Origin of the sequence: Georgenia sp. H159, assembly GCF_035607575.1 — a bacterium.
Lineage (GTDB): Bacteria > Actinomycetota > Actinomycetes > Actinomycetales > Actinomycetaceae > Oceanitalea.
Genome location: NZ_JAYDZY010000003.1, coordinates 228753 through 284911, shown reverse-complemented (window position 1 = coordinate 284911; position 56159 = coordinate 228753). Strand labels below are relative to the sequence as shown.

General features: G+C 73.0%; 54 protein-coding genes, 2 tRNA genes and 1 pseudogene (2 of these 57 cut by a window edge). 20 read left to right on the top strand and 37 right to left on the bottom strand.

Annotated elements, in window-relative coordinates:
• Both VR894_RS05920 and VR894_RS05915 read left to right on the top strand, forming a co-directional pair.
• Positions 1-274: the end of a sn-glycerol-3-phosphate ABC transporter ATP-binding protein UgpC gene (locus tag VR894_RS05920; RefSeq protein WP_324650414.1), read on the top strand. The gene continues 854 nt to the left of window position 1, outside the view; 274 of the gene's 1128 nt are visible here — the last part of the coding sequence; its start codon lies off the left edge, out of view; it ends in the stop codon at positions 272-274.
• A 74-nt stretch (positions 275-348) separates the two neighbouring features.
• Positions 349-1587 carry a DUF4032 domain-containing protein gene (locus VR894_RS05915; protein WP_324650413.1) on the top strand — a complete coding sequence of 413 codons (1239 nt, stop codon included), beginning with the start codon at positions 349-351 and terminating at the stop codon, positions 1585-1587.
• Positions 1588-1661: 74 nt separating this feature from the next.
• Here VR894_RS05915 and rlmB read toward each other — a convergent pair whose 3' ends face one another.
• Entirely contained in the window at positions 1662-2621 is a 960-nt protein-coding gene (gene rlmB / locus VR894_RS05910) for a 23S rRNA (guanosine(2251)-2'-O)-methyltransferase RlmB (protein WP_324650412.1), read from the bottom strand.
• Positions 2621-4060 (bottom strand): cysteine--tRNA ligase, encoded by a 1440-nt coding sequence (cysS, locus tag VR894_RS05905; protein ID WP_324650411.1) that lies wholly within the window; start codon positions 4058-4060, stop codon positions 2621-2623. Before cysS ends, rlmB begins: the two co-directional genes overlap by 1 nt.
• Before the next feature lie 76 nt (positions 4061-4136).
• Here cysS and VR894_RS05900 point away from each other — a divergent pair, with 76 nt between their 5' ends.
• The 3 genes from VR894_RS05900 (at position 4137) to VR894_RS05890 (ending at position 6984) form a co-directional block, all read left to right on the top strand.
• Positions 4137-5501 (top strand): MFS transporter, encoded by a 1365-nt coding sequence (locus VR894_RS05900; RefSeq protein ID WP_324650410.1) that lies wholly within the window; start codon positions 4137-4139, stop codon positions 5499-5501.
• 20 nt (positions 5502-5521) lie between these two features.
• On the top strand, positions 5522-5998 hold the full coding sequence (gene ispF / locus VR894_RS05895; RefSeq protein WP_324650409.1) for a 2-C-methyl-D-erythritol 2,4-cyclodiphosphate synthase: 477 nt from the start codon (positions 5522-5524) through the stop codon (positions 5996-5998).
• Between the two features lie 131 nt (positions 5999-6129).
• Entirely contained in the window at positions 6130-6984 is an 855-nt protein-coding gene (locus VR894_RS05890; RefSeq protein WP_324650408.1) for an RDD family protein, read from the top strand.
• Here the strand turns inward: VR894_RS05890 and ispD are convergent.
• Both ispD and VR894_RS05880 read right to left on the bottom strand, forming a co-directional pair.
• Positions 6971-7699: a 2-C-methyl-D-erythritol 4-phosphate cytidylyltransferase gene (ispD, locus tag VR894_RS05885; protein ID WP_324650407.1), complete on the bottom strand. Its 729-nt coding sequence runs from the start codon at positions 7697-7699 to the stop codon at positions 6971-6973. The genes VR894_RS05890 and ispD overlap by 14 nt on opposite strands.
• A gap of 5 nt (positions 7700-7704) precedes the next feature.
• Positions 7705-8187: a CarD family transcriptional regulator gene (locus tag VR894_RS05880; protein WP_251305239.1), complete on the bottom strand. Its 483-nt coding sequence runs from the start codon at positions 8185-8187 to the stop codon at positions 7705-7707.
• A 179-nt stretch (positions 8188-8366) separates the two neighbouring features.
• Here VR894_RS05880 and VR894_RS05875 point away from each other — a divergent pair, with 179 nt between their 5' ends.
• Complete coding sequence (locus tag VR894_RS05875) at positions 8367-8825, top strand: hypothetical protein (protein WP_324650405.1); 459 nt, start codon at positions 8367-8369, stop codon at positions 8823-8825.
• A gap of 10 nt (positions 8826-8835) precedes the next feature.
• On the opposite strand, the gene VR894_RS05870 is transcribed toward VR894_RS05875, so the two are convergent.
• From VR894_RS05870 to VR894_RS05860, 3 genes are read right to left on the bottom strand one after another with little or no spacing between them, the layout of a single operon-like run.
• Positions 8836-9921 (bottom strand): phosphate ABC transporter substrate-binding protein PstS, encoded by a 1086-nt coding sequence (locus tag VR894_RS05870; protein WP_324650404.1) that lies wholly within the window; start codon positions 9919-9921, stop codon positions 8836-8838.
• A gap of 55 nt (positions 9922-9976) precedes the next feature.
• Positions 9977-10684, bottom strand: coding sequence for a response regulator transcription factor (locus tag VR894_RS05865; RefSeq protein ID WP_324650402.1), 708 nt, complete (start codon positions 10682-10684; stop codon positions 9977-9979).
• Complete coding sequence (locus VR894_RS05860; protein WP_324650401.1) at positions 10681-11862, bottom strand: sensor histidine kinase; 1182 nt, start codon at positions 11860-11862, stop codon at positions 10681-10683. Before VR894_RS05860 ends, VR894_RS05865 begins: the two co-directional genes overlap by 4 nt.
• Before the next feature lie 137 nt (positions 11863-11999).
• Between VR894_RS05860 and phoU the strand changes: the two genes are divergently transcribed.
• Positions 12000-12674, top strand: a complete 675-nt coding sequence (gene phoU, locus VR894_RS05855; protein ID WP_324650400.1) for a phosphate signaling complex protein PhoU — start codon at positions 12000-12002, stop codon at positions 12672-12674.
• A 63-nt stretch (positions 12675-12737) separates the two neighbouring features.
• On the opposite strand, the gene VR894_RS05850 is transcribed toward phoU, so the two are convergent.
• From VR894_RS05850 to VR894_RS05795, 12 genes are all read right to left on the bottom strand, one after another.
• Positions 12738-13475 (bottom strand): phosphoglyceromutase, encoded by a 738-nt coding sequence (locus VR894_RS05850; RefSeq protein WP_324650399.1) that lies wholly within the window; start codon positions 13473-13475, stop codon positions 12738-12740.
• A gap of 77 nt (positions 13476-13552) precedes the next feature.
• On the bottom strand, positions 13553-13900 hold the full coding sequence (locus VR894_RS05845) for an Lsr2 family protein (RefSeq protein WP_324650398.1): 348 nt from the start codon (positions 13898-13900) through the stop codon (positions 13553-13555).
• Between the two features lie 89 nt (positions 13901-13989).
• Positions 13990-14166 carry a hypothetical protein gene (locus VR894_RS05840; RefSeq protein WP_324650397.1) on the bottom strand — a complete coding sequence of 59 codons (177 nt, stop codon included), beginning with the start codon at positions 14164-14166 and terminating at the stop codon, positions 13990-13992.
• Positions 14167-14203: 37 nt separating this feature from the next.
• Positions 14204-14279 (bottom strand) — tRNA-Thr (locus VR894_RS05835).
• A gap of 57 nt (positions 14280-14336) precedes the next feature.
• On the bottom strand, positions 14337-15881 hold the full coding sequence (locus VR894_RS05830) for an alpha/beta hydrolase (RefSeq protein WP_324650396.1): 1545 nt from the start codon (positions 15879-15881) through the stop codon (positions 14337-14339).
• Positions 15882-15891: 10 nt separating this feature from the next.
• Positions 15892-17079 carry a DNA polymerase III subunit delta' gene (locus tag VR894_RS05825; protein ID WP_324650395.1) on the bottom strand — a complete coding sequence of 396 codons (1188 nt, stop codon included), beginning with the start codon at positions 17077-17079 and terminating at the stop codon, positions 15892-15894.
• Positions 17076-17705, bottom strand: a complete 630-nt coding sequence (tmk, locus tag VR894_RS05820; RefSeq protein WP_324650394.1) for a dTMP kinase — start codon at positions 17703-17705, stop codon at positions 17076-17078. Before tmk ends, VR894_RS05825 begins: the two co-directional genes overlap by 4 nt.
• 52 nt (positions 17706-17757) lie before the next feature.
• On the bottom strand, positions 17758-18777 hold the full coding sequence (locus VR894_RS05815; protein WP_324650393.1) for a Gfo/Idh/MocA family oxidoreductase: 1020 nt from the start codon (positions 18775-18777) through the stop codon (positions 17758-17760).
• Positions 18778-18894: 117 nt separating this feature from the next.
• Positions 18895-19197 (bottom strand): hypothetical protein, encoded by a 303-nt coding sequence (locus VR894_RS05810; RefSeq protein WP_324650392.1) that lies wholly within the window; start codon positions 19195-19197, stop codon positions 18895-18897.
• 9 nt (positions 19198-19206) lie between these two features.
• The gene (gene topA, locus VR894_RS05805) at positions 19207-21945 is read right to left on the bottom strand and encodes a type I DNA topoisomerase (RefSeq protein ID WP_324650391.1); all 2739 of its coding nucleotides are present in this window, start codon (positions 21943-21945) and stop codon (positions 19207-19209) included.
• Between the two features lie 68 nt (positions 21946-22013).
• Entirely contained in the window at positions 22014-22745 is a 732-nt protein-coding gene (locus tag VR894_RS05800) for a DUF2071 domain-containing protein (protein ID WP_324650390.1), read from the bottom strand.
• 55 nt (positions 22746-22800) lie between these two features.
• Positions 22801-24351 (bottom strand): DUF7059 domain-containing protein, encoded by a 1551-nt coding sequence (locus VR894_RS05795; protein ID WP_324650389.1) that lies wholly within the window; start codon positions 24349-24351, stop codon positions 22801-22803.
• A 120-nt stretch (positions 24352-24471) separates the two neighbouring features.
• Here VR894_RS05795 and VR894_RS05790 point away from each other — a divergent pair, with 120 nt between their 5' ends.
• The 3 genes from VR894_RS05790 (at position 24472) to VR894_RS05780 (ending at position 27958) form a co-directional block, all read left to right on the top strand.
• On the top strand, positions 24472-26484 hold the full coding sequence (locus VR894_RS05790) for a bifunctional metallophosphatase/5'-nucleotidase (RefSeq protein ID WP_324650388.1): 2013 nt from the start codon (positions 24472-24474) through the stop codon (positions 26482-26484).
• Between the two features lie 77 nt (positions 26485-26561).
• Positions 26562-27470 (top strand): 3-methyladenine DNA glycosylase, encoded by a 909-nt coding sequence (locus tag VR894_RS05785; protein WP_324650387.1) that lies wholly within the window; start codon positions 26562-26564, stop codon positions 27468-27470.
• Entirely contained in the window at positions 27467-27958 is a 492-nt protein-coding gene (locus tag VR894_RS05780; RefSeq protein ID WP_324650386.1) for a hypothetical protein, read from the top strand. Before VR894_RS05785 ends, VR894_RS05780 begins: the two co-directional genes overlap by 4 nt.
• Before the next feature lie 55 nt (positions 27959-28013).
• On the opposite strand, the gene VR894_RS05775 is transcribed toward VR894_RS05780, so the two are convergent.
• Positions 28014-30320, bottom strand: a complete 2307-nt coding sequence (locus VR894_RS05775) for a sodium-translocating pyrophosphatase (RefSeq protein WP_324650385.1) — start codon at positions 30318-30320, stop codon at positions 28014-28016.
• A gap of 220 nt (positions 30321-30540) precedes the next feature.
• On the opposite strand from VR894_RS05775, the gene VR894_RS05770 reads away from it, so the two are divergent.
• Positions 30541-32952, top strand: a complete 2412-nt coding sequence (locus tag VR894_RS05770) for a DEAD/DEAH box helicase (RefSeq protein ID WP_324650384.1) — start codon at positions 30541-30543, stop codon at positions 32950-32952.
• Between the two features lie 121 nt (positions 32953-33073).
• Here VR894_RS05770 and VR894_RS05765 read toward each other — a convergent pair.
• The 9 genes and pseudogenes from VR894_RS05765 to VR894_RS05725 form a co-directional block, all read right to left on the bottom strand.
• A pseudogene (locus VR894_RS05765) lies at positions 33074-33436 on the bottom strand (Rv3654c family TadE-like protein); the annotation flags it as partial.
• Entirely contained in the window at positions 33433-33822 is a 390-nt protein-coding gene (locus VR894_RS05760) for a TadE family type IV pilus minor pilin (protein ID WP_324650383.1), read from the bottom strand. The pseudogene VR894_RS05765 and the gene VR894_RS05760, both read right to left, overlap by 4 nt.
• Before the next feature lies 1 nt (position 33823).
• A complete protein-coding gene (locus VR894_RS05755) occupies positions 33824-34033 on the bottom strand; it encodes a DUF4244 domain-containing protein (protein WP_416380817.1) in 210 nt (69 codons plus the stop codon).
• Between the two features lie 142 nt (positions 34034-34175).
• Positions 34176-34724, bottom strand: coding sequence for a type II secretion system F family protein (locus VR894_RS05750; RefSeq protein WP_324650382.1), 549 nt, complete (start codon positions 34722-34724; stop codon positions 34176-34178).
• Complete coding sequence (locus VR894_RS05745) at positions 34715-35515, bottom strand: hypothetical protein (protein WP_324650381.1); 801 nt, start codon at positions 35513-35515, stop codon at positions 34715-34717. Before VR894_RS05745 ends, VR894_RS05750 begins: the two co-directional genes overlap by 10 nt.
• Positions 35512-36657, bottom strand: a complete 1146-nt coding sequence (locus VR894_RS05740; RefSeq protein ID WP_324650380.1) for a TadA family conjugal transfer-associated ATPase — start codon at positions 36655-36657, stop codon at positions 35512-35514. The genes VR894_RS05745 and VR894_RS05740 overlap by 4 nt, the downstream gene beginning before the upstream one ends.
• Positions 36654-37658 (bottom strand): septum site-determining protein Ssd, encoded by a 1005-nt coding sequence (ssd, locus tag VR894_RS05735; RefSeq protein ID WP_324650379.1) that lies wholly within the window; start codon positions 37656-37658, stop codon positions 36654-36656. The genes VR894_RS05740 and ssd overlap by 4 nt, the downstream gene beginning before the upstream one ends.
• Before the next feature lie 187 nt (positions 37659-37845).
• Positions 37846-38007: a methionine/alanine import family NSS transporter small subunit gene (locus VR894_RS05730; protein ID WP_324650378.1), complete on the bottom strand. Its 162-nt coding sequence runs from the start codon at positions 38005-38007 to the stop codon at positions 37846-37848.
• On the bottom strand, positions 38004-39548 hold the full coding sequence (locus VR894_RS05725; RefSeq protein WP_324650377.1) for a sodium-dependent transporter: 1545 nt from the start codon (positions 39546-39548) through the stop codon (positions 38004-38006). The genes VR894_RS05730 and VR894_RS05725 overlap by 4 nt, the downstream gene beginning before the upstream one ends.
• Positions 39549-39691: 143 nt before the next feature.
• On the opposite strand from VR894_RS05725, the gene VR894_RS05720 reads away from it, so the two are divergent.
• The 4 genes from VR894_RS05720 to VR894_RS05705 all read left to right on the top strand — a co-directional run bounded on the left by VR894_RS05720 (position 39692) and on the right by VR894_RS05705 (position 44923).
• Positions 39692-40480 (top strand): HAD family hydrolase, encoded by a 789-nt coding sequence (locus VR894_RS05720; RefSeq protein ID WP_324650376.1) that lies wholly within the window; start codon positions 39692-39694, stop codon positions 40478-40480.
• Positions 40481-40560: 80 nt separating this feature from the next.
• Positions 40561-41736 carry a hypothetical protein gene (locus VR894_RS05715; RefSeq protein ID WP_324650375.1) on the top strand — a complete coding sequence of 392 codons (1176 nt, stop codon included), beginning with the start codon at positions 40561-40563 and terminating at the stop codon, positions 41734-41736.
• 174 nt (positions 41737-41910) lie between these two features.
• Positions 41911-43908 (top strand): acetate--CoA ligase, encoded by a 1998-nt coding sequence (acs, locus tag VR894_RS05710; RefSeq protein ID WP_324650373.1) that lies wholly within the window; start codon positions 41911-41913, stop codon positions 43906-43908.
• Positions 43909-44014: 106 nt separating this feature from the next.
• Positions 44015-44923 (top strand): alpha/beta hydrolase, encoded by a 909-nt coding sequence (locus VR894_RS05705; RefSeq protein ID WP_324650372.1) that lies wholly within the window; start codon positions 44015-44017, stop codon positions 44921-44923.
• 8 nt (positions 44924-44931) lie between these two features.
• Here the strand turns inward: VR894_RS05705 and nth are convergent, their stop codons facing one another.
• Entirely contained in the window at positions 44932-45642 is a 711-nt protein-coding gene (gene nth / locus VR894_RS05700) for an endonuclease III (protein WP_324650371.1), read from the bottom strand.
• A gap of 49 nt (positions 45643-45691) precedes the next feature.
• On the opposite strand from nth, the gene VR894_RS05695 reads away from it, so the two are divergent.
• Complete coding sequence (locus tag VR894_RS05695; RefSeq protein ID WP_324650370.1) at positions 45692-46414, top strand: Crp/Fnr family transcriptional regulator; 723 nt, start codon at positions 45692-45694, stop codon at positions 46412-46414.
• Positions 46415-46441: 27 nt separating this feature from the next.
• On the opposite strand, the gene VR894_RS05690 is transcribed toward VR894_RS05695, so the two are convergent.
• From VR894_RS05690 to VR894_RS05680, 3 genes are read right to left on the bottom strand one after another with little or no spacing between them, the layout of a single operon-like run.
• Positions 46442-46909 carry a RidA family protein gene (locus VR894_RS05690; RefSeq protein WP_324650369.1) on the bottom strand — a complete coding sequence of 156 codons (468 nt, stop codon included), beginning with the start codon at positions 46907-46909 and terminating at the stop codon, positions 46442-46444.
• Positions 46906-47058, bottom strand: coding sequence for a DUF4177 domain-containing protein (locus VR894_RS05685; RefSeq protein ID WP_324650368.1), 153 nt, complete (start codon positions 47056-47058; stop codon positions 46906-46908). The genes VR894_RS05690 and VR894_RS05685 overlap by 4 nt, the downstream gene beginning before the upstream one ends.
• Positions 47059-47067: 9 nt before the next feature.
• On the bottom strand, positions 47068-47403 hold the full coding sequence (locus VR894_RS05680; protein ID WP_324650367.1) for a WhiB family transcriptional regulator: 336 nt from the start codon (positions 47401-47403) through the stop codon (positions 47068-47070).
• A 219-nt stretch (positions 47404-47622) separates the two neighbouring features.
• Between VR894_RS05680 and VR894_RS05675 the strand changes: the two genes are divergently transcribed.
• From VR894_RS05675 to VR894_RS05665, 3 genes are all read left to right on the top strand, one after another.
• Complete coding sequence (locus tag VR894_RS05675; RefSeq protein ID WP_324650366.1) at positions 47623-50070, top strand: penicillin-binding protein; 2448 nt, start codon at positions 47623-47625, stop codon at positions 50068-50070.
• Positions 50067-50984: a metallophosphoesterase gene (locus VR894_RS05670; RefSeq protein ID WP_416380821.1), complete on the top strand. Its 918-nt coding sequence runs from the start codon at positions 50067-50069 to the stop codon at positions 50982-50984. The genes VR894_RS05675 and VR894_RS05670 overlap by 4 nt, the downstream gene beginning before the upstream one ends.
• Positions 50985-51056: 72 nt before the next feature.
• Positions 51057-51130 (top strand) — tRNA-Pro (locus VR894_RS05665).
• Between the two features lie 63 nt (positions 51131-51193).
• On the opposite strand, the gene VR894_RS05660 is transcribed toward VR894_RS05665, so the two are convergent.
• Positions 51194-51985 carry a DUF3152 domain-containing protein gene (locus VR894_RS05660; protein ID WP_324650364.1) on the bottom strand — a complete coding sequence of 264 codons (792 nt, stop codon included), beginning with the start codon at positions 51983-51985 and terminating at the stop codon, positions 51194-51196.
• Positions 51986-52060: 75 nt separating this feature from the next.
• On the bottom strand, positions 52061-52435 hold the full coding sequence (gene trxA / locus VR894_RS05655) for a thioredoxin (RefSeq protein WP_324650363.1): 375 nt from the start codon (positions 52433-52435) through the stop codon (positions 52061-52063).
• A gap of 99 nt (positions 52436-52534) precedes the next feature.
• On the opposite strand from trxA, the gene VR894_RS05650 reads away from it, so the two are divergent.
• The gene (locus VR894_RS05650; RefSeq protein WP_324650362.1) at positions 52535-54400 is read left to right on the top strand and encodes a prolyl oligopeptidase family serine peptidase; all 1866 of its coding nucleotides are present in this window, start codon (positions 52535-52537) and stop codon (positions 54398-54400) included.
• A 65-nt stretch (positions 54401-54465) separates the two neighbouring features.
• Here the strand turns inward: VR894_RS05650 and VR894_RS05645 are convergent, their stop codons facing one another.
• A complete protein-coding gene (locus VR894_RS05645) occupies positions 54466-55530 on the bottom strand; it encodes an aspartate-semialdehyde dehydrogenase (RefSeq protein ID WP_324650361.1) in 1065 nt (354 codons plus the stop codon).
• Positions 55527-56159, bottom strand: the final stretch of a protein-coding gene (locus tag VR894_RS05640; protein ID WP_324650360.1) for an aspartate kinase. Its footprint extends 642 nt past the window's final position; 633 of the gene's 1275 nt are visible here — the last part of the coding sequence; the start codon falls outside the window, past its right edge; the stop codon is at positions 55527-55529. Before VR894_RS05640 ends, VR894_RS05645 begins: the two co-directional genes overlap by 4 nt.

Here is a 56159-nt window from a genome sequence, read left to right as displayed (position 1 = left end):
GTCGCTCGACCGCGTGCCGCCCAACACCGAGGGCTCGATCCCGGTGACCGTCGACCTGGTCGAGGAGCTCGGCTCCGACGCCTTCGTCTACGGCCGGCTGGCCGGCTCGGAGGAGCTGGCCAAGCACATTTCCTCGGGCGCCGGTGAGTCGGAGATCATCGTGCGCATCGATCCGCGTGACGTCCCGATGAAGGGTGACACCATCTACGCCCGCATCCGCCAGGGCGAGCAGCACAACTTCGCCGTGGCGACCGGCGAGCGTCTGCCCGACTGACCGACAGCGTGCCGCAGGGGCGGACCCGATACCGTCGGGTTCGCCCCTGCGGCACGTCATGAGGAGCACGACCGATGGCACAGTCCCTGGAGATCACCGCTGCGCGGCTGGACCCTGCCCTCCTCGACCTGCCCTGGGAGGTCCCGCTCGAGGAGTGGCCGGAGTCGGTGCTGGCCGCGCTGCCCCGCGGCATCTCCCGGCACGTCGTGCGTTTCGTCCGGCTCTCCGGCCGTGTCATCGCCATCAAGGAGATCGGTGAGACGGTCGCGTTCCACGAGTACGAGATGCTGCGCAACCTCAACCGCCTCGAGGCACCCTCGGTGCAGCCGCTGGCCGTCATCACCGGGCGGGCGACCCCCCAGGGTGAGCCGCTCGACTCGGTGCTCGTCACCGAGCACCTGCAGTTCTCGCTGCCCTACCGCGCCCTGTTCTCCCAGTACCTCCGGCCCGACACCGCCACCCGGCTCATCGACGCCCTCGCCGTCCTCCTCGTGCGCCTGCACCTCCTGGGCTTCTACTGGGGTGACGTCTCGCTGTCGAACACCCTGTTCCGGCGCGACGCGGGCGCCTTCGCCGCCTACCTCGTCGACGCCGAGACCGGTGAGTTCCAGCCCACGCTCACCGTCGGCCAGCGCGAGTACGACCTCGACATCGCGCGCACGAACATCATCGGCGAGCTCATGGACCTCCAGGCCGGCGAGATCCTCGACGAGGACGTCGACACGATCGAGGTCGGCAACCGGATCGCCGAGCGGTACACCACGCTGTGGCGCGAGCTCACCGACTCGGAGTCCTTCGACACCGGCGAGCGGTGGCGCGTGGCCGCCCGCATCGACCGGCTCAACGACCTCGGCTTCGACGTCGGGGAGCTGTCGATGACCACCGACGTCGACGGCACCAGCGTGCAGATCCAGCCGAAGGTCGTCGACGCCGGCCACCACCACCGCCGGATGATGCGGCTCACCGGCCTGGACGTCCAGGAGAACCAGGCCCGGCGCATGCTCAACGACCTCGACGCCTACCGGGCGGCGACCGACCGGCAGGGCGAGGAGGAGGAGTTCGTCGCCCACGACTGGCTGGGGAAGGTCTTCGAGCCCACGGTGCGCGCCATCCCGCGGGAGCTGCGCGGAAAGCTGGAGCCGGCCGAGATCTTCCACGAGGTGCTCGAGCACCGCTGGTTCCTCTCCCAGGACCAGCGTCGCGACGTGCCCCTTCCCGAGGCGGTCCGCTCCTACGTCGACCACGTGCTGCGTCACCGGCCGGACGAGCGGTCCCTGCTGGGCGTAGACATCCCCCGGTACGACGACCTCTGAGCCGCCGGGCGCCCCGCCGAGGGGCGCCGGACTCGGTCGTGTCGCCGCGAGGCCCGGGAGGAGCTGGAGCGCCGTCAGCGGGTGGCGCGGATCCGGGCGATCTCGTAGAGGCTGATCCCGGCCGCCACCGCGGCGTTCAGCGACTCCACCGTCGAGGCGATGGGGATGCCGGCGACCGAGTCGCAGGTCTGCCGCACGAGCCGGGACAGCCCCTTGCCCTCCGACCCGATGACGACGACGAGGGGCTCGGACGCCAGCTCGAGGTCGGCCACCGCGGTGGGCGCCTGACCGTCGAGGCCGACGACGAAGCAGCCGGCCTTCTGGTAGTCCTGCAACGCACGGACGAGGTTCGTCGCCCTGGCCACCGGGACGCGGGCCGCCGCTCCGGCGGACACCTTCCACACGGCGGCCGTCATGCCGGCCGAGCGGCGCTCCGGGACGAGGACGCCGTCGACGCCGAACGCCCCGGCGGACCGGAGGACGGCGCCGAGGTTGTGCGGGTCGGTGACCCCGTCGAGCGCGACGATGAGCGGACGGTGACCCTGCGCCCGCTCGAGCAGCTCCCTCGGGTCCGCGTACTCGTACGGAGGCACCTGCATCGCGATGCCCTGGTGGTTGGCTCCGTCGGTGAGGCGGTCGAGCTCACCCTTGGTGATCTCCAGCAGTGGGAGGTTGCGGGCGGTGACGACCCGCAGGACCTCACCGATGCGCTCGTCTGACTCCGGCCGGGACGCGAGGTAGACGTGGTCGACGGGGATGCCGGCACGGACCGCCTCGACGACGGAGTTGCGCCCGGCGACGATCTCGCGCCCGCCGGTCGGTCGGGGGGTGGCTGCCGGCTTGCGGGGCTGCGTCTTGCGCTTCTCCGCGGCGGCCTTGCGCGCCGCGGCGGGGTGGTGCGGGCGCTCGGTCGCCTTCGGTGTCGGGCCGCGCCCCTCGAGGCCACGCCGACGCTGCCCACCGCTGCCGACCTGCGGCCCCTTCTTCGACCCGGCCTTGCGTACTGCGCCGCGGCGCTTGGAGTTCCCGGCCATCAACGGCCTCCTCTCGTCCCCAGCTGCCACCTGGCACCGTCCTGTGAGTCCTCGATGACGATACCGGCGTCCTGCAGCTGGTCGCGCAGCGAGTCGGCCCTCGCCCAGTCCTTGGCCCTGCGGGCTTCCTCACGTTCGGCCAGGATCGCGGGCACGAGGGCGTCCAGCGCGTCGCGCGCGGCGTCGTCGGGCCCGCCGGTGGTGGCCCAGGGAGCCGCGAGCGGGTCCAGGCCCAGGACGTCGAGCATGGAGCGCACCTGGACCTGCGCCTGCCACACCACGCTGTCCTCCCCGGCTGCGAGCGCGTTGTTGCCGGCGCGCACCTGCTCGTGGACGGCGGCGAGCGCGGCCGAGACGTTGAGGTCGTCGTCCATGGCGGCGACGAAGGCGGGCGGCAGCGCGGAGATCGGGCGGCTCGCGACCTCCTCGGCGGTGACCTCACCCACGCGCTCGACGGCGCGCGCGACGAAACCGCTGAGGCGCTCCCAGATGCTCGTGGCCTCGGCCAGCGACGCCTCGGAGAACTCGACCGTCGACCGGTAGTGGGCGCTGCCCAGGGCGAAGCGCAGCACGACCGCGGGGACCTGGGCCAGGACGTTGGTGACCGTGAGCGAGTTGCCCAGCGACTTGCTCATCTTCTCGCCGCCGACGGTCACCCAGGCGTTGTGCATCCAGTGCTGGGCGAATCCGTGGCCGGCGGCCCGGGACTGGGCCAGCTCGTTCTCGTGGTGCGGGAAGCGCAGGTCGATGCCGCCGCCGTGGATGTCGAAGGACTCCCCGAGGTAGCGGTGCGCCATCGCGGAGCACTCCAGGTGCCAGCCCGGCCGGCCGCGGCCGTAGGGGGTGTCCCACGCGGCGGACGGCGGTTCGGCGTCCTTGGGGGTCTTCCACAGCGCGAAGTCGCGAGGGTCGCGCTTGTCGCTCGCCTCCTCCTCCTCGAGCGTGGACATGTTCTCCAGCCGCTGGCGGGTGAGGCTGCCGTACTCCGCGAAGGAGCGGACGTCGAAGTACACGTTGGCGCCCTCGCCGCGGTAGGCGTGGCCCCGCTCGAGGAGACGGTCGATGAGGGCGGCCATCTCGGTGACGTGACCGGTGGCGCGGGGCTCGTACGTCGGGCGGCCGACGCCGACGGCGTCGTAGGCGGCGGTGAACTCCTGCTCGAAGCGGTACGCCCACGCCCACCACGGCACGCCGGCCTGGGCGGACTTGGCCAGGATCTTGTCGTCGATGTCGGTGACGTTGCGGACGAGGGTCACCTCCAGGCCCTGACGGCGCAGCCACCGGGCGAGGACGTCGAAGGCGATCGCCGAACGCAGGTGGCCCACGTGCGGCGCACCCTGGACCGTCGCACCACACAGGTAGATGCCGACCCGTCCGGGGACGAGGGGCACCAGCTCGCGGTCCGACCGGGTGGCGGAGTCATGAAGTCGCAGGCTCACGTGCCCAGGCTACCGGCGCCCGGCCCCGCCGCTCCGATGTCACCCTCCCGTCACCGCGGGGCGCTACGGTGCCCGGGTGAGCACAGCGCGCGTGACACCGACCACACCGCAGTCCACGCGGCGCCGTTTCGGCTGGCCCGTGTACGCCTGGAGCCTGTGGGACTGGGGGTCGGCGGCGTTCAACGCGGTCATCACCACCTTCGTCTTCACGCCGTACCTCACCTCCGACGCCTTCGGACCGGGCGCGACCCAGAAGCTCGGGTGGGTGCTGGCCGCGGCGGGCGCGGTCATCGCGCTGTGCGCCCCGGTGGCGGGGCTTCGCTCGGACCGCTCGGGGCGCCGCACGTTCTGGCTGGGGTTCAACACGATGGCGGTCGTCGTCGTCTCGGCGTCGATGTTCTTCGTCGAGGCCGACCCGAGCCGCCTGTGGCTCGGCCTCATCCTGCTCGCGGTGGGCAACGTCTTCTTCGAGTTCGCCTCGGTGAACTACTACGCGATGCTCAACGACCTCTCGACGCCGTCGACGATCGGCCGCGTCTCCGGCCTCGGGTGGGGCCTGGGCTACATCGGCGGAATCGTCCTGCTGCTGTTCGTCTACTTCGGGTTCATCAACCCGGAGGTCGGGCTCTTCGGCATCACCTCGGAGAACGGCATGGACATCCGGGTGACGATGCTCATCTGCGCCGTGTGGACGCTGATCTTCTCCCTGCCGGTGCTGTTCACGGTGCGCGACGACAAGTCCGCGCGCGGCAACCTGCCCCGCCTCGGCCCGGTCGGCTCCTACAAGCTGCTCTTCCGCTCCATCGCCGGGGTGTGGCGCCAGGACCACCACACCGTCTACTTCCTCATCGCCAGCGCCATCTTCCGTGACGGGCTCGCGGGCGTGTTCACCTTCGGCGGCGTCATCGCCCTCACCGTCTTCGGGTTCACGGCCAGCGAGGTCATCATCTTCGGGGTGGCGGCCAACCTCGTCGCCGGAGTCGCGACGATCGCCTTCGGCGCCCTCGACGACCGTCTCGGTCCCAAGCGGGTGATCATGGGCTCCCTGGTCGCGATGATCCTCGCCGGCCTCGGCGTCTTCTTCTTCCACGAGCGCGGTGCCAGCATCTTCTGGGCCCTCGGCCTGCTGCTGTGCGTCTTCGTGGGGCCTGCCCAGTCCGCCTCCCGCACCTTCCTCGCCCGCCTCATCCCCAAGGGCAAGGAGGGCGAGCTCTTCGGCCTCTACGCCACCACCGGCAGGGCGGTGAGCTTCCTGGCTCCCGCGGCGTTCTCCCTCGCGATCACCCTCGGGGTGGCGGTGACCGGCCTGACGGCACGGGAGGCGGAGTACTGGGGCATCCTCGGGATCGTCCTCGTGCTCACGGTCGGCCTGCTCCTGCTCCTCCCGGTGCGCGTCACGGTGCGCAGCGAGAGCGCCCTGGACGAGCCACCGCCCGCCTGAGCCTCGCTACCCTGGCGAGCATGCTGCCGCGCACCGGGATCGGGACCGACGTCCATACCTTCGCCCCGCCCGGCTCCGGCCGACCGCTGCACCTCGCCTGCCTGGAGTGGCCGGGCGAGGCGGGCCTCGAGGGCCACTCCGACGGCGACGTCGCGGCCCACGCGGCGTGCGACGCCCTCCTCTCGGCCGCGGACCTGGGGGACCTCGGGTCACGGTTCGGCACCGCCGACCCGCGCTGGGCAGGTGCCTCGGGGGCCGAGTTCCTGGCGGCGACGGCGGCGCTGGTCCGCGAGGCGGGCTACGAGATCGGCAACGTCGCCGTCCAGGTCATCGGCAACCGCCCCCGCATCGGCGGCCGGCGCTCCGAGGCGGCCGCCGCGATGAGCGCCGCTCTCGGCGCACCTGTCAGCCTCTCCGCGACGACGACGGACGGGCTCGGCTTCCCCGGCCGGGGTGAGGGGCTGCTCGCCGTCGCCACCGCCCTCGTCGCCCGCTGAAGCCCCACGGCGGGGCAGCGTGACGGTGCCGCCGGAAGGACGAGTTTCTCGGAGCGATCTCGCCCGGAACCGACACTTCGCAGGCGTTACTCACTAGCCTGACAGCGAACCTCCATATCGAAAGGGACGACATGAGCGAGCAGCACCCCGACGGTCCCGACCAGCGCCGTGAGCCGCCGTCCGAATCCCAGCCGCCTCCCCCGCCCGGTTGGGGCGGCCAGCAGCCCCCGGCTTCTCCGCCGCCCCCGGGCCAGACGCCTCCCCCACCACCCGGGCAGGCGGGTCAGCAGCCGCCCTACGGCCAGCCGTACGGCCAGCAGCCCGGTGGCCAGCCCTACGGACAGCAGCCAGGCGGCCAGCCCTACGGCCAGCAGCCCGGCGGCCAGCCCTACGGACAGCAGCCAGGCGGCCAGCCTTACAACCAGCAGCCCCCGTACGGCCAGCAGCCCCCGTACTACGCCGGGCAGGCGCCGCAGTACTCGCGCGAGGGCCAGCCCGCCGACCTCGGCGTCCGGTTCGTCGCGCGACTCATCGACTACGTCCTCCTCGGGATCGTCCTGGCGGTGATCAACACGATCCTCGTCGCGATCGCCTTCAGCGCAGCCTCGTCGTCCGGGCGCGGCTTCGGGATGTTCTCGACCGGGTGGCCGGGCATCGTCATGTCCCTGCTCGGGGCGGTCCTCGCCCTGGTCTACTTCACCCTCATGGAGTCGAACTCCGGCCAGACCGTCGGCAAGATGCTCCTCAAGCTCAGGACCGTCGGCCCGACCGGCGGCAACCCGACGCTCGAGCAGGCGGCCAAGCGCAACGCGTGGACGGCAATCGGCGTGCTCGGCGTCATCCCGTTCCTCGGCGACCTCGTCTCCGGCCTGCTGTCGCTGGTGGCGGTCATCGCCATCGCCGTGACGATCAGCAACAACACCGCCACCCGTCAGGGATGGCACGACACCTTCGCCGGTGGCACCCGGGTCGTCAGGACCGGCTGAGCAGCCGCTCCGCGAGGTCGAGGTCGGCGGACGTCGTGATCTTCAGCGCCGCGGGCTCCCCCGGCACGACGTAGACCTCGGCACCGAGCGCCTCCACGAGACCCGCGTCGTCCGAGACGGCGCGGGTCTCGTCGTCCGCGCGGTCGGCCCCGGCCCGGTGCGCCCGCTGGAGCAGCTCGCGGGAGAAGCCCTGGGGCGTCTGGACGGCACGCAGGGTCGACCGGTCGGGGGTCTCGACGACGAGCTCGCCGCCGTCGGGCAGCGACCGCACGCGCTTGACCGTGTCTGTCACGGGCACGCACGGCACGACGGCGCGCCTCCCGGAGTCCAGGGCGGCCACCACGCGCCGGACGAGCTCGGGGCCGGCGAGCGCCCGGGCCGCGTCGTGGACGAGGACGAGGTCACAGTCGCCGGCGACCTGGTCCACGGCGGCCAGGCCGGCGGCGACGGACGCCTGCCTGGTCGGCCCGCCGGCGACGACGAAAGCCGGGACGGTGCTGCCGGGCACCGTGCCACCGGGAAAGAGGTCAGTCAGCTGCCGGAGCTGCGCCGCCGGCGCCGTGACGACGACGGCGTCGACCACCCGCGAGTCGGCCAGTGCCCGGGCGGCGTGCACGACGAGAGGCGTCCCGCCGAGGGGGACGAGCGCCTTGGGCAGGTCGTGCCCGAGGCGGGTGCCGGAGCCGGCAGCCGTGAGGACCGCGGCGCAGTGCACGTGGGTCAGGAGGCGAGGACGTCGTCGAGCATCGCCTCGGCCTTGTCCTCCTCGGTGCGCTCGGCGAGAGCGAGCTCGGAGACGAGGATCTGGCGGGCCTTGGCAAGCATCCGCTTCTCACCGGCGGACAGGCCGCGGTCCTGGTCGCGGCGCGAGAGGTCGCGCACGACCTCCGCGACCTTGATGACGTCACCCGAGGCGATCTTCTCGACGTTCGCCTTGTACCGGCGCGACCAGTTCGTCGGCTCCTCGGTGTAGGGCGCGCGCAGCACCTCGAAGACCTTCTCCAGGCCCTCCTTGCCGACGACGTCACGCACGCCGACGAGGTCGACGTTGTCGGCCGGGACCTCGATCGTGAGGTCGCCCTGAGCGACGCGCAGCTTGAGGTAGAGCTTCTCCTCGCCCCTGATGACCTTCTTCGAGATCGCCTCGATGAGGGCGGCTCCGTGGTGTGGATAGACGACGGTCTCACCGACGGTGAAGGTCATGGTGGCATAACTCCTTGGTCGCGAGGAATACCCATTCTAGCACGCTGAAATGGCGATATTCCGCGGCTTCCGACGGGACGGGCGCCGTACCCGGGCGAGCAGACCCACCCTCGTGGGCCGCGCGGACACGGGCGCAGGCCCGGTAACCTGGGGCTGAACCGCCGACTAAGGAGACCCTCTTGGCCCGCCCGCACCGTCTGCTCCAGGCCGCCGCCGTGATCGGCGCCTCTACGCTCGTCGCCGGCTGCAGCTTCATGACGCCGATCCAGACCACGGAACCCTACGCGCCCGGAGACGGTGTCCGGGTGGAGATCTCCGACGACGTGCGGGTCGAGAACCTCATGGTCCTCGCGGACGAGGAGGGCGCGGAGGGCCAGGTCTTCGGCGCGCTCGTCAACGACAGCGTCGAGGAGGTCGCCATGAGTGTGACCATCGGGGACGGCGGCATCCAGATGTCGCTCGAACCCGGTCAGACCGTTCTCCTCGGACCCGAGGAGGTCGTGGTCATCCCGACGACGCCCGTCCCGCCCGGTGCCATGGCGGAGGCGCTCATCGAGACGGCTGGCTACGGGACGGTGTCGGCTCCCGTGCCCGTGCTGGGCGACGCGCTCCCGCCGTACGCGCCCTACGTCCCCTGACCGGACCTCGTCAGCCGGCGTCCGGTCCGCTGATCCGGTCGACGGCGTCCATCACGCGGGCGCGCAGGTCCGCGGAGATCGGCGCGGCGCCGGCGACGTCCGGTCGGGCGGCACGCTCCTGCCCCTCCTCGCTGGCGATGTAGCTGAGCAAGGCCTGCACGGCCTCCGCCTTCTCCGCGCTGTCGTAGCGCGTGCAGGCGAGGGTGTAGGAGACCAGGACGACCGGGTAGGCGCCAGGTGCGTCGGTCTCCCGGTCGAGGTCGAGGATCAGGCGGGTGTCACTCGCCCCGGGCGCGGGCGGGGACACGTCGACGACGGCGGCCGCGGCCTCCGGGGAGAAGGGCACGAACTCGTCCCCGACACCGACGGCGACCGTTCCCATCTCGGCGGTCACCTGCGAGGCGTCGACGTACCCGATGGTGCCCTCGGCCGCGGACAGCGTGGACACCACCCCGACGTTCTGCTGACCGGAGTGTGTGCCGCTGCGTGGCCAGGTCCCGTCGGGCTCGTAGGGCCACGCCTCCCCGCCCGCCTCGGCGAGGTACTCGGTGAAGTTCTCCGTCGTCCCGGAGTCGTCGGAGCGGTTGACGGGCACGACGTCCAGCGCGGGCAGGTCGACGCCGGGATTGGTCTCCGCGATCGCCGGGTCGTCCCAACGCTCGATGCGGCCGTCGAACATCGCGGCGATGGTCTCCGGCTGGAGCTTCAGGTGCTCGACGTCGAGCTCCGGCAGGTGGTAGGCGATCGCGATGGGCGAGATGTACAGCGGCAGCTCGACCACCTCGCCGGGGGCGCACCGCTCCCGGGCGAGAGCGAACTCCTCCTCGTCGAGGTGAGCGTCGGAGCCCGCGAAGTCGACCGCACCGGTCACGAACATCTCGCGTCCGGCGCCGGAGCCCACCGGGTCGTAGGACGCGAGGAGATCGGGGCGCAGGTCGTAGAGCCCGGCGAGCCAGGCCTGCATCGCGATCTCCTGCGCCGAGGATCCCGCACCCGCCACCGAGGCACTGTGTCCGCCACACGCTGCGACGGCGAGCGCGAGCGCCGCCGCGCCGGCCGCGATCCGTACCCCGTGCCTCGGCGTGCCCCTGCTCATCCCGTCCCCTGTCGCGTCGGTGGCCCGCGGCGGTGTCCAGCAGGCAGACGACAGGTTACGTGGTGTGACCCGCGGGCGGCGCCACGAGCTTGTAGCCGAGCCCACGCACGGTGAGGAGCATCTGCGGGTCGGAGGGCTCGCGCTCGATCTTCGCCCGGATGCGCTTGACGTGGACGTCCAGCGTCTTGGTGTCCCCGACGTAGTCGGCACCCCACACGCGGTCGATGAGCTGTCCCCGGGTGAGGACGTGGTCGACGTTGCGCATGAGGACCTCGAGCAGCTCGAACTCCCGCAGCGGTGTCCGGACGGGCTCGTCGTCGACGAACAGCTCGTGACGTCCGACGTCCATCCGCACGCGCCCGACCTCGAGCACCCCGGTGGTGTCCTCACCCACCGGCTCGTCGGCACCTCGGCGCAGGACGGCCCGTACCCGGGCGACGAGCTCCCGGTAGGAGTACGGCTTGGTCACGTAGTCGTCCGCGCCGAGCTCCAGCCCCAGCACCTTGTCGAACTCGTCGTCCTTCGCGGTGAGCATGATGACGGGGGTGTTGCCCTGCCGCCGCAGCTCGCGGCACACGTCGGTGCCGGACATCCCGGGGAGCATGAGGTCGAGCAGGACGAGGTCGGGGACCGAACGGTCGTAGGCGACGAGTGCGTCGCTGCCGTTGTCGACGGCCACGACCTCGTACCCGTCCCGCTCGAGCTGGTAGGTGAGCGGCTCGCGGTAGGACTCCTCGTCCTCGACCAGCAGGATCGTCGTCATGGCTGTGTTGCGGCTCCTGTCGTTGCGGTGGGGTCGATGGACGACGACGTCGTCGGCGGGTCGGCCAGCGGCAGGACGAGGGTGAAGGTCGAGCCGGCCCCGGGCTTGGACCACACCTCCGCCTCACCGCCGTGGTCGGCCGCGACGTGCTTGACGATGCTCAGACCGAGCCCGGTCCCCCCGGTCCGGCGGGCGCGGGCGGGGTCGCCCCGGTAGAAGCGTTCGAAGACCCGCTGCTGCTGCTCCGGGGAGAGCCCCTCGCCCTGGTCGACGACGGCGATGCGCACCTTGTCGCCGTCGCGGGCCACGCCGACGGAGACCCGGCTCAACGGGTCCGAGTGGCGCAGCGCGTTGTCGAGGAGGTTCCGCACGGCAGTCGTGAGGAGGTCGGCGTCGCCGAAGACGTGCAGGCCGTCCTGGCCGCCGACGGCGACCGTGATCCGGCGGGACTCCGCCTCGACCCGCACCCGGTCGGCGGCCTCCGCGACGACGTCGTCGAGGGCGACGAGCTCGGAGTCCACGAGGGCGTCGGGCTCCTGGAGGCGGGACAGGTCGATGATCTCCTGGACGAGCGCGGTCAGCCGACGCGACTCCCGCTTCATCTGCGCCGTGAAGCGGCGCACGGCCTCGGGGTCGTCCGCCGCGTCCGCGAGCGTCTCGCTGAGCAGGGCGAGCGCACCGACGGGGGTCTTGAGCTCGTGGGACACGTTGGCGACGAAGTCCCGGCGGACCTGGTCGAGGCGCCGGGCGGCGGTCTGGTCGTCGGCGACGACGAGGACCCGTCCCTCGCTCAGCGGCATCACGCGCAGCTGGAAGATGATCTCCCCGGCACCCGAGAGCGGCCCGCGCGGCAGGATGAGCTCGCGCTCGTGCGCCTGACCGTCCGCCCGCACCTTGGCGATGAGCTCGTTGACCGCCGCGGGGACCACCCGGTCGGCGCGGACCAGCCCGTAGCTGTAGGCGGAGGGGTTGGCCTGGAGGACCGAGCCGCCGGCATCGAGGAGGAGCACGGAGGAGCGCAGGGCGCGCAGCAGCTGCCGGGTGTCCTTGCTGACGCCGCCACCGTCCGGGGAGGCCGGGGCCTCGCGGCGTGCCCGCGCCGGGAGGAAGCCGCGCAGCAGGAACCCGACGGCGAGCCCGAGCAGGGCCGCGACGACAGCAGGCCAGATCCCGTCCACATGGCAGAGACTAAGCCCCTGCAGCGGGTGCCGAAGCACCCGGCCGACCAGGACTCCTGCCGTTCACCGGGGCGCCACCAATCGTTCACCGCCGCAGGGAACGCTACGGTTGGTTGACGACGAATGGGAGGACAGACGTGCGCGAGATCTTCATGCAGGAGCTGGCTCAGGTCGGTGACGACCTCCAGCGGATGAGCCGGCTCGTCATCGACGCGATCGAGAACGCCTCCACGGCGTTGCAGACCGCCGACCTCCAGCTCGCGGAGAGTGTCATCCGCGCCGACGAGGAGATCGACGAGATCGAGCGGAGCCTCGACGAGCAGTGCATCTCGCTCATCGCCCGGCAGGCGCCCGTGGCGACGGACCTCCGGGTCGTCATCGCGGCCCTGCGGATGTCCTCGACGATCGAGCGGATGGGCGACCTGGCGCGGCACATCGCCTACGTCGCGCGGGGCCGCTACCCCGAGGTCGCACCGGCCCCGGCGATGCGCGGGATCTTCGACGAGATGGGCACGGCAGCGACCAAGGTGGCTCACCAGGTCAACAAGCTGCTGGCGACGCGCGACCTCGAGCTCGCGGCGGGCGTGGAACGGGACGACGACACGCTCGACGCCCTCCACAAGCAGACCTTCACCATCCTCCTCGACCCCGAGGTCGAGATGACCAAGCAGCAGATGGTCGACGGTGTCCTCCTGGGCCGCTACTTCGAGCGGTTCGGTGACCACGGCGTCTCGGTCGCCCGGCGCACCAGCTACCTCGTCACCGGTGACCTCACGAACTCCGTGGCCCGGGACACCGACCCGCGCGACTGACCGCGCACAGACGAGAACGACGGGGGCCGGCGTATCGCCAGCCCCCGTCGTTCGTCCTGGCTGCTACTTGCCCTGGTTGGCGACCGCCGCGATCGCCGCTTCGGCGGCCGCGGGGTCGAGGTAGCGCCCACCGGGGGTGGTGGGCCGGAAGCTCTCGTCGAGCTCGTACAGCAGCGGGATGCCGGTCGGGACGTTGAGACCGGAGATGGTGTCGTCGTCGATGCCGTCGAGGTGCTTGATGATCGCGCGCAGCGAGTTGCCGTGCGCGGCCACGAGCACCGTCTTGCCCGCCTCGAGGTCGGGTACGACGTCGGACTCCCAGTACGGCAGGGCCCGCTCGAGGACGTCCTTGAGGCACTCGCTCGTCGGAATGGGCTCTCCCGCGTACCGAGGGTCGGTGTCCTGGGAGAACTCCGAGCCGAGCTCGATCGGGGGCGGCGGGACGTCGTAGGAGCGGCGCCAGAGCATGAACTGCTCCTCGCCGTACTCCTCGCGGATCTCCTTCTTGTTCTTGCCCTGGAGAGCGCCGTAGTGACGTTCGTTGAGCCGCCAGTGGCGCTTCACGGGAATCCAGTGACGCTCCGCCCGGTCAAGGGCGAGGTTCGCCGTCGAAATGGCGCGCCGCAGCAGCGAGGTGTGGACGACATCGGGTTCGATACCGGCGTCGACGAGAAGGTCACCACCGCGAGTGGCCTCCTCAATGCCCTTCTCCGACAGCGGGACGTCGACCCAGCCGGTGAAGAGGTTCTTGGCGTTCCATTCGCTCTCGCCGTGACGGAGCAGTACAAGCGTGTAGGTCATGCGGCCATTCTCTCTCATGAGGTGCGTGGGGGCTCGGGACGGACGGCCCGGCACGTCGGTCCGGGCCGTGGCCCCACTCAGTTCGCCTTGGCGTAGGCCTCGGTCACCTCGGCCGGGATCCGGCCCCGCTCGGAGACCGTGTAGCCGTTCTCGCGCGCCCACTCGCGGATCTTGGCCGCGTCACCGGCGCCGCCGGAGCGACCGCTCCCGCGGGTCCGGCGCGTGCCGCCACCGCCGGTCGCCTTGCGCCCACCGGCGCGGCGGGCGTGGCCGACCCAGGGTGCCAGCGCGTCGCGCAGCTTGGCCGCGTTGTCGGACGTGAGGTCGATCTCGTAGCTCACACCGTCCAGGCTGAACAGGACGGTCTCGTCCGCGGGGGAACCGTCGACGTCATCAATAAGAGTGACCATGACCTTCTGCACCATCTGATTCTCTTTCCCTGTGCGTGTCGGCCCCGCTGGGTTCAGCGAAGTTCGCTCCAACTATCCCATGGCGGAATAGCGGTGCGCACACACTAATTGTGGGATTCCGAATTGTCACGCTGCGCTACGGGTGAAGCCGACTGCTCGGCCAACTCGAACTCGCGAAAGGCGGCACGCTCGCGCCGATCGGCCTTGAGAATGGCGCGAAGAATGACGATGAAGAGTATTCCTACACCTATCGAAGGAAGCAGCGCCACGACGTAGTCCATGGGCCCATGGTACGTCGCGGGCGACGGCGGTACAGGATGGAGCCGCCTGTGGGAATCGAACCCACGACCTTCTCATTACGAGTGAGACGCTCTGCCGACTGAGCTAAGGCGGCGCGCCCCGCGCGGGGCAGCGCGGACCACTGTACCGGGGCGAGGCCCGCTGACCAAAGTCAGCAGACCAGGCCGTCCTCGGGCACCGTGCCGTCGAGGAGGTAGCCGTCGACGGCCTCGGTGATGCACTCACCGGCGCGCCCGTAGGCGGTGTGCCCCTCGCCCTCGTACGTCACCAGCACACCGGACTCCAGCTGCGCGGCGAGCGCCTCGGACCACTCGTACGGCGTCGCGGGGTCACCCGTGGTGCCGATGACCACGATGGGGTCCGCCCCTGCGGCGGTCACCGGTGCCCGCTCGACCGTCGGCTCGTGCGGCCACGCGTCGCACGTGACGTCACCGAAGGCGAGCGCGGGGCCGAACGTGGGAGAGATCTCCGCCAGCTCCTTGGCCTCGGCGCGCCAGGTCTCGAGGTCTCCCTCCACCGGGTAGTCGATGCAGTTGATGGCGATGTTCGCCTCGGTGGAGTTCGTCGCGTACGTCCCGTCCGGCTCACGCTCGGCGGACAGATCGGCGAGCAGGAGCAGCTGCGACCCGTCCTGCTGGTTGATCGCCGCGTCCAGGGCCGAGGTGAGCAGCATCCAGTACGCGTCGTCGTACAGCGGCATGATGATGCCGGAGAACATGAGTGGCGCCGTCAGCTCGCGGTCGGTGCCCGTCGGCAGCGGGGTGTGGGACGCGAGCTCGAGCAGCTGCTGCACCTGCCCCACCGCGGTGTCGACGTCCCCGGTGAGCGGGCACCCCGGCCCGGCGAGGCAGTCCTCGACGTAGACCCGCAACGCCCGCTCGAACCCGGCCGCCTGTCCGCGGACGATCTCGCCGGTTCCGAGCGAGGGGTCCATCGCGCCGTCGAGCACGAGCCGGCCGACGTTCTCGGGGAAGAGCTCGGCGTAGACGGCACCGAGGTGCGTGCCGTAGGAGTAGCCGAGGTAGTCCAGCCGCGGCTCCTCGAGCAGGTGGCGCACGACGTCCACGTCACGGGCCGCGCTGACGGTGTCGACGTGGGCGAGGAGGTCACCGGTGTTCTCGGCGCAGGCCGCGGCCAGCTCCTCGGCCGCGGAGGCGAACTCGGCCAGCCCCTCCGCGGTCTCGTCGTAGTCCTCCGCGCGGATGCGGTCGAGCTCGGCGTCGTCCACGCAGTCGACCGCGCTCGAGTCGTTGACGCCGCGCGGGTCGAAGCCGATGACGTCGAAGCCGTCGAGGAGCTCGGAGGAGAACAACAGCGAGGCGGACTCGACGAGCTGCACGCCCGAGCCGCCCGGCCCGCCCGGGTTGACGAGGAGCGAGCCGACGGGCTCCTCGACCCCGGCCGCGCGCCGCTTGACGGCGATGGTGATGGTCTCGCCGTCGGGCTCGGCGTAGTCCAGCGGGACGGTGACCTCGGTGCAGTCGAAGCCGTCGCCGCACTCCTCCCAGCGCAGGGACTGCTCGTAGAAGGTCGCGAGCTCGGCGGGCACCTCGGGCATGGGCTGCTCCGCGCGCGGGCTGCGCGACTCGGCCGCGACGGGCGGGTCGGTGGGGTCGTCGTCGGCGTCCTGCGCGGAGCAGGCGACGAGGGCGACGGTCGCGACGAGGCAGAGACTGGCGCGCAGGATCCGGGTCACTGGCGCCACTCTACAAGCGGGCCGCCGTGGCCTGCGGACGCAGCTCGACCATCATCGCCTCGACGGCGAGGAGCGGGGCGACGTTGGCCCCGAGCCGCGTGCGGGCGGTGGCGACGGCGTCCATCCGCCGCACCGTCTGCTCGGCGGTGGAGTCGGCGGCGAGCGTCCGCACCTCCCGCTCGAGGTCGCCGTTGACGAGCGGCACGTCGGCACGGAGCTGCAGCACGAGGACGTCCCGGTAGAGCGAGAGGAGGTCGACCATCGCGCGGTCGAGCACGTCGCGCTGGGCACGGGTGGCACGGCTCTTCTGGTTGTCCTCGAGCCGCTTGACCTGTGACCGGACGGCCGGTGGCAGGCGGGTCTCCCCCTCGGCGCCCAGCGTACGCAGCAGCTCGGCGCGCTCGGCCGCGTCCCGCTCCTCGGTGGCGGCACGCCCCTCGGCCTGCGCGAGCTCGACGAGGTCGGCCGCCGCGAGGACCGCGTCCCCCACGCCGCGGATGCGGCTCGGCACGGTGAGGATGGAGCGCCGCCGCTCCCGGGCCTCGGGGTCGGTCGCGAGCCGGCGGGCGACGCCCACGTGGCTCTGCGCGGCCCGGGCCGCCAGGAGGGCGATCCGCGGGTCGATCCCGTCGCGCCGCACGAGCAGCTCGGCGACGTCCTCGGCATCGGGGACGCGCAACGAGACCGTCCGGCACCGGGAGCGGATGGTCGGGATGAGGTCCTGTGGGCTGGGCGCGCACAGCAGCCACACCGTGCGCGGCGGCGGCTCCTCGATGGCCTTGAGCAGCACGTTGGAGGTGCGCTCGACCATGCGGTCGGCGTCTTCCATGAGCATGACCCGCCAGCGTCCCTGGGAGGGCGCCTGCTGCGCGTCCGAGACGATCGGGCGCATGTCCTCGATCTTGAAGCTCACCCGCTCGGTGGCGATGACCTGGAGGTCGGCGTGGGTGCCGCCCAGCGTCGTCGTACACCCGTGGCACCGCCCGCAGCCGATGTCGTCGGGGTCGGTGCAGGCCAGGGCGGCAGCGAAGGCCCGGGCGGCCACGGACCGCCCGGAGCCGGGCGGACCGGTGATCAGCCAGGCATGGGTCATCCCCGTGCCGGCCGACGCGCCGGAGCCACCGCGTGCGGCCTCGGCGGCGGCGCGCAGCACGGACACCGCCTGAGGCTGGCCGACGACGTCGTCCCACACGCTCATCGCACCGGCTCCAGGACGCGCGCGACGCTCTCGACGACGGCGCCGTGGACCACCTCCGGTGGCCGGCTCGCGTCGACGACGGCGTACCGCCCAGGCTCGGCCGAGGCCAGCGCGAGGAAGGTCGAGCGGACCTCCTCGTGGAAGTGGCTGGGCTCGCGCTCCAGGCGGTCCGGCGCGCCCGAGCGGCGTGCCGCTGCGGTCGCGGCGTCGACGTCCAGGACGACGGTGAGGGTCGGCAGCAGGCCGTCCGTCGCCCAGCGCGACAGGTCACGGACCTCGTCACGCCCGAGCCGGCGGCCAGCTCCCTGGTAGGCGATCGAGGAGTCGATGTACCGGTCGGTGACGACGACGGCGCCCCGGGCCAGCGCCGGGCGCACGAGGGTGGCGACGTGGTGGGCGCGGTCGGCCGCGTAGAGGAGCGCCTCCGTGCGGGGGTCGAGGTCCTCACCGTGGAGGACCTCGCGGCGCAGCGTCCGCCCGAGCTCGGTCCCGCCGGGCTCGCGGGTGACCACGACCTCCCGGCCACGCGCGACGAGCCAGTCGCGCAGCATCCGGGCCTGGGTGGTCTTCCCCGCGCCGTCACCGCCCTCGAGGGCGATGAACAGGGGCGCTGCGTCGGTGGTCACCGGCCCAGCCTAACGACGGCCCGGCGCCACCTCTGTCCTGCCTGTGGAGGTGTCACTCACCGGGGTAGACGACCCCGACCTGGCGGCGCACCTCGTCCATCGTCGTCATGACGGCGAGGGTGTCGTCCCAGCTCAGCGTGTCGGACTCGCGGCGGCCGTCGGCGACACAGCGCGCGACCTCTGCGGCCTCGTACTGGAACCCGCCCTCGTGCCGGGGACGGACGGTCGTCTGGATGTCGCCGCGGGTGACCGTGAAGGCCGTCGGGGCCCAGAAGGCGCCGTCGATCTCGATCGTCCCCTCGGTGCCGCTGATCGCGGCCCGGTTGGGAGTGCGGGCCCACAGCGTCGCGGAGCACACGGCGAGGGCGCGGCTGCCGTAGCGCAGCAGCACGGTCTCCTGCCCGTCGACGTCGGTCTCGGCGAGCGCCCCCGAGGCGAGCACCGAGTCGGGGGTGCCGAGGATGTCGTGGGCGAAGGAGATCGGGTAGACACCGAGGTCGAGGAGCGCACCACCGGCGAGGGCCGGGTTGAGCAGCCGCCCGGAGGGGTCACCGTCGAGGCGCTGCCCGTGGTCCGCCTGCAGGCTCACGACCTCCCCGATCGCCCCGCTGCGCACGAGGTGCCGGACGGCGACCATGTGGGGCAGGAAGCGGGTCCACATCGCCTCCATGACGAACACGCCCTGCTCACGGGCGGCCGTGAACACCTCCCGGGCCTCGGCGGCGCTGCGGGCGAAGGCCTTCTCGACGAGGACGTGTTTGCCGGCGGCGATGGCCAGCAGTGCGTGGTCGCGGTGCTCGCTGTGCGGCGTGGCGACGTACACCGCCTCGACGTCCTCGTCCGCGACGAGCTCGGCGTAGCTGCCGTGGGCGTGCGGGATCTCGTGGGCGTCGGCGAAGGCCTGCGCCCGCACCCGGTCACGCGAGCCGACGGCGACGACCTGCCCGCTGCTGTGGGCCGGGACCTGGCGTGCGAAGGACCGGGCGATCCCGCCGGCCCCGAGGATCCCCCAGCGCAGCGGCGGTGCCTCGAGCGGGTCCGGGGCGGTGGGCAGGTCGAGAGGCAGAGTCATGGTGGGCAGCCTAGCGACCGCGCCACGCAGTCCCGCGGTCCCGCGGTCCGCTCACGGTCGAGCGGCCCGGCGGGCTAGCGCCGGTCCGCGCGCAGGCTCTCGTGCCGGCGCTCGGGGTCAGCGACCGGCGTTCTGGTCACTCATCGGGTCGTAGCCGTAGCGCGCGGCCGGGCTGTCGGGGCCGATCGTCGAGGTGCCACCGAGCCGGTCGGTGCGGGCGCGCTGCTGCTGCGCCCGACGCTGGAGGAGCATGACGGCGCCGAGCTCGGCCGCCCCGACCGCCGCGATGACGGCGACCATCACCCCGAGAGACACGACCTCGGCGACCCACAGGAGGACCACCGCGACCATGGCGACACCGCTGACGGCGGCGATGACGATGAACTGCCTGGCCAGGGGCGCGGGACGGGACGGCTGCATCCCGTGATCCTACGTCTTGGGTGAGGCCGCCTTCTTGGTGGCCGTGGCCTTCTTCGCCGGCGCCTTGCGCGTCGGCGTCTTGCGGGTGGTCGTCTTCTTGGCCGGGGCCTTGGCGCGCTTCTCGGCGAGGAGCTCGAAGGCCCGCTCCGGGGTCACGGTCTCGACCGCGTCGTCCTTGCGGAGCGTCGCATTGGTCGTGCCGTCGGTGACGTACGGGCCGAAGCGCCCGTCCTTGACGACGACGGGCTTGCCGCTGACCGGGTCCTCGCCGAGCTCGCGCAGCGGCGGCTTGGCGGTGGCCCCACGACCGCGCTTGGGCTGCTTGTACAGCTCCAGCGCCTCCTCGAGGGTGATCTCGAAGAGCTGCTCCTCCCCCTCGGGCAGGGTCCGCGAGTCGGTGCCCTTCTTGAGGTAGGCCCCGTAGCGGCCGTTCTGCGCGGTGATCTCCTCACCGGACTCCGGGTCCACGCCGACGACGCGCGGCAGCGACAGCAGCCGCAGGGCGTCCTCGAGGGTGACCGTCTCCAGCTGCATCGTCTTGAACAGCGACGCCGTCCGCGGCTTGGCGGCGGCCTTCTTCCTGGCCGGCTTCTTCGCCCCCTCGACGGCGGCAGGCTCCTCCGGCTCGGGCAGCACCTCGGTGACGTAGGGCCCGTAGCGACCCGTCTTGGCGATGATCGTGTGCCCGGTCCCCGGGTCGGTGCCGAGCTCGCGCCCGTCCTCGGCGCTGGCGGCCAGCAGCTCGCGCGCCTTGTCCACGGTCAGCTCGTCGGGGGCGACGTCGTCGGGCACCGAGGCCCGCTTGCCGTCCTCCTCGGTCGTCTCGAGGTACGGGCCGTAGCGGCCCACTCGCAGCGTGATGCCCTCGCCGATGTCGATGCTGTTGACGGCACGCGCGTCGATGTCCCCGAGGTTCTCCACCTGGGCTCGCAGCCCCTCGCGGCTCGCGTCACCGCGGTAGAAGCGGGAGAGCCACTCCACGCGGTTCTCCTGCCCGGCGGCGATGAGGTCGAGGTCGGACTCCATCGAGGCGGTGAAGTCGTAGTCGACGAGCCGCGGGAGGTTCTCCTCGAGCAGCCGGACCACGGAGAACGCCAGCCAGGTCGGCACGAGCGCCTGACCGCGGCGGTCGACGTAGCCGCGGTCGGTGATGACCGAGATCGTCGCGGCGTAGGTGGAGGGCCGGCCGATGCCGCGCTCCTCCATGACCTTGACGAGGCTCGCCTCGGTGTAGCGCGGTGGCGGGGTGGTCTCGTGGCCCTCGGCCGCGACCGTCTCGGTGTCCACGAGCGCACCCTCGGTCAGCTGCGGCAGCCGGGTCTCCTTGGCCGAGCCGCCGGACTCCGCGTAGCGGTCGGCGTCGCGGCCCTCCTCGTAGGCGGCGAGGAAGCCACGGAAGGTGATGACCGTGCCGGAGGCGCTGAACTCGGCCTGCCGCGTGCCCTCGGGGAGCGCCGCGTCCGCGCGGAGCCGGACAGTCGCGGTCGAGCCGCGGGCGTCGGCCATCTGGGAGGCCACCGTCCGCTTCCAGATGAGCTCGTAGAGCTTGAACTGGGCGCCGGTCAGCTGGCCGGCCACCTGGGCGGGGGTGCGGAAGGAGTCACCCGCGGGGCGGATCGCCTCGTGGGCCTCCTGGGCGCCCTTGGACTTCTGGGCGTAGAAGCGCGGCTTCTCCGGCACGTAGTCCGCGCCGTAGAGCTCGGTGGCCTGCCCGCGAGCCGCGGCGATCGCCTGCTGCGACAGTGCCGAGGAGTCGGTCCGCATGTAGGTGATGAAGCCGTTCTCGTAGAGGCCCTGCGCGGTGCGCATGGCCTCCCGGGAGCTCATCCGCAGCTTGCGGCTCGCCTCCTGCTGAAGGGTGGAGGTGGTGAAGGGTGCGGCGGGACGACGCGTGTAGGGCTTGGTCTCCATCGAGGAGACCTGCGCCTGCGCATCCTCCAGCGCCGTGGCCAGCGCGGTGGCGGTCGCCTCGTCGAGGTGGGCGACCTGCGCCTTGCGGGCGGCCGCGGTGAGCTGTCCGTCGTCACCGAAGTCGCGGCCGGTGGCGACCTTGGCGCCGTCCAGCGCGACGAGACGCGCGTCGAAGGACCGACGGCCCTCGCCGTCGTCGCCGGCGAACGTGCCCCTGACGTCCCAGTAGGAGGCGGCGCGGAAGGCCATCCGCTCGCGCTCCCGCTCGACGACCATCCGGGTGACGACGGACTGCACCCGGCCGGCGGAGATGCGCGGACGCACCTTGCGCCACAGCAGCGGGGAGACCTCGTAGCCGACGAGCCGGTCGAGGATGCGCCGGGCCTCCTGCGCGTCGACGAGGCGGTCGTCGAGCTCACGGGTGTTCTCCAGCGCCCGCTGGATCGCCTCCTTGGTGATCTCGTGGAAGACCATCCGCTTGACGGGCACCTTGGGCTGGAGGACGTCGAGGAGGTGCCAGGCGATGGCCTCGCCCTCCCGGTCCTCATCGGTGGCGAGGTAGAGCTCGTCGGCGTCCTTGAGGGCCCGCTTGAGCTCGGTGACCTTCTTCTTCTTGTCGGTGTCGACGACGTAGTACGGCTCGAAGTTGCCCTCGACGTCGATGGCGAACTTGCCGTAGGGCCCCTTCTTCATCTCCGCGGGCAGCTCGGAGGGCTGGGGAAGGTCACGGATGTGCCCGACGCTCGCCTCGACGTCGAACTCGGGCCCGAGATATCCGACGATGGTGCGCGCCTTTGCGGGCGACTCGACGATCACGAGCTTGCGGGAACCTGTCACCGCCGACCTTCCTTCTTTCCGGGGGGTGTCGGGGTGACGGTACCTGATGGGTTCACCCGGTGACGGCCTCAGCTCTCCCGCGGGAGGCCGAGGCGGGTGCGGACACCGGGGGAGAAGTGGACGAGGGCAGCGGCCTGCGGAGCGGGTAGTCCCGCCGCCCGGACGAGGGCTCCGACGTCGACGACGACGGCGCGCGCCCGGTGCAGCGGCCAGTCGGGGTGGGCGACGGGGACCTGCCACAGCCGCCCGGCACGGGAGGTGAAGGCCCACCACCGCGCCGTGAGGAAGACGGCGAGCGGGTCCGGCCGGTCGAGACGGCGGCCGACCTCCACCTCCACCCGCATCCCGGGGGCCTGGGACCCACCCGGCCGCGGCAGGAGGCGGCGGCTCAGGTAGGCGGCTCGGCGGGCGACGGGCTGCCCGGGCGGGTCGACGCCCATCCGCGCCCGTGCCCACATGTACGGCAGCCCCATACTGCGCAGCGCGGCGATGATCCACAGCCGGGGCGTGTCGAGGGAGAAGAACCAGATGCCGGCCGTGCCGTTGGGGTGCTGGACGTAGGTGCGGCAGTTCACCTCCGGGAAGGAGGACAGGTGCGGGACCGGCGGCAGGCCGACGGGCCGGACCGCGTGCATGCGGAAGGGGGTGACGCCCACCCATGCGGAGCCCTCGGCGGTGTGGACCCGGAGCCCGGGCGCGAGCAGCGCCTGGACGACGTCGGGCGGGTAGGCCCAGTGGAGGAAGGTGAGGTCGTGCCAGCCCTGGATGCTGACCGCCCGGAACGTCGGCGCGCGCTCCATGGCACGAACGTACCGGGGGCGGGGAGTCGCCGCCCCGCACGGCCCCCCGGGGCACTCATGGCAGCCGCAGGAACCCGTCGAGCAGCAGGTCGCGGACCGCGGGCAGCACCTCCGCGGCGACGACGTCCGCCGGCTGGTCGAGCAGCACGGCCAGGCCGCCGACGATCTGGCCGAGCGTGAGCTCGCCGTCGCAGGCACCGACCGCCCCGGCGACCAGCGTGCCGGGCCGGACCGTGCGCCCGAACCCCGCGCCCTGGCGCAGCTGGAGCACCAGGGGGTCGGGCTCGCCGGGTCGCAGGTAGCGTTCCTCGGTGACGTCCGCCGCGACGACGGGCCGGGAGCCGGCGAGGGCGGTGTCGTCGTGGGTGGCCAGCCACTCCTGCGCCGCGAGGACCTCGGCGACGTGCCCGCCGAGGGCGCGGTGGACGGGCGCGTCCACCTCCTCCACGCGGTGCCACGGGGCGCGCGCGTCGTCGGCCGGTCGGCGCAGTGTGAGGTAGCCGAAACCGACACCGTCGACTCCGCGCGCGGCGAAGTCGTCCAGCCAGGCGGACAGCGCGGCGTCGAAGAGGGCAGTGCCCGGGCGGAGCCCGCCGTCGCGCAGCCACGTGTGGGCGTACTCGGCGGGGTCCTGCACCTCGCGCTGGACCACCCAGCCGTCGGTGCCTGCTGCGGCGAGCCACGCACTCACCCGCTCGCGCCAGTCCTCTCCGGCGTGGTGCTCCCAGTTGCCGAGCAGCTGCGCCACCCCACCCGGGGCGAGGTGCGCGCCCACGCCGGCGACGAGGTCGCGGACGAGCGAGTCGCCGGGCAGCGCACCGTCGCGGTACTCCATGACGGGCAGCCCCGCGGCGTGGGCGGCGGGCGGCGTGATGACGAAGGGCGGGTTGGACACGACGAGGTCGAACCGCTCCCCGCGGACCGGCTCGAGGAGCGAGCCCTCGCGCAGCTCGAGCGCGACTCCCGCGAGCGCGGCGTTGAACGCGGCGAAACCCAGTGCCCGGCGCGAGACGTCGGTGCCGACGACCGCGTCGGCGTGGCGGGAGGCGTGCAGCGCCTGCACGCCGCACCCCGTCCCGAGGTCCAGCACCAGCGGCCGACGGTCGCGCACGGTGATGCGGGCGAGCGTGAGCGAGGCCCCGCCGATGCCCAGGACGTGGTCGGCGTGCAGGCTGGCTCCTGTGGCGAGCTCCCCCAGGTCGGAGGCCACCCACCACCGGGCCTCCCCCGCGGCGTCGCTCGCCTCGTAGGGGCGCAGGTCGACGGTGGCGCGTACCTCGTCGTCGCCGGCCTCCCCCGCCGCGGTCACGAGCCCGACGGCGGTGGCACCTGCCGTCGTGGTCCGCGGCAGGGCCGCGTCGAGCTCGGCGCGCGTCACGGGGACGCCGAGCATGAAGAGGCGGGTGAGGACCGCGGCCGGCTCCGGCGACGCGGCCGTGGCGCGGCGCGCGGCGACGGGCTCGTCACGGCCGAGGGCGGCGGTCGCCACCGGCCCGAGCACGTCCTCGACCTCGCTGCGCGTGAACCGCTCCGCGAGGTCGGCCCGCACCGCCCCGGCGAGGGCTGCGGGCAGGTGGGGCGGGGGCGGGCTGACCGGGCGCGACATGGTGACGAGGGTACGGGGGTGTTCTGCGTCACAACTTCCCGCTAGCCTCGACCCCGTCCGCTGACGACTGCCGCTCGACGAGGAGCCGTGGTCGATCACCGACCGACCACGGGAGACCACATGCGCACCCCCAGAGCACTTCCGGCGGCGACGGTGACGGCGCTGCTGCTCGCAGCGTCGGCCACGTCGGCCGCAGCACAGACCGACCCCGAGCCACTCGAGCTCACCCTGCTCGCCACCACCGACGTGCACGGCCACGTCTACGACTGGGACTACTTCCGCAACCAGCCCTTCCCCGAGGACGACTCGCTCGGGCTGACCCGCGTCGCGAGCGTCGTCGCCGACGTGCGCGCCGAGAAGGGCGAGGACTCGGTGGTCCTCCTCGACAACGGCGACGCGATCCAGGGCACCCCGCTCACCTACTACTACGGCATGGGCGAGGGCCGGCAGGCGGTGCTCGACGGCGGGACGACCCATCCCATGGCCGCCGCCTACAACTACCTGGACTACGACGTCCAGACGGTCGGGAACCACGAGTACAACTACGGCCTCGACCTGCTCGCCGCCTACGAGGAGGACCTGGAGTTCCCGCTCCTCGGCGCGAACGTCATCGACGTGGCCACCGGTGAGCCGTACCACGAGCCGTACACCCTGCTGGACCGGACGATCGACGGCGAGCAGGTCACGATCGGCGTCATCGGCATGGTGACCCCCGGCGTGCGGATCTGGGACAAGCAGCACGTCGAGGGGATCCTGGAGTTCCAGGACATGGTGACGGCAGCCGAGCGCTGGGTGCCCGAGGTGGACGCGCTGGCCGACGTCGTCGTCGTGATCGCCCACACGGGCACGGGCAACGTCACCGACGCCGACTACGACCGCGAGGCGCTCCACGAGGACGTCACCGGCAACATCGCCCGCCAGGTGCCCGGGATCGACGTCATCGTCGCCGGCCACACCCACCGGGACATCCCGCAGGAGGTGTTCACCAACGTCGCGGGCGAGCAGGTGCTCATGACCCAGCCCGAGTACTGGGCGCGGTCGGTGACCGAGACGACGCTCAACCTCGTGCCGGGCGAGGACGGCGAGTGGGAGGTCGCCTGGTCCGAGGACCTCGCCCCCACGGCCGTCGCGCACTACGGCACGGAGTCGCCGGAGGACCAGGGCCTGCAGGAGCTGCTCGCCGAGGAGCACGCGACGACGATCGACTACGTCAACACGCCCGTCGCGCAGTCGGTGACCGAGCTGCCGGCGACGACGTCGCGCTACGAGGACACTCCGATCATCGACTTCATCAACCACGTCCAGCAGACGACGGTGGAGGCCGCACTGGAGGGCACCGAGCACGCCGGCACGACGGTCATCTCCCAGGCCTCACCGTTCTCACGCACGGCCGTCTTCCCCGAGGGGGAGGTGACGATCCGTGACATCGCGGGCCTGTACATCTACGAGAACACCCTCCTCGCCGTCCAGCTCACCGGCGCCGAGCTGCGTGACTACCTCGAGTACTCGGCGCGCTACTTCAAGCAGGTCGAGGAGGGCGCCGAGTTCGACCCCGAGACCGGCACGAACGCCGTCTACGACGACCGCCCCGAAGGCGTGCCGGACTACAACTACGACGTGATCTCCGGGCTGGAGTACTTCATCGACATCTCCCAGCCGGTGGGTGAGCGCATCGCCGGGCTCTCCCACCCCGACGGCACCCCGGTGGCCGACGACGACGTCTTCGTCATGGCGGTGAACAACTACCGGCAGAGCGGCGGTGGCGCCTTCCCGCACGTGGCCGAGGCGCCGGTCGTCTACGACGAGCGCTTCGAGATCCGCCAGCTGCTCATCGAGTGGGCGCAGGAGCAGGGCGTCATCGACCCCGCCGACTTCTTCGTCGAGAACTGGTGGCTCGTCACGGAGCCGCTCCCGGGACCGACCCCGAGCCCGACGGAGGAGCCGACCACCGCCGAGCCCACGACCCCGGCCACCACGCCGCCCAGCGCGACCACGCCGCCGCCGGCGGCCGGACGGGGCACCGACCGGCTCCCCGACACGGGCGTACCGACCGGCGGGCTGGTCGCCCTCGCGCTCCTGAGCGTCGTCGGCGGTGCAGCCGTCCTCGCGCAGCGGCGGCGGGCGGGCGCCTGACCACGCGGTGGGGCGGCCGCGCAGACGCGGGGCCGCCCCACCTTCTCCGCGCGGCCTGCACTTCGTAGGCTGGGGTCGTGACCGGGCGAACGGCGACAGCCGAGCGGCGGGTCCTGGCGGCGCCGGAGTGGACGGCGCTGGAGGACGCGCACCTCCGCCGTGCCCACGAGCTCACCCGGGCGCACCGGGAGCGGCGTGCCCGCGGCGAGCGTCACGCCGTCGAGGACTTCCTCTTCGACTACTACGCCCTGCGTGCGGGGCGCCTCGATCGGTGGCACCCGGGCGCAGGGGTCCGGCTGACCGGGCACGGCCCCGACGACGCCCTGCTGGGTGGACGCGCAGGGTGGCGCTGGTACCGGCGGACCGAGGACGGGGCCGTGGAGATGGACGCCGCGGCGTTCGTCACCGACCGGGGGCCCGCTCTGCGGCGGCTGTCCGCCGTCCTGCGGGCGACCGCCTCACGGGCGCCGCACCTCGGCTGCCTCGGCCTTCACGAGTGGGCGATGGTCTACCGCCAGCCGACGGCCGAGCGTCGGCACTCCCTCCCGCTCCGGCTCGGGCCGGCGGGGACCGACGCCGTCGTGGAGTCCCACCCGGTGCGCTGCTCCCACTTCGACGCCTTCCGCTTCTTCACGGCGGAGGCACGGCCCGTCAACCGGCTGCAACCCACCCGGGACACCCAGCCGGAGCTCGAGCAGCCGGGGTGCCTCCACGCCAACATGGACCTGCTCCGCGCGGCACTCACCCTCGGCCCGGCATGCCCCGGGGAGCTGCTGCTCGACGTCTTCGAGCTGGCCCGTGACATCCGGGTGCTGGACATGCGGGCCTCGCCGTACGACCTCAGCTCGCTCGGCTACCGTCCCGTCCGGATCGAGACAGCCGAGGGCCGCGCGGAGTACGTGGCGGCGCAGCGCGCCTTCAGCGTCCGCTCCCGCCCGCTGCGCGACCGCCTCATCACCGCCATCGACTCCCTGGGACCACGATGACCTCCGCGCGCACCGTCACCCGGACGGCCACCATCGCCGTCGTCCTCCTCCTCGCCGGCTGCGGGGCGGTGGACGGAGACGGTCCGGGCGGCACACCTGGACCGGGGAGCACGACGTCCCCGGCCGGACCGACCACGCCCGGCGCGACCGGCTCGGTCCCGCCGTCGTCCCCCGAGCTCCCCAGCCCGCCGACGACCCCACGGCCGGACCCGTCGGCGACCACCACCCCTCAGGTCGAGGCGGCGATCGCGGACCTCGCCGACCACCTCGGCCTCGCCGCCGCCGACATCGCGGTCGTCAGCCACGAGGACGTGACGTGGCCGGACGGCTCGCTCGGGTGCCCGAGCCCGGGCACGAGCTACACCCAGGCCCTGGTCCCCGGCGCGCGGCTCGTCCTCGCGGCCGAGGGCCGCGAGTACTCCTACCACGCGGGCCGGGACGGGGAGTTCCGGCGCTGCGACAACCCGCAGCGACCGGTGAGCCGCTGAGCGGACCGGACGCCGCGACGGGCGGCACCCGACCGGTGCCGCCCGCGGCGTGACGTCAGCGGCTGACGCTCGCCACCGTCGCGCGGGAGTCGTTCTCCGCGTCGACCTTCGCCGCGCGCAGCCGCGAGGCGACGACCGCACCGAAGGCGATGGCGGCCGCCAGCGAGGCGACACCGATCCGCAGCACGTGGTTGGCGTCGGCAGGGACACTCATCTGGACGACCGCGGGCGCGATGAGCAGGGCGACGAGGTTCATCACCTTGATGAGCGGGTTGATCGCCGGGCCGGCGGTGTCCTTGAACGGGTCACCGACGGTGTCGCCGATGACGACGGCGGCGTGCGCCTCGGAGCCCTTGCCGCCGTAGTGACCGTCCTCGACGATCTTCTTCGCGTTGTCCCACGTGCCGCCGGCGTTGGCGAGGAACACGGCCATGAGCACGCCGGCCGCGATCGCGCCGCCGAGGAACCCGGCGAGCGGACCGACCCCGAGGCCGAAGCCCACGGCGATCGGGGCGAACGCCGCGAGGAGGCCGGGGGTGGCCAGCTCGCGGAGGGAGTCACGCGTGCAGATGTCCACGACCCGCGCGTACTCGGGGCGGACCTCGCCCGTCATGATGCCCGGGTGCTCGCGGAACTGGCGACGCACCTCGAAGACGATCGCGCCGGCGGCGCGGGTCACGGCGTCGATCGCCAGGCCGGAGAAGAGGAAGACCGTCGCAGCGCCGAGGATGACGCCGACGAGCGTCACCGGGGAGATGATCTCGTAGCTGAGCATCGAGGTGACGACACCACCGGCGAGCTCGGTCCCGGAGTCGAGGATCTCCTGCAGGGACGTGGCGACGGCGTCGGCGTAGGACCCGAACAGGGCCGTCGCGGCGAGGACCGCGGTGGCGATCGCGATGCCCTTGGTGATCGCCTTCGTCGTGTTCCCGGCGGCGTCGAGGTCGGTGAGGATCTGGGCACCATCCTCGCCGACCTCCCCGGACATCTCGGCGATGCCCTGGGCGTTGTCGGAGACCGGGCCGAAGGTGTCCATCGCGACGATGACGCCGACAGTGGTGAGGAGGCCGCAGCCGGCGAGCGCCACGAGGAACAGGGACAGCCACACCGAGCCACCGGCGAGCAGGAAGACCCCACAGATGGCGGCCGCGATGATGCCAGCGGTGTACACGGCCGACTCGAAGCCGACGCCGATGCCCGACAGGACGACGGTGGCCGCACCGGTCCGTGAGGTGCTCGCGACGTGGAGCGTCGGCTTGGACGTCGTGCCGGTGAAGTAGCCGGTCAGCCACAGGATGATGCCGGCGAGGATGATGCCGATCGCGACGGCCGCCGCCGTGATGAGCCGCGGGTCGCCGGCGTGGTCGGCGAGGTCGGCGCTGACACCCTCGATCGCCCCGAAGCTGGAGGGGAGGTAGAGGAACGCCGCGACGGCGGCCAGCCCCGCGCCGGCGAGCGCGGAGATGTAGAAGCCGCGGTAGATGGCGGCCAGTCCGCTCTCCGAGCCGCGCACCCGGGTGATGACCACGCCGAGGACGGCGACTACGGCACCGATCGCGGCGACGATGAGCGGGAAGATCATGCCCTGCTCCCCGAAGGCCGCCTTGCCGAGGATGAGGGACGCGACGAGCGTGACGGCGTAGGACTCGAAGAGGTCGGCGGCCATGCCCGCGCAGTCCCCGACGTTGTCACCGACGTTGTCGGCGATCGTCGCGGCGTTGCGGGGGTCGTCCTCCGGGATGCCCTGCTCGACCTTGCCGACGAGGTCGGCGCCGACGTCGGCGGCCTTGGTGAAGATGCCACCACCGACCCGCATGAACATCGCGAGCAGCGCGGCGCCGAAGCCGAAACCCTCGAGGACCGCGGGGGCGTCGCCCTGGAAGATCAGCACGACTCCCGCAGCACCGAGCAGACCCAGACCGACGACGGACATCCCGACGACACCACCGGTGCGGAAGGCGATCCGGGCGCCCTCTCTCCGGCCGTCGGGATGCTGCGCGGAGGCGGCCACCCGGAGGTTCGCGCGTGTGGCGAGCCACATGCCGAGGTAGCCGATGGCGGCGGAGAAGCCCGCTCCGAAGAGGAAGGCCACCGCCCGGCCCGCCTTGATCCCGCCGTCGCCGGGGAGCAGGAAGAGCAGCGCGAAGACGACCACGACGAACAGCGCGAGCGTCCGGTACTGCCGGTTGAGGTAGGCGCTGGCGCCCTCCTGGATCGCCTGGGCGATCTCCCGCATCCGCACCGAGCCCTCGTCGGCGGCCAGCACCTGGCGCCGCAGGACCAGGGCTATGACCAGTGAGACGACCGCGATCCCCGCGATCGTCCCGGCAATGGCCAGACTTGAAGCACTCAGCTCGAGCATCCGCCCTCCTCGGCAGTGCCCACCGGCGTCCACAGCAGTGTCGGCGTCGGTGGCGTTCGTGCGGCGCAGGGCCGCGCAGTGACGAGCCGGAGTCTACGCATGTCACGGTCGCAATCCGAGCCCTTCGGGCAACAGGCCCGCACAATCACGCTCTCGGACGAGGCCGGTCCTCCTCCCGGAGCACGGGCGCGAGCACGCCGCAGTCGGCGATGATGGCAGGGTGACCGAGCTCCTTCCCCTCCTCCAGCAGCTCGGCGGGGACGACGGACGGCTGCTGCACGTCGAGCGCGTCCCGGTACGTTCGGGACGCACGGAGCACTGGCCGACGTGGGCGGACACCGACCTCGTCGCCGGCTACCGGCGGCTCGGCGTCGAGGCCCCGTGGGAGCACCAGGTCGAGGCGGCCGAGTCGGTGTGGTCCGGCCGGCACACCGTCATCGCCACCGCGACGGGCTCGGGGAAGTCGCTGGCGGCCTGGCTCCCGGCGATCAGTGCGGTGCGGGTGGGCGCCGAGGCGGCCGCCGGGCCCACCGCCGGCCGGATCACCGGCTACACGCGCCGGCCGACGACGCTGTACCTGTCCCCCACGAAGGCGCTGGCTGCCGACCAACTGGCCGGGCTCGAGCGTCTGCTGACCGCGGCCGGGCTGCGGGGTGTGCGCGCGACGACGTGCGACGGCGACACCCCGCTCACCGAACGCGACTGGGCGCGTGACCACGCCGACATCGTGCTGAGCAACCCCGACTTCCTCCACTTCTCGATGCTGCCGAACCACCGCCGGTGGCAGCGCCTGCTGCGCGGGCTCCGCTTCGTCGTCGTCGACGAGTGCCACGCCTACCGGGGCGTGCTCGGCGCGCACGTGTCACTGGTGCTGCGCCGGCTGCTGCGGGTGGCCGAGCACTACGGCGCCCGCCCCACCGTCGTCCTCGCCTCCGCGACGACGGGTGACCCGGCGGCCACCGGGGCGCGGCTCATCGGTGTGGAACCGGACGACGTCCACGCGGTCGTCGAGGACACCGCACCGAGCGGCACCCGCACCATCGTCCTGTGGCAGCCCGGCTTCACCCGCGAGGGCCGTGACTGGCCGGGGCAGGGGGTGTCGCTGCCCGACGACCAGGCCGGGCTCGACGCTGCCGGGCCGCGCCGCAGCGCGTCGAGCGAGGCGTCGACCCTCGTCGCGCACCTCGTGCGCGCCGGGGCGAGGACGCTCGCGTTCGTCCGGTCGCGGTACGGCGCGGAGGCGGTCGCCGAGCAGATCCAGCACCAGCTCGCGGGCACCGGGCTCGCCGACCGGGTCGCCGCCTACCGCGGGGGGTATCTCCCCGAGGAGCGACGCGCCCTCGAACGGGCACTGCGCGAGGGCGACCTGCTCGCGCTCGCGACGACGAACGCGCTGGAGCTGGGCGTCGACGTCTCCGGCCTGGACGCCGTCGTCATGACCGGGTGGCCGGGGACGCGGGTGTCGATGTGGCAGCAGGCCGGCCGCTCGGGCCGGGCCGGGCGCGACGGCCTGGCCGTGCTCGTGGCGTCGGAGGACCCGCTCGACGCGTTCCTCGTGCACCACCCCGAGGCGGTGTTCGGGCAGTCCGTGGAGGTCACCACCTTCGACCCCACCAACCCGTACGTCCTCGCGCCCCACCTGTGCGCCGCGGCGGCCGAGGTGCCCCTCACCGCGGCCGACCTCGACCGCTTCGGGATGGCGGACGACACGCTGCTGCACGTCCTCGCACGCAGCGAGCTGCTGCGCCAACGCCCGAACGGGTGGTTCTGGAACTTCGCCCGGCCCGAGCGCCCAGCCGACCTCACCGACCTCCGTGGCGGGCAGGGCCGGCCCGTGCAGGTGGTGGAGGCCGCCACGGGCCGGGTGCTCGGCACGGTCGACGGTGCCCGCGCCGACGGCACCGTCCATCCCGGCGCGGTCTACGTCCACCAGGGCCGGACCTTCGTCGTCGACTCCCTCGGCGACGACGTCGCACTCGTCCACGCCGAGCCAGACGTCGCCTTCCGGACCAAGGCCCGCAGCTCGACGACGGTCCGGATCATCGACGAGCAGGAGCATGCCGAGTGGCACCACCCCGCCGGGGCGACGGTGCGCTGGTCGCGGGGGATGGTGGAGGTGACGTCCCAGGTGACCGGGTACGACCGGCGCCGGCTGCCGGGCCTGGACATCGTCGGGTCCTACCCGCTCGACCTCCCCGAGCGGGTGCTGCACACGAGCGCGGTCTGGTGGTCGGTGAGCGCAGAGGCCCTCGCCGAGGCCGGCGTCACGGCCGACGTGCTGCCCGGTGCACTGCACGCGGCCGAGCACGCTGCGATCGGGCTGCTGCCCATCGTCGCGACCTGCGACCGCTGGGACCTCGGCGGGCTCTCGACGGCCGTGCACGGGGACACGCTCCTGCCGACGGTCTTCGTGCACGACGCCTACCCCGGCGGCGCGGGCTTCGCCGAGCGAGGCTTCCACGCGGCGCGGGAGTGGCTGGCGGCCACGCTCGGGGCGGTCGCCGGGTGCGGGTGCGCCGACGGCTGCCCGTCCTGTGTGCAGTCGCCCAAGTGCGGCAACGGCAACTCCCCGCTCGACAAGGCCGGGGCGGTGCGCGTGCTCCGCTTCCTCCTCGCCGGCTGCCCCGAGTAGCCGGGCCTGCTCCGCCGGGGTGGAGCCGGCGGGACCGCCGTGCCGCTGTGCCACCCTGCCGGGAGGCGCGCAGGGCGGGGCCGGGACGGCCCGGCACCGCGCGCGAGGCCGGGCCGGCGCGGGCGGCGGCACGGGCGACGAGCCCCGCGACGACGTCTCGCGTCACCGCCACGGTCACCTCCTCCCCCTGGACGGCGCAGCGCTCCAGGCGCGCCCCGTGGGCGACCACGACCCGTAGCGCGAGCGCACACGGGGCCGCCGGGTCGACCCCCGGGCGGTGCAGACGCTGGCCGGCGGCCAGGGCAGCGAGGTCGGCCGCTGCCTGGGCAGCACCCCGGGCCGCGACGACCGAGCCGAGCAGCGCCACGCCGAGCGTGAGCGTGAGCGCGACCGCGATGACGCCGAGGCCCAGGACGGTCCCCGAGCCGCGGTCGTCGACGGCCCTGAGCGCGGGGACCGGCCGGGAGGTCCGACCTCGGCTCATGGCCCGGCCCCCGGCTCGACCCACGCCCGTGCTGCCGCCCGTGCCCGCAGCCCGTCGGCGCCGGGGACTGCTGGGGAGAGCGGCCTGGTGACCACCACCTCCACCCACTGTCCGTCGTGGTCGACCGTGACGTGGGCGTCGCCGCCGGCCAGGTCCCGGACGACCGCGACGACCACGGCGGCCGGCTCACCGATGGCCGCAGCCCGGGCTGCGGCGCGTGCGGCGTCGGCGCACCGCACCTGGCCGAGCACGGCGGCAGCGAGGGTGCAGCACACGAGCAGCACCATGACCACGGCCGGGAGCACGAGCGCGACCTCGGCCGTCACCGTGCCCCGCTCACCGTCCGTCCTCGGCGCTCTGCGGCGCGCCACTCCCCCGGCGGCCACGTCACCCCACCTGGAGCGCCTGCCGGATGATGCCCAGGAGGAAGCCCCGGACCTCGTTGCTGCGCAGGATGACGAGGAGCAGGCCGGCGAAGCCGGCCGCGGCCAGCGTCGCGATCGCGTACTCGGCCGTCGCCATGCCGGCCTCGGCCCCGCTGCGCAGTGTCGTCAGCCGTCTCTCGAGCTCGGCCCGTGCCGTTCGTGCCCACCGCATGATGCTCGTCCTCTCGTCGGTCCGGCCGCGTGCCGGCCGGCTCCCCACCACTGTGGGGCGCTCGTCCCCAGCCCCGCCGGGCCGCTCCCCCGGCCTGTGGGCGGGACACCCGCGAGCCCCTGCTGGGGTGCGCCGACGGCCGTCACGGCCCGAGCAGCGCTCCGACCCCCGAGAGGAGCACCGGCGCCATCGCGAGCAGCACGAACGCCGGCAGGAAGCACAGCCCGAGCGGGAGCACGAGGCGAGCGCCGAGCCGCGCGGCCGCCTCCCGTGACTCGTGGCGGCGCCGGGCACGGATGGTCGCCGCCTCCTGCCGCACGAGCGGGCAGGGGTCCACGCCGTCGCACCACGCCGGCTCCAGCGCGGCCGCGAGTGGGCGCAGCTGCGAGGGGCACCCGTGCCAGGCCTCCTGCCACGTCCCGCCCAGACGCAGGGACGTCCCCACCGATCTCAGGTCCGCGCCCTGCGGGTCCGGGGCGACAGCGGCTCCGAGCGCCACCAGCGCTCCGGGCACCGAGCTGCCGGAGACGAGCGCCACGTCGAGCAGGTCGAGCAGCACGGCCGGGTCCGTCGTCGTCACGCGGGCCTGCCCGGGCACGGCGCGGGGCCGCCGTCGCGGTGGGCCCGGCCGGGGCAGCAGCCACGCGAGGTTCAGCACCAGGACGAGGACGAGGACGCCGGTCAGGCCCACCGGTCCACCACACGCCGCAGCCGTCGTCGGGACAGCCGGGGCGCCCCCTCGGCCGCCGCGACGAGTGCGCGAGTCCATCTCCACCCGACCGCCAGCAGGACCAGACCGAGGCCGACACTGACGCTGCCCCAGCCACCGTCCGTCGCCGCGTCGAGCGGGTCGGCTCCGAGCCCGGCACCCAGCAGCAACCCGAGCAGCGGGAGACCGGCGAGGATCCGGGCGGTCGACCGGGGGCCTGCGAGTGCCACGCGGCGGGCGTCGCGCGCGGCCTCCGCCTCGGTGACCGTCGCGGCGCAGCGGTCGAGGACCTCGGCGAGCGGCGCCCCGAGCGACTGGGTGAGCCGGCTCGCGGCGACGACCGTGCGCGCCGCGACCGCCGCCCCCGGGTCGGCGGCGCAGTGCCGCACGAGCCGCGCCAACGCGGGTGGCACGTCGTCGGGCGGCGCGCCGTCATGACGGGGCCACGTGGCGCCGTCGGGGTACGGTGCCGGGCCGGCACCCGCGCCGGAGGTCGCCCACGTCCGCCGGCTGCCGCCCTCGCCGCTCGGCCCGAGGAGTCGCTCGACGGTGGCCGCCCAGGCCACGTCGGGCGACGAGCCCGTGCGGAGACGACTGGCGACCTCGGTGACGACGACGGCCAGGTCGGGAGGGTGCCGGCGGCGCGGGCGCCGTGACCACCGCGGCTGCCCGCCCCGCACGAGCAGCCGCGGGCCCACCGGGAGGGGTGCGACGCGTCCAGGGAACCAGGCCAGCACGAGGACGCAGGCCAGCACCGGCAGCACGACGGTCACCGCGGCTCCCGACGGTCGAGGCGGTCCGCGAGCGCCGGCCAGGCCGGTCCCTCGCGCACCTCACCGCTGCCGGTGACGCGCAGCGCGGTGTCGCACACGAGGTCGGGACCGTGCCGGGCGAGCACACCGATCTCGGTGAGACGACGGCCCTGCTCGGTGCGACCGACGTGGAGCACGGCGTCCAGCGCGCTGACCGCCTGGACGGCGACCGCGTGCTCCCCCAGCCCGGCGAGCGAGCCGAGGGCGATCAGCCTGGCCGGGACGTCGGCCGGGGCGTTGGCGTGGACGGTGGCCCACCCGCCGTCGTGCCCCGTGTTCAGCGCCCCGAGGACCTCGCGAACCTCCGCACCCCGGCACTCACCCAGGACGAGCCGGTCGGGCCGCATCCTCATCGCGGCGCGGACCAGCGTGGCCATGTCCACCCCACCGGCGTGCTGGACGTTGGGGCGTCGCACCTGGAGGTGCACGACGTGGGGGTGGTCGGGGCGCAGCTCGACCGCCTCCTCGATGCACACGATCCGCTCGTGCGGACCGACGGTGGACAGCAGCGCCGCGAGGAGCGTCGTCTTGCCCGCCCCGGCGGCCCCGCTGACGAGGACGTTCGCGCGCGTCGTCACCAGGCCGCGCAGGACGTCGGCGAGGCCGGGGGCGACCGTGCCGCCGGCGACCAGCTCCTCCACCGTCATGGCCCGGCCGCGCTGCGTGCGCAGGCTGACCAGGGTGCCGTCGGCGGAGACCGGTGGCAGCACCGCGTGCAGGCGGGTGCCGTCGGGGAGCGCGCCGTCGACGACGGGGCACGCCTCGTCCAGGCGCTGTCCGCAGGCCGCGGCGAGTCGGGTCGCGAGCGCGCGCACCTCGGCCTCACCGCCGAGGTCGACGGGCCGACGCACCAGTCCAGCGCCGCGGTCGACCCACACCCCTCGCGTGCCGTTGACGAGCACGTCGGTGACGAGCGGGTCCTCGATGAGGTCCTGGAGCCGGCCGGCGCCGACCATCTCGGACCGCGCACGGGAGTCGAGTGCGAGCAGCGCGTGCCACCCCTGCGCGGTCGGTGTGGCGGCGACGGCGGAGGTCACCGTGGCGGTGTCGGTCCCGCGGGCGCCACGAGCGACCGCGGCACGTAGCTCGGGCAGGGTCGTCACGACGCCAGCCCCAGCCGCGGCAGCAGCCGGCGTGCGCCGGCCAGCAACGGTCCGCGGCGCTGGTCCCCCGGTGAGAGCCCACGCTCCAGGCCGGCGGTGAACGCCCTCTCGGGGCGCAGGACGGCGGCGAGGCGCAGTCCGCACGCCTCGGCGACATCGTCGGGCAGGAGGCTGCCCTGGGCCGGTGTGCGCACGACGAGGTGCACGGGCGCCGCGGTGAGCACCGTGGCCGCTGCCGTGGCGGCCGCCGCCGAGTGCGTGTCACAGCCGGTCAGCAGGACGGTCGTGTCGCACAGCGCCAACCAGTCGCGGTCGCCGCCGGGCGCCAGTACCGAGCGGGGCAGGTCAAGGAGGACGGCGTCGGCAGCCCGCGTCAGCGCGCCCAGGGCGTCGCGTGCGACCGGGTGTGCGGGCGCGACCCCTCCCCGGACGTCCGCGGAGAGCACGTGGACGCCGCACCAGACCGGCAGCGCGGCCATCAGCCGGTCCGGCGGGAAGCCGCCCCGCTCGCCCAGCACGTCGTTCCAGCGTGGTCCGGGGTCGTGCTCGATCCCGAGAAGGACGTCGAGGCCGCCTCCGGCCGGGTCCAGGTCGACCAGGGCGGTGGTCCTGCCGGCGACGACGGTCACCCGGGCGAGCACCGCCGCGAGCGCCGAGGTTCCCACCCCGCCGACGGCACCGACCACACCGACGACATGCGCGCGCCGCGGCGCGGCCGCCCGGCTGAGGAGCTCGAGCAGCACCTCGGCGTCGCGCGGCAGCTGGAGTGCCTCCTCGCCGTCCCCGAGCTCGACGACCTCCCCCGCGGTGACGACGTCGCGCCACGGGGCTCCGACCCGTTCCGTGCGATCGTCGAGGAGCAGGGCGACGGCCGGTGGGTCGCTGCCCGGCGTGACCAGCTCGAGCTCGATCCCGGCGAGCACGCACAGGCGACGCACCCGCTCGACGAGGTGCCTGTCGCCGGAGCGCAGCGCCGCCGCTCCCTCGGTGCCTGTGCCCATCGTGCCCCTCCGCTTCCCCTGCACCGAGGGTCGCCCGCGGGACGGGCGTCGGGGCGAGCGCGACGGCGAGCTGGGGAGACGGACCGCGCGAGTGGTCCCTGGGGACCACCCGGCCCGGGCCGTCAGCGTGGCCGTGCACCGGTGCTCGGCCGGAGAGGGGCACCGGCCCGCTCGGGAGCCCGGAACGCTAGCGCGGGTTCGCGGGCCGCCGGAGTGGCTCGTCCGGTCCGACGTCGTCGGGCCTGGTGTCCTCCAGCGGGTTGCGGACGAGGAAGGTGATCGCCACCGTGAGGCCACCCCAGATGATGACCATGGCGATGAGCATGAAGACGATCGCGAGCGTGGTCATCGTCCGACCTCCTCGAGCTCGGGCAGCGGTTCGGGTCTGAAGTCGTCGACCGGCCGTCGCCACGGCACGAGCGTGTACACGAGGCTCGCGACGACCATGAGCCCCACGATCCCCCAGCCGACGGCCGTGACGAAGCCCCACGGGTAACCGCTGTACGGCTCCTCGAACAGGTCCAGCAGGCTGGTGACGAGCATGACGGTCAGCGCGATCGGGACGACGGCGCCGATCAGCACGCTCCACCAGCGTCCGATGTTCCCGGTGGAGACGGCGTTGAGGTGCGCCCGCAGCTCGGGCAGCTTCCTCGCCCCGACGGTGACGATGAGGCAGGTCGCGATCGCGGAGAGGACGACGCCCACCTCGTTGGTGTACTTGTCGACCGTGTCGAGGATCGCCAGGCCGGAGGTCGAGGAGTACAGGACGAGGGAGATCACCATGGCCAGGCCGCCGATGAACAGGGAGACCTGGACGCGGCTGAGGCCGAACTTCTCCTGGAACGCGGCCGAGACGACCTGGAGGATGGAGATGAGCGAGGTGAGCCCGGCCAGGGCCAGCGAGGTGAAGAAGAGGATCCCGAAGATGGGCCCTCCCGGCATCATCGACACGATCTGGGGGAAGGTGGCGAAGCTGAGCAGCACCCCCGTGATGCCCTCGAGGTCGTCGATGGCGATGCCCTGCTGCGCGGCCATGAACCCGAGGGTGGCGAAGACGCCGATCCCCGCGAGCAGCTCGAAGGAGGAGTTCGCGAAGGCGACCACGAAGCCGGTGGGGGCGACGTTCGACCGGCGCCGCAGGTAGCTGGAGTACGTGAGCATGATCCCGAAGGCGATCGACAGCGAGAAGAAGATCTGGCCGTAGGCCGCGATCCACACGTTCGCGTCGAGCAGCGCCTCCCAGTTCGGGGTGAAGAAGGCGTTGAGCCCGTCGACGGCGCCCTCGAGGAAGAGCGCGCGCACCACCATCGCGGCGAAGAGGATGACGAGCAGCGGCATGAAGATGCGGTTCGCACGCTCGATCCCACGCGCGACACCGAGCGCGAGGACGGCGAGGACCCCGAGCCACACCGCCAGCATCGGCCAGAAGATCCCGCCGACGATGTCGGTGCTGAACGTCGCGCCCTCGTCACGCAGGAAGTCGTTGACGAAGAACCCGGTGGTGTCCTCGCCCCAGGACATGTCGATGGAGAAGCCGATGTACCTGATGGCCCACACGATGATCACCGTGTAGTACGTCGCGATGACGAAGGAGATGGCCACCTGGAACCACCCCAGCGGCTCGTACTTCTTCCCGAGCCGCCGGAACACCGTGGGCGCGGACCCGCGGAAGCGGTGGCCCAGGGAGTAGTCGAGGAGCAGCACCGGGATGCCGGCGGTGAGCAGGGCGACGAGGTAGGGGATGAGGAAGGCCCCACCACCGTTCTCGTACGCCACACCCGGGAAGCGCCAGATGTTGCCCAGTCCGACGGCGGAGCCGATGGCCGCCAGGATGAAGCCGTACTGCCCGGTCCACTGCTCGCGGGCGGGCGCCGCTGCGCGTTCTGACATCCGCTTCCCCTCCTGTCCGCACCACCTCCGTTGGTGGTGCGGCGAAATCTAGCCCTCGAGCCGCTTTTCTGCCGAGTGCGCGTCTCACCTGTTGGACACGGCGCCGCGTCGCCGCGTCGGGCGGGGTCGTTAGGCTCGGTCGCGTGCCGCACCACCCGCGCCCCGCAGCGTTCTTCGACCTCGACAAGACCGTCATCGCCGGCTCGTCGTCGTTCGCGCTGTCGCGGGCGTTCTACGACGGCGGGCTGCTCACCCGGTCCGGCGCGCTGCGCGGCCTGTACGCCCAGCTCGGCTACCTGTCCTTCGGCGCGGACCACGACCAGACGGAGCGGATGAAGGACCGGTTGGCGCAGATCTCACGCGGCTGGGACGTCGCGCACACCGAGGCGGTCGTCGCGGCCGCTCTCGAGCAGCACATCCGCCCCGTGGTCTACCGGGAGGCGACCGAGCTGATCGACGCCCACCGGGCGGCAGGTGAGGACGTCGTCATCGTCTCAGCGTCCAGCGAGGCCGTCGTGCGGCCGATCGGTGAGCTGCTGGGTGCCGACCACGTCATCGCCACCCGTCCCGTCGTCGCCGACGGCAGGTTCACCGACGAGCTCGACTTCTACGCCTACGGGCCGACGAAGGCGACGGCGATGCGTGAGCTGGCTCGCGAGCACGGCTACGACCTGGCGGCGAGCCACGCCTACAGCGACTCGGTCACCGACCTCCCGATGCTCGAGACGGTCGGGCACCCGGTTGCCGTCAACCCCGACCGCGCACTCCGGCGCCACGCCCTCGCGCAGGGCTGGCAGGTGCGGGACTTCTCCCGGCCGGTCCGCCTCCGGCCTCGACGCCGGTACCCGGCTCACGTGACGCTCGGCCTCGGTGCCGTGGCCGTCGGCGCCCTCGGGTGGCGCCTGGTGCGCGAGGCCCGCCGCACGGCCTGACTCGGGCCGATTCGGCGCGCCGTCGCCTCCGGGGCACCCCCGCTCGCTACGTTGAGAACCGCAGACCCGAGGAGGCCGACGTGTCGGACAACCCGTACGAGCGCGACAACCCCTACGAGCGCGAGCCGGTCCCGCCCGCGGGGCCCGAGACAGGGCGGGAGCCGCAGGACGACGCCGCCTGGTCCGGGACCGAGCCACGGGACGAGCCGGCGCCGGCGGACGACGGGACGTGGCCCGAGCCCGCTGACGGCCCGCACACGGGACAGCCCGGCACACGCGGCACCTCCGGCCCTCCCGTCGCTCCCCCTGTGACGGACGACGACGCGCACCGGGACGCCGCCGACCCGCAGCCCGACGCAGCCGACACCCAGCGCATCGACCCGGCACCACGCGACGGTGAGGACGCCGAGCGGACCCCGGACGGCGCGGTGACGAGCACCTTCGACGTCCGCGAGGCCCGCAGGGACCGCTTCGGCGGCTCGCACGAGGCCGAGCGTCCGGTCCCGCGTTCTGGTCTCACCGAGCACAGCAGCGCGCGGCATCTCACCGACGACCGCCCTTCGGACGCCGGGCACGAGCCCGGGCCGGGGGCGTCGCGGGAGGGTGGCGCACCCGCGGCGTGGCTGGCGACCGGCGCCGCCGGAGGTGCAGCAGCGGGCGGCGCCACCCGGGCGGGTGCGGGCTCCTCGGCCGCCGAGGACACCGTGGCGGACGGCCGGCCGCGGGCGGAGCGTGACGTCGTCCTCGACGGGACGACGGCGCTCACGCGTCCCCGGTCCCGGACCGGCGCGCACGTGTGGGCGGTCCTGCTCACGCTGCTCCTCACGCCGGTGGCCTGGTACCTGCTCGCGGACGCCGGTGCGCGGCTCACGCTGCCCCAGGACGCCCCATGGAGCACCGGCGACCTCAACGTGGCCGCCCTCCTCGAGCTCGGCGGCGGGCTGCTCGTGCTCGTCGTCGTCCTGCTCGCGGCCCGGTGGAGCTCGCTGGGAGCCATCATCACGGGGTCGCTCGTCCTCATCGTCGGCGTCCCCTTCGTCGCCGTCCCGGTCTGGACCCAGGAGCTCCTCGAACCCGTCGTCGGCTGGCTGGACGACCTCGGCGACTTCGGCCGCAACGTCGCCCACCACCTCGAGGCGTCGGGCAGCACCGGCCGGCTGGTCGTCTACGGCCTCGCCCTCATCCTCGTCGGTGTCGTGTCCCACGGAGCGCGTCGGCAGGGCCGACGCGAGGTCCGCCCCGTCGTCGAGGCCTGACCCGACCCCAGGACGCCGGGCGCCGACGGCGACGGTCGTCGGGCACCACCCGTCCCGACCGCCTCGTGCCGTGGCGGGTGCGGCACGGGGTACATTCGGGGCGTGCCGATGTGATCCCGGCCATACGGGGGCACCGGCGATGCGCACGAACAACGTCGTCCGGAGGACATCACCATGGTTGACCACACCAGTACCGCCTCGTCGGAGGGCGGGGCCGGGGGCCTGGAGAACCTGCTCGTCGAGGAGCGGCGCTTCCCGCCGAGCCCTGAGTTCGCGGCCCAGGCCAACGCCACCGAGGAGCTCTACGAGAAGGCGGCGAGCGATCGGCTCGGCTTCTGGGCCGACCAGGCCCGCGCGCTCCTCAGCTGGTCGACGGACTTCACCGAGGTCCTCGACTGGTCCGGCGCCCCGCAGGCGCGCTGGTTCGCCGACGGCAGGCTGAATGCGGCCTACAACGCCGTGGACCGACACGTCGAGGCCGGGCACGGCGAGCGCGTCGCCATCCACTGGGAGGGCGAGCAGGGCGACACCCGCACGATCACCTACGCCGAGCTGCGCGACGAGGTCGCCCGCGCCGCGGCAGCCCTCGTTGAGCTCGGGGTGCAGACCGGCGACCGCGTGGCGATCTACCTCCCGATGATCCCCGAGGCCGTCGTCGCCATGCTCGCCTGCGCCCGTATCGGCGCACCGCACTCGGTGGTCTTCGGCGGGTTCTCCGCCGAGGCGCTGCACACCCGGATCAACGACGCCGCAGCCAAGGTCGTCATCACGGCCGACGGCGGCTACCGCCGCGGGAAGCCGAGCGCACTCAAGCCCGCCGTCGACGACGCGCTGAGCAGCGGCGACACCCCCGTGACCAGCGTGCTCGTCGTCCGGCGCACCGGCCAGGACGTCGCCTGGCAGGAGGGCCGCGACGTGTGGTGGCACGACGTCGTCCCCAAGCAGGGCACCGACCACGCACCGGTGGACGTCGAGTCCGAGCACCCGCTGTTCATCCTCTACACCTCGGGCACCACCGGGAAGCCCAAGGGCATCTTCCACACGACCGGCGGCTACCTCACCCAGAGCGCCTACACCCACAGGTACGTCTTCGACCTCAAGCCGGAGACCGACGTGTACTGGTGCACCGCCGACATCGGCTGGGTCACCGGCCACTCCTACGTCACCTACGGCCCCCTCATCAACGGCGCCACCCAGGTGATGTACGAGGGCACGCCCGACACCCCGCACAAGGGCCGCTGGTGGGAGATCGTCGAGAAGTACAAGGTCTCGATCCTCTACACGGCGCCCACCGCGATCCGGACGTGCATGAAGTGGGGCGAGGAGGAGCCGGGCCGCTTCGACCTCTCCTCACTGCGTGTCCTCGGCTCCGTCGGCGAGCCCATCAACCCCGAGGCGTGGGTCTGGTACCGCCGCGTCATCGGCGGGGACCGCACCCCCGTGGTGGACACGTGGTGGCAGACGGAGACCGGCGCGATCATGATCTCCCCGCTGCCCGGGGTCACCGCCGCGAAGCCCGGCTCCGCCCAGACCCCGCTGCCGGGCATCAGCGCCGACGTCTACGACGAGATGGGCGAGCCGGTCCCGGACGGCGGTGGCGGGTACCTCGTCCTCACCGAGCCGTGGCCGGCGATGCTCCGCGGCATCTGGGGCGACGAGGAGCGCTTCAGGGACACCTACTGGGCGCGCTTCCCCGGCATCTACTTCGCCGGTGACGGCGCGAAGAAGGACGACGACGGCGACCTGTGGGTCCTCGGCCGGGTCGACGACGTCATGAACGTGTCGGGCCACCGCCTCTCGACGACGGAGATCGAGTCCGCGCTCGTCTCCCACCCGACCGTGGCGGAAGCGGCCGTCGTCGGCGCGACCGACGACACGACGGGCCAGGCCGTCGTCGCGTTCGTCATCCTGCGTGGCGAGGCGGCCGAGGCCGCCAGCGAGGCGAGCGCCGAGCAGCACATCGCCGAGCTGCGCGCCCACGTGGCCAAGGAGATCGGCCCCATCGCCAAGCCGCGGTCGATCCTCGTCGTCTCCGAGCTGCCCAAGACCAGGTCGGGCAAGATCATGCGCCGGCTGCTCCGCGACGTCGCGGAGAAGCGTCAGGTCGGCGACGTCACGACACTCGCCGACTCCACGGTGATGGACCAGATCACCGCCGGCATGGCGAAGTAGCCCCTCACCTCATCGCCGAGAGCGGAGTTGTTTCGGCAACAACTCCGCTCTCGGCGTGAAGAAGACGGCGGTGGGCCCGGGTGCCGGTCGTCTAGGCTCGGTCGTCGTGAGCGACAAGCAGGGCACGCTGTGGCAGGACGGTCCGTGGGAGCACCGGTTCGTCGCGGCCAACGGCGCCCGTTTCCACGTCGTGCTCGCCGGGCCCGAGGCCGGCGAGCTCGTCGTGCTGCTCCACGGTTTCCCCCAGTTCTGGTGGGCGTGGCGGGCCCAGATCACCGCACTGGCGCAGGCCGGCTACCGAGTGGCGGCGATGGACCTCCGCGGCTTCGGCGGCTCGGACAAGCCGCCCACGGGACACTCCACCCCGGTGCTCACCGCGGACGTCGGTGGCGTCGTGCGCTCGCTGGGACGCGAGCGTGCCGTCGTCGTCGGGCACGACTTCGGCGGGACGCTCGCCTGGTCCATGCCCGTCCTGGAACCGCGGGTGACGCGCGCCGTCGCTGTCCTCGCCGCGCCCCACCCCGTCCCGCTGCTCCGACCGGACAACCACCTCTCCGCCCGCGCGCGGGCCTTCCTCACCCGGATCCAGGTCCCGTGGTTCCCGGAGCGGGCGCTGCGCCGCGGGGACCTCGTCGCTCGGGTGCTCACGGACGCGTCCGCGCCGGGGCGCAAGGTCCCCGCCGAGGAGCTGCACGCCTACCAGTCCGTCATGCGGATGCCCTCCGTGGCCCACACGAGCCTCGAGCACCTCCGCTGGCTGGTGCGCTCGACGCCGCGGCCTGACGGGCGTCGCTACCTCGCTGCGATGGCGAGCCCGGTGTCGGTGCCCGTCCTCAGCGTCCAGGGAGGCGCCGACCGGTTCACACCGCCGCGTGCCTTCGCGGCGGACGCGGCCCACGTCCACAGCCCGCTGCGGACCGCCGTCGTCCCCGGTGCCGGCCACCTCCTGCCGGAGGAGGCTCCCGACGCCGTCAGCGAGCTGCTCCTCGAGTTCCTCGCCTCGCTGCGGGACTGAGCCCCGCCTCACGCGCCCCGGTCCGGACGGCGCACCAGCTCCTGCGCGGCCTCTGGGTCGGTCACGCCCGCGCCGTAGCTCGGGCACAGCTCGGCGAGCACACAGGCACCGCAGGCCGGCGTGCGGGCGTGACAGACCCGGCGCCCGTGGAAGATCAGCCGGTGGCACAGCATGGTCCACCGCTCCTCGGGGACCAGGGCGGCGATCTCCCGCTCCACCTTCACGGCGTCCTTGCTGGTGCTCCAGCCCAGCCGCCGCGCCAGCCGCCCCACGTGGGTGTCGACGGTGATGCCGGGGACGTCGAAGGCGTTGCCCAGGACGACGTTCGCCGTCTTGCGCCCGACACCGGGCAGGCGCACGAGCGCGTCGAGGTCGGCGGGCACCCGCCCCCCGTGGTCCGCGACCAGGGCGGCCGCCAGCCCGCGGAGGGACGTCGCCTTGGCACGGAAGAACCCGAGCGGATGCAGCACCTCCTCGAGCTCGGCCTGGCCGGCCCCCGCGAGGTCCGTCGGGCCGGGCCAGCGCCGGAACAGCTCCGGGGTGACCGCGTTGACCCGGACGTCGGTGGTCTGCGCGGACAGCACGGTGGCCACGAGCAGCTCGAAGGGGGAGGTGAAGTCGAGCTCGCACCGGGCGTCGGGCCACTGCGCAGCGAGGAGGTCGTCGACCTCGGTGGCGGGGGCCGGGCCCCGCCCGTCGAGCCGTTCGTCGGTGCTCACCGCGCCAGGTTACGGGCGACTGCCCGCCCCGGGTGGCAGGATGGGCGCCATGGGCCCCCGGCCCGGCCCGCACCTCGACAGATGGGATGTCACCGTGGACGACTCCGCGATCAGCTCCGTGCCCCTCTTTGCCTCCCTCGACGAGGACGCCCGTGCGGCGCTCCGCGAGGCCATGCACGAGGTCCACCTGCGCCGCGGGGAGACCCTCTTCCACGAGGGGGACCCCGGCGACCGTCTCTTCCTCGTCATCGAGGGCAAGATCAAGCTCGGGCACCGCTCGGCCGACGGGCGGGAGAACCTCCTGGCGATCCTCGGCCCGGGAGAGCTGCTCGGTGAGCTCACCCTCTTCGAGCCGGGTGAGCGGACGGCGACGGCGACCGCCGTGGCCACCAGCGGCCTGCTGGAGCTCCAGCACGACCCGTTCATGCACCTGCTCGACACCCGGCCGGAGCTCGGCAAGCACATGCTGCGGGCCCTGGCGCAGCGGCTGCGGCGCACCAACGAGGCACTGGCCGACCTCGTCTTCTCCGACGTCCCGGGCCGGGTCGCCAAGGCGCTGCTCGACCTGTCCGTGCGCTTCGGTGAGCAGACCCCCGACGGGCTGCGGGTCGCCCACGACCTCACCCAGGAGGAGCTCGCCCAGCTCGTCGGCGCCTCCCGGGAGACCGTCAACAAGTCGCTGGCGGACTTCATCTCCCGCGGCTGGATCCGCCTGGAGGGCCGGGCCGTGCAGATCCTGGACCTCGAGCGCCTCAAGCGCCGCGCCCGCTGACCTTCCCGGGCGCGACGCCGTCGACGATCAGCTCACCGCGACGACGAGCTCGATCTCGACCGGGGCGTCCAGCGGCAGGGCAGCGACGCCGACGGCGCTGCGTGCGTGGAGGCCCGCCTCGCCGAAGACGTCCCCGAGCAGGTTGGACGCCCCGTTGACGACGGCGGGCTGGCCGGTGAACGACGGGTCGCTCGCCACGTAGCCGACGACCTTGACGATCTTGACGACGGCGTCGAGGTTCCCGACCTTCGCGGCGATGGCCGCCAGCCCGTTGAGTGCCGCCACGCGGGCGAGCTCGGTGGCCTGCTCCGGCGTCACGAGGCCCGGCCCCTCCCCGACCTTCCCGGTGAACGGCAGGGCGCCGTCCACCATCGGCAGCTGTCCCGAGGTCCACACGAGGTCCCCGTGACGCACCGCCGGCACGTACGTCGCCACCGGTGGCACCACCGTGGGCAGCGAGAGACCGAGCTCGTGGAGGCGCCCGGAGACGCTCATGCCTTCTCGCGCTTGAGGTAGGCGACCGGGTTCTGCGTCGGGCCCGGCACCACCTGGACGAGCTCCCACCCGTCGGCTCCCCACTGGTCGAGGATCGCCTTGGTGTTGTGGATGAGCAGTGGAATCGTCGCGTACTCCCAAGTGGTCATGCGGCCATCCTAGGCCTGGCGCATCTTGGCAAGAATGCGGGGCGCGCGGTCGACCCGCAGCTCGGCGATGACGTCGTCGTCCTCGTCCTTGAGCCGTTCCGTCCAGGACTCCACCTCGGGGTAGCGCCGGAGCAGCGCGCGCCGCTCGCGCTCGGTCAGCCCGCCCCACACCCCGAACGTCACGTGCGCGTCAAGAGCGTCTGCGAGGCACTCCATGCGCACCGGGCACCGGAAGCACAGCTCCCGGGCCGAGCGCTGTGCGGCACCCCGGACGAACAGCTCGTCCGGCTCGATCTGACGGCACGCTGCCCGCGCCGCCCACGTCTGGTCCCCGTGGGTACCCATGTCCTACCTCCTGCGTTCCACGGCATCATTGCCGCTGTCGTGTGTCCCGACCGTAGGTGTCTTAGCCGGAACTAGGAAGGTCGATGGTCGAACCGTGACCTTTACGAGATTTTCACACTCTTCGCCGCAGATGTCTACGAAGACTTTTTCGGTGCAATTCCGGCGTGAACTCGCCCACGGGGGCGGCTGCCGCGCGGGGGCGCACCGTACGCTAGGGGGATGGCCTCACGTCCCTCCTCACGTGGACGCGCCGTGCGTCCGGTCCAGCTCGTCGCCATGATGGTCGCCTTCCTGCTCATCGCCGTCACCGGCGGTGTGCTGACGGCCGGCCTGCTGCTGCCCGCGGTCGGGTCCGTCGGCGCGGTCGGCAACGCGACGACCGACCTCTTCGACGACATCCCCACCGAGCTGCAGATCGACCAGCCCTCCGAGCAGAGCGTCATGCTCGACGCCGAGGGCAACGTGCTGGCGACCTTCTTCGCGGAGAACCGTGTCGTCGTCGGCTTCGACGAGATCTCCCAGCACATGAAGGACGCCGTCGTCGCCGTCGAGGACCGCCGCTTCTACGAGCACGGCGGCGTCGACCCCGAGGGCATCCTGCGCGCCACGGTGCGCAACATCGGCGGGGACGACCTCGAGGGCGCCTCCACGCTCACCCAGCAGTACGTGAAGAACGTCCAGATCGAGGAGAGCCGGGTCCAGAACGACCCGGAGCTCTACGCGGCAGCGACGGAGACGTCCATCGCCCGCAAGCTCCGCGAGGCCCGGTACGCCATCGCCCTCGAGCAGGTGCGGACCAAGGACGAGATCCTCACCGGCTACCTCAACATCGCCCAGTTCGGGCCCTCCCAGTGGGGCGTCGAGGCCGCCGCCCACCACTACTTCAACAAGACCGCCGCCGACCTCACCATCGCGGAGTCGGCGCTGCTCGCACGCATCACCCAGAACCCGGCCCAGTGGGACCCGGTGCGGAACCCGGAGAACGCCGAGCGGGGGCGCAACGTCGTCCTCGGCACCATGCTGGGCCAGGGCTTCATCACGCAGGCGGAGTACGACGAGGCCGTCGCCATCCCGGTCGCGGAGATGCTGAACGTCCAGGACACCCCGCGTGGCTGCGCCGTCGCCGGCAACGCCGCCTACTACTGCCAGTACGTCGTCAACGAGATCCTCCTCAACGACGCCTACGGGGAGAGCGTCCAGGACCGTCGCCAGCTGCTCAACCGCGGCGGCCTGACGATCCACACGACGCTCGACCCGGCCAAGCAGCAGGCGGCGTTCGAGTCGGTCACCGGCTCGGTCCCGGTCGACGACCCGTCGGGCATCTCGATGGCGCTGTCCTCGATCGAGCCGGGCACCGGGCGCATCTTCGCGATGGCGCAGAACACCCGCTACGGCGTCGCCTCCGAGGCGGACCCGCGCGCCACCCAGGTGAACTACAACGTGGGCCAGTCCCACGGTGGTGGGTCCGGGTTCCAGTCCGGTTCGACGTTCAAGGTCTTCACCCTCGTCCAGTGGCTGCGCGACGGTCGCTCCCTCATGGAGCGGGTCAACTCGGCCAACCGTGTCTTCCCGCGCGACAGCTGGACGATCTCCTGCGGAGACTTCCGCCCCGCCGGGGACTACGAGCCGAAGAACCTCGAGGGTTTCGGCGGCGGCATCGAGACGGTCCTCGAGGCCACCCGGACCTCGATCAACACCTCCTTCGTCGTCATGGGCCAGCAGCTGGACCTGTGCGACATCACCAGCACCGCCGCGGACATGGGGGTGCGCACCGGCTCCGGCGAGCCGCTGCAGAGCAACCCCGCGATGATCCTCGGGTCCAACACGGTCACCCCCCTGTCGATGGCCAACGCCTACGCGACGCTCGCCGCGGGGGGCGTCCAGTGCGAGCCCGTCGCCATCACGCGGATGGTCGACCGCAACGGCGAGGAGATCCCCGTCCCGCCGTCGGACTGCCAGCGGGTGCTCGAGGAGGACGTCGTCAACGCGACGAACCACGCCCTCCAGGCGGTCATGGGCCCCGAGTGGGACTCCACCGGCTCCACGGCACGCATCCCTCCCCGCCCGTCGGCCGGCAAGACCGGGACCGCGAACGACGACATGCACGCCTGGTTCGTCGGCTTCGTCCCGCAGATGGCCACTGCCGTGTGGATGGGCCACGCGAACGCCGACGAGACGATGGGCGACGAGGTCATCAACGGCGTGTGGCGCGAGCGCGTCTACGGTGGTCTCATCGCGGCCCCGACGTGGAAGGCATACATGCTCCGGGCGACCGAGGGCATGCCGATCGAGAACTTCCCGGACGCGACGCAGCGCTACATCCAGGGTGAGCGGCTGCGCGTGCCGAGCATCGGCGGCCAGACCGTGGAGGACGCCCAGCGCACGCTCGAGGAGGCCGGCTTCAACGTCCGCATGGGCTACGCCGTCGACTCCGGCTGGCCCGTGGGCCTCGCCGTGGCCACCACTCCCAGCGCCGGAAGCTCGGCGGGACGCGGCGAGACCGTGACGATCTACACCAGCGGTGGCCGCGACGCCTCCCGCACCGAGCGGGGTTCCGGGTCCGCGGACGGCGGCGGCGGGCAGGCCGACGCCGGCAACGGTGGCGACAGCGGTAGCGGTGGCGACAGCGGGAGCGGCTGGGAAGGCCGCGACCGGGACGACGACTGACGGTGGCGGTCGCACGCCTCGCGGGCGCCGTCGCGCTCTCCGCCGTCGGGGGACTGACGTGGGCCGTGGCGGAGACGCGCATGTTCACCGTGCGCACCCACACGGTCGCCGCGCTGCCACCGGGCAGCACCCCGCTGCGGGTCCTGCACGTCTCGGACCTCCACCTCACCCCCGGCCAGCGGCTCAAGCAGGAGTGGGTCCGGCAGCTCGTCGAGCTGGAGCCGGACCTCGTCGTCTCCACCGGTGACAACCTGGCGCACGACGACGCCGTGCCCTCGGTGCGGCGCGCGCTCGGCCCGCTGCTCGAGCTCCCGGGCGTGTTCGTCCTCGGGTCCAACGACTACTACGCGCCGCAGGCGAAGAACCCCGCGCGGTACCTCCTGCCCTCCTCCCGGCGCGACGAGAGCACCGTCGAGGCGCAGCCGCTGCCCACCGACGACCTCGTCGCCGTCCTGTCCTCCGGGGGGTGGCTCGACCTCACCAACGCACGCGGCCGCCTCGAGGTCGCGGGCCACCACGTGTCCTTCGTGGGCGTCGACGACCCCCACCTCGACCGTGACCGCATGCCGCCGCCCGGCGACCGGGAGGCCTTCCACGTCGGCGTCACCCACGCTCCCTACACGCGGGTGCTGGACGCCATGCACGAGGACGGCGCCGCGATGATCATCGCGGGCCACACCCACGGCGGGCAGCTGCGGGTCCCCGGTTACGGGGCCCTGGTGACCAACTCCGACCTCGACACGGCCCGGGCCCGCGGCCTCCACGGCTGGCCGGGCCCGCGCCCGGACGAGCCCGGAGGCGCCGGCTCGGCGTGGCTCAACGTCTCCGCCGGCATGGGCACCTCCCCCTACGCGCCGGTGCGGTTCGCCTGCCGGCCCGAGGTGAGCCTGCTCCAGCTCATGCCCCGCCAGTAGCGATCCTGGTCACACGCACGGCAGGCGGTTTCACTCCTGAGCCACTGCTCCGCTAAACTGATCGGGCTTCACCGGGGTGTGGCGCAGCTTGGTAGCGCGCCTCGTTCGGGACGAGGAGGTCGTGGGTTCGAATCCCGCCACCCCGACACCAGCGAAGGCCCGGGACCACTACGGTCCCGGGCCTTCGTCGTCGTCGTGGAGAGGACTCGTCAGCCGCCTTCTGCCGGCCAGCCGTTGGGGCGGCAGCCGTCGAGGCCGAGGGTCTGCTGGAGCATGATGGGGGCGACGGCACCCGGGGCGGGGCAGCCCACGTGCGGGTTGCCGAGCACGTGCCCCACCTCGTGGTTGACGAGGTAGTGGCGGTACTCGGTCACCGAGCCGCCCGCGGCGAGAAACGCCTCGGCGCCCTGGGCCCAGCGCTCCGCGTTGAGGACCGCGAAGCCCACCCGTCCGCACGAGACCCTGCCGCCGGTGTCGACGGGAGCACACAGCTCGTCCGTCGTCGTCGGCGAGGCGAGGGTGATGTCGATGTCCGCCTCCCCCTCCGTCCGGGCGAAGGCGACGGAGCCGTCGTGGCCCCACCCCCGGGGGTCGTTGAGGGTGTCCATCACCTGACGGGCGAACTCCCGGCCGTCCGCGCCCAGCCCGACCTCGACCTCGACCCGGACGGTGGCGACGCGCTCGGCGTCGTGGGGAGCGTCCTGCGTGCCGCGGACCGTCCGCAGCTCCCCGCCCGCGTCTCGGGGCACGTCGGTGGACAGCAGCCCGCCCTGCTCGCGGACGAAGTCGAGGCTCGGGGCCTTGACGGGGCGCGCCCGCCAGCCCTCACCGACGACGTCGGGAGGGCTCCACCCACCGGGGGGCTCGGGGACCTTCCAGGGGTCGACGACGTCGCTGGACCCCGGTCGACCGGGGTCCAGCGGGAGCTCGAGCGCCCCGGCGGCGCCGGCCAGGACCACCAGGCCGCCGACCGCCGGCACGACCCACCACGCGCGTCTCATCTCACCTCAAGCAGACTGTGGCGGCGCCGCCGTCCGGCGGCCCGCCGACCCTCGACGTGCTGCCGTGCGCAGCCGTCAGGCCTGCTGCTCGGCCTGCGCCTCGGCGACCTTCGCGCGGACCTCCTCCATGTCCAGGCCCTTGACCTGGCCGATGAGCTGCTCGAGCTGCGGGCCCGGCAGCGCACCGGCCTGCGAGAACACGAGGACACCCTCGCGGAAGGCCATGAGCGTCGGGATCGCGGTGATGCCTGCCTCCGCGGCGAGCTGCTGCTCGGCCTCCGTGTCGACCTTGGCGAAGACGACGTCGGAGTGCTTCTCCGAGGCCTTCTCGTAGACCGGGGCGAAGCTCTTGCAGGGACCACACCAGTCGGCCCAGAAGTCGATGAGCACGATGTCGTTGTCGGTGATGGTCTGCTCAAGCGTGCTTGCGGTCACGTCCGTGGTTGCCATGCTCACTCCTGTTGATGGGTTGTAGACGGGTCAACACCCCGCACCTACAACTATTCCGGGTTTGATCCCGGCCGCACGACGGCGACCTACCCTGGGGACATGTCGAGGCTGTCACGCCCCCGCCGCCCCCGCATGCGCGGCGCGCGGACCGACCTCGGGTGGCCCCCACCCGTGTGGGAGCAGCGCTTCCGAGCCGGCGAGGTCGACGTCCCCGAGTGGGCCCGCGACGACCCGGACCGCGCGTGCGTCGTGGCGACCGTCGACGGTCGACCGCAGGTGCACTCCTGGCAGCCGAGCACCGGTCGGCTCGTCACCGCGACCGACCGCCCTGCGGGGACGCTCGACGCGCTCATCGACCCCTCGGGACGCTGGCTGTGGTGGTTCGACGACACCGACGGTGACGAGTACGGCACCTGGCGGCGTCAGCCCTTCGGCTCGCCGCCGGGCTGGCGGGCGGAGGACCCGCTGGGGCTCGCTCCGGCGTACTCCGCCGGTCTTCACCTGGCGCGCGACGGCACGGCCGTGGTCGGCCGCAGCGACCCCGCGTACGGGACGACGATCCACCAGGTCTTCCTCGGGCCGATCGCCGCGACGTCGGCACCGGTGCTCATTTACGCGGGCCGGCACGACGCCGAGGCGTCCGCGCTCAGCGACGACGGCAACGTGCTGGCCGTCGGGCACGCCGAGCACGGCGACGCCCGCCACCCGGCGCTGCGAGTCGTCGCGGCCGACACCGGCGCACCGCTCGCCGAGCTGGCCGACGGCCCCGGGCGGGGCCTGTGGGCGCTCGAGTTCGCCCCGCTCGCCGGCGACACCCGGTTGCTCGTCCTCCACGAACGCACCGGCATGGCCCGCGCAGCGGTGTGGGACGTCCTCAGCGGGGCGTGGCGCGAGCTCGCGCTGGATGTCGACGGTGAGGTGGCCGACGCCGTCTGGTACCCGTCGGGGGACGCCGTCCTGCTCGCGGTCGACCACCGCGCCCGCACCCGCCTCTACCGCCACGACCTGCGGACCGGGCACAGCGCCGTCGTCGGCCCGGCCGACGGGACGGTCGACGGAGCGACGGCCCGCCCGGACGGCGAGGTCTGGTACTCGTGGTCCTCGGCCGCCGAGCCGCCGAGTGTGCGGACCACACGCACCGGGGAGGTGCTCGTGGCGCCCGTGGGGCCCCGACCCCGCCCCTCGGCACCGGTGAGAGACGTCCACGTGCCCGGACCGGCCGGCACGATCCACGCCCTGCTCCGGGCGCCTGCAGGCGCCGACGGCCCTCACCCGGTCCTCGTCGACGTCCACGGTGGCCCTGCGGACCACCGGACGGACTCCTTCTCCCCCGCCCTGGCCGCCTGGGTGGACCACGGCTTCGCGGTTCTCAGCGTGAACTTCCGCGGCTCCACCGGCTACGGCAGCCGGTGGCGCGACGCGATCGAGGGGCAGGTCGGGCTCGCCGAGCTCGAGGACGTCGCGGCGGTGCACGAGCACCTCGTGACCGACGGCACCCTCGACCCGGACCGCTCGGTGCTCGCCGGCGCGTCCTGGGGCGGGTACCTCACGCTCCTCGGGCTGGGGACCCAGCCGGACCGGTGGGCGCTCGGGCTGGCCGACGTGCCGGTGGCGGACTACCGCGCGGCGTACGAGGACGAGACGGCTCAGCTGCAGGCCTTCGACCGGGCCCTGTTCGGGGGCAGCCCGGACGAGGTGCCCGAGGTCTACGAGGCGGCCAGTCCGATCACCTACGTGGACGCCGTGCGGGCGCCGGTGCTGCTCCTCGCCGGGCTGAACGACCCGCGCTGCCCGCTCCGGCAGGTCCAGAGGTACGCGGACGCGCTGCATGAGCGCGGCGGAACGGTCGAGCTCTACCAGTACGGCGGCGGGCACGGGTCGCACGTCGCCGAGGAGCGGGTGCGGCAGATGCGTCTCCAGCTCGACTTCGTCCGCCGCCACCTCCAGGAGCGCGGCGCCCCCTGACGACGAGAGCTGAATGGTGTGCGACGTCGGCGCACACCATTCAGCTCTCGGCGGGTGCTGGGCGACTAGCTCGTGAGAATGCGCTGGGCGAGCAGCTCGGCGATCTGGATGGTGTTGAGCGCGGCGCCCTTGCGCAGGTTGTCCCCGGCGACGAAGAGCGCAAGGCCGCGTCCGCCGTCGACGGTCGAGTCCTGCCGGATACGCCCGACGAAGGTCGCGTCCTCACCGGCGGCCATGAGCGGCGTCGGGACGTCGGCGAGCTGGACCCCCGGTGCGTCACGCAGGAGCTCCCGGGCGCGCTCGGCCGAGATGGGACGGTCGAACTCGGCGTTGACCGACAGCGCGTGGCCGGTGAAGACCGGGACACGGACGCAGGTGCCGGAGACCGCGAGCTCGGGCAGCCCGAGGATCTTGCGGGACTCGTTCCGCAGCTTCTGCTCCTCGTCGGTCTCCTCGCTGCCGTCGTCGACGAGGTTGCCGGCGAGGGCGACGACGTCGAAGGCGATGGGAGCGACGTAGGTCTGCGGCTCGGGGAAGTCGACCGCTGCGCCGTCGTGCACGAGCGCCGTCGGGTCCTGCTCGACGGCCGCCCGCACCTGCGTGTCGAGCTCCCGCACCCCGGCGAGCCCGGAGCCGGAGACCGCCTGGTAGGTCGAGACGATGAGACGCCGCAGCCCGGCCTCCTCATGGAGCACCTTGAGCGTCGGCATCGCGGCCATCGTCGTGCAGTTCGGGTTGGCGACGATCCCGCTGGGGATGTCCTCGAGGGCCTGGGGGTTGACCTCGGAGACGACGAGCGGCACCTGCGGGTCCTTGCGCCACGCCGAGGAGTTGTCCACGACGAGTGCGCCGGCCGCCGCGAACCGCGGGGCGTGCTCCTTGGAGGTCGCCCCGCCGGCGGAGAACACGGCGACGTCGATACCGGCCGGGTCGGCCGTGGCGACGTCCTCGACGACGACGTCCTCGCCCCGCCACGGCAGGGTGGTGCCCGCCGAACGCGCGGAGGCGAAGTACCGGATGGAGGCGACCGGGAAGTCGCGCTCGTCGAGGAGCCGGCGCATGACGGCGCCGACCTGCCCGGTCGCGCCGACGACCGCGAGGTTGATACCGGTGCGTGCCTGCTCGCTCATCGTCCCGTCCCCCCGTAGACCACGGCCTCGGACTCGTCGCTGTCCAGCTCGAAGGCGGTGTGGATGGCACGCACGGCGTTCTCGAGGTCCTCCACCCGGGTGACGACGGAGATACGGATCTCCGAGGTGGAGATCATCTCGATGTTGATGCCGGCGTCGAACAGCGCACCGAAGAGCTTGGCGGACACCCCGGGGTGGGAGCGCATGCCGGCACCGACCAGGGAGACCTTGCCGATCTGGTCGTCGTAGCGCAGGTCGGCGTAGCCGAGGTCCTCCGCGGCAGCCCGCAGCGCGGCGAGCGTCGACGGGCCGTCGGCCTCCGGCAGTGTGAAGGAGATGTCGGTGAGCCCCGTCGCCTCGGAGGAGACGTTCTGGACGATCATGTCGACGTTCGCGCCCGCCCCGGCGATGACGTTGAACAGACGCGCGGCGGCACCGGGGACGTCGGGGACGCCGATGACGGTGATCTTGCCTTCACTGCGGTCGTGGGCGACCCCGGCGATGATCGGGTCTTCCATGGTCTTCTCCTCGGTCTGGGAGTCGTCGGTGCGGATCCAGGTGCCTACCTTGTTGGAGAAGGAGGACCGCACGTGGATGGGCACCCCGTAGCGGCGGGCGTACTCCACCGC

Excerpts from the sequence above, each read along its gene's own strand:
- VR894_RS05650 (WP_324650362.1), top strand. The coding sequence starts at position 52,535 with ATGTCGAGGCTGTCACGCCCCCGCCGCCCCCGCATGCGCGGCGCGCGG.
- VR894_RS05840 (WP_324650397.1), bottom strand. The coding sequence starts at position 14,166 with ATGGACTACGTCGTGGCGCTGCTTCCTTCGATAGGTGTAGGAATACTC.
- VR894_RS05850 (WP_324650399.1), bottom strand. The coding sequence starts at position 13,475 with ATGACCTACACGCTTGTACTGCTCCGTCACGGCGAGAGCGAATGGAAC.
- acs (WP_324650373.1), top strand. The coding sequence starts at position 41,911 with ATGGTTGACCACACCAGTACCGCCTCGTCGGAGGGCGGGGCCGGGGGC.
- VR894_RS05660 (WP_324650364.1), bottom strand. The coding sequence starts at position 51,985 with ATGAGACGCGCGTGGTGGGTCGTGCCGGCGGTCGGCGGCCTGGTGGTC.
- VR894_RS05815 (WP_324650393.1), bottom strand. The coding sequence starts at position 18,777 with ATGACTCTGCCTCTCGACCTGCCCACCGCCCCGGACCCGCTCGAGGCA.
- VR894_RS05890 (WP_324650408.1), top strand. The coding sequence starts at position 6,130 with ATGAGCGAGCAGCACCCCGACGGTCCCGACCAGCGCCGTGAGCCGCCG.
- VR894_RS05790 (WP_324650388.1), top strand. The coding sequence starts at position 24,472 with ATGCGCACCCCCAGAGCACTTCCGGCGGCGACGGTGACGGCGCTGCTG.
- trxA (WP_324650363.1), bottom strand. The coding sequence starts at position 52,435 with ATGGCAACCACGGACGTGACCGCAAGCACGCTTGAGCAGACCATCACC.
- VR894_RS05680 (WP_324650367.1), bottom strand. The coding sequence starts at position 47,403 with ATGGGTACCCACGGGGACCAGACGTGGGCGGCGCGGGCAGCGTGCCGT.
- VR894_RS05695 (WP_324650370.1), top strand. The coding sequence starts at position 45,692 with ATGGGCCCCCGGCCCGGCCCGCACCTCGACAGATGGGATGTCACCGTG.
- VR894_RS05810 (WP_324650392.1), bottom strand. The coding sequence starts at position 19,197 with ATGCAGCCGTCCCGTCCCGCGCCCCTGGCCAGGCAGTTCATCGTCATC.
- rlmB (WP_324650412.1), bottom strand. The coding sequence starts at position 2,621 with ATGGCCGGGAACTCCAAGCGCCGCGGCGCAGTACGCAAGGCCGGGTCG.
- VR894_RS05725 (WP_324650377.1), bottom strand. The coding sequence starts at position 39,548 with ATGTCAGAACGCGCAGCGGCGCCCGCCCGCGAGCAGTGGACCGGGCAG.
- VR894_RS05675 (WP_324650366.1), top strand. The coding sequence starts at position 47,623 with ATGGCCTCACGTCCCTCCTCACGTGGACGCGCCGTGCGTCCGGTCCAG.
- VR894_RS05825 (WP_324650395.1), bottom strand. The coding sequence starts at position 17,079 with ATGAGCGTGTGGGACGACGTCGTCGGCCAGCCTCAGGCGGTGTCCGTG.
- VR894_RS05845 (WP_324650398.1), bottom strand. The coding sequence starts at position 13,900 with ATGGTGCAGAAGGTCATGGTCACTCTTATTGATGACGTCGACGGTTCC.
- ssd (WP_324650379.1), bottom strand. The coding sequence starts at position 37,658 with ATGGGCACAGGCACCGAGGGAGCGGCGGCGCTGCGCTCCGGCGACAGG.
- VR894_RS05870 (WP_324650404.1), bottom strand. The coding sequence starts at position 9,921 with ATGAGCAGGGGCACGCCGAGGCACGGGGTACGGATCGCGGCCGGCGCG.
- VR894_RS05645 (WP_324650361.1), bottom strand. The coding sequence starts at position 55,530 with ATGAGCGAGCAGGCACGCACCGGTATCAACCTCGCGGTCGTCGGCGCG.
- ispF (WP_324650409.1), top strand. The coding sequence starts at position 5,522 with ATGCTGCCGCGCACCGGGATCGGGACCGACGTCCATACCTTCGCCCCG.
- VR894_RS05730 (WP_324650378.1), bottom strand. The coding sequence starts at position 38,007 with ATGACCACGCTCGCGATCGTCTTCATGCTCATCGCCATGGTCATCATC.
- VR894_RS05915 (WP_324650413.1), top strand. The coding sequence starts at position 349 with ATGGCACAGTCCCTGGAGATCACCGCTGCGCGGCTGGACCCTGCCCTC.
- VR894_RS05795 (WP_324650389.1), bottom strand. The coding sequence starts at position 24,351 with ATGTCGCGCCCGGTCAGCCCGCCCCCGCCCCACCTGCCCGCAGCCCTC.
- VR894_RS05865 (WP_324650402.1), bottom strand. The coding sequence starts at position 10,684 with ATGACGACGATCCTGCTGGTCGAGGACGAGGAGTCCTACCGCGAGCCG.
- VR894_RS05690 (WP_324650369.1), bottom strand. The coding sequence starts at position 46,909 with ATGAGCGTCTCCGGGCGCCTCCACGAGCTCGGTCTCTCGCTGCCCACG.
- VR894_RS05685 (WP_324650368.1), bottom strand. The coding sequence starts at position 47,058 with ATGACCACTTGGGAGTACGCGACGATTCCACTGCTCATCCACAACACC.
- VR894_RS05880 (WP_251305239.1), bottom strand. The coding sequence starts at position 8,187 with ATGACCTTCACCGTCGGTGAGACCGTCGTCTATCCACACCACGGAGCC.
- VR894_RS05775 (WP_324650385.1), bottom strand. The coding sequence starts at position 30,320 with ATGCTCGAGCTGAGTGCTTCAAGTCTGGCCATTGCCGGGACGATCGCG.
- VR894_RS05755 (WP_416380817.1), bottom strand. The coding sequence starts at position 34,033 with ATGCGGTGGGCACGAACGGCACGGGCCGAGCTCGAGAGACGGCTGACG.
- VR894_RS05780 (WP_324650386.1), top strand. The coding sequence starts at position 27,467 with ATGACCTCCGCGCGCACCGTCACCCGGACGGCCACCATCGCCGTCGTC.
- VR894_RS05800 (WP_324650390.1), bottom strand. The coding sequence starts at position 22,745 with ATGGAGCGCGCGCCGACGTTCCGGGCGGTCAGCATCCAGGGCTGGCAC.